The organism is Pseudomonas sp. ICMP 460, assembly GCF_002723595.1.
In the GTDB taxonomy this organism is placed as follows: Bacteria; Pseudomonadota; Gammaproteobacteria; order Pseudomonadales; family Pseudomonadaceae; genus Aquipseudomonas; species Aquipseudomonas kitaguniensis.
Genome location: NZ_LKBR01000024.1, coordinates 114307 through 170538 on the forward strand (window position 1 = coordinate 114307; position 56232 = coordinate 170538).

Sequence of the window (56232 nt, forward strand, 5' to 3'; positions counted from 1 at the left end):
AGCGCATCCCGAAACGGCAAGACCTACCAATACAACGATGCCACAAATTTTATTCATCGGTTTCACCAAAGGTCATTATGGTTGGCTGAGTCGGTACGTGCTGGGTAAAGGTAATAACTCGTTGATTGATCGAGTGTAAATATTCTACCCGCCTCAAGGCGCTCAGCCTCTCTTCCCTGAGTGCGCAGATAACCGATAATAGTAAAAAAACAACGACATGACGAGTAAAAGCTGGTCAGGAACGCCACAAATTTAATCGGCCAATTACTGTGGGACCGCGCTGCACACGACCCCTGAGCGGTGTAGTGCCAACTGCTCCGGTGTGGGCGGTCTTGACGGGGTGCTGTTGCCGGCGCGGCAGGCCGGGCGCTGCGCATATTTGAGCGGGATCATCACAGGGTTATAGCCGTCGTAACCCAGCCGCTTCGACAGCGCCATACCGCAAAATTGTCCATTTCGGCTTCCCCAACACCGACAGCAAATGCCTTGACACTAACTGTAGTGATCACTATAAAATACACACAATATGTAGCGATCGCTAATTAAATGGCTTTCGGGTGATGTGCTGGGCGGGAAGCATTCCGACCGAATGAATGAATGAGAAACGCTGCTCATCTCGCCCGCTGGCTTGCTGGCTGCAGCGCTCGCGTTCGCCTTGGGCAGATCGCTGCTGATGTTGCACAGACAATCAGTGGCGAGGTAACGACCAATCGCTCGACTCAGGTGATGACTTGGGCGGGTCTGGTCGTTGCACTGATCGCCTTACTGACCGTGGCTCGATATGCACGCAAAGCAATCAACCAAGCCCTTCTTCAACCCTCTTCAAACCAGGAGTAACACCATGAGCAACCCAACTTACGTCGAAGACTACAACGCCATCGTCACGGTGCTGAACCAGTACAACGAAGGTGGCAAGCAAGCCAAAAGCAGCCTCATGAAACCTGCCTTCAGCGAGCAGGCCACCCTCTTTGGTGTAGATGGTGAAGGCAAGCTGACCGGCGGTCCGATCCAGGGTCTGTTCGACATCATCGACAGCGCCTTCCGGCCTTCACCGGAAGCCAAAGGTGCCATCGTCAACGTCGATATTGTGGGCACCGCTGCCAGCGCACGTATCGACACCAATGACATCTCCGGCTTCTGCTTCACCGACTTCTTCAACCTGCTGAAGGTTGATGGAAAGTGGACCGTCATCAGCAAGATCTACCACACCCACGTTGCGCCTTAACCCACCCGCTTGAACCGCGCGCCCATTGGCGCCAACACCCTGCAAAGGAGTTTGACCATGAGCAAAAATATCAAGGCAGTACCCACCCAGGACTATAACGCCGTTATCGCCGTGGCCCAGCAATACGCAGACGGCCTGCGTGCCGGCAGCCCGCAAGTGCTGGAGCAGGCCTTCCACAAGGAAGCGGTGATGTACGGCTTCACCAACGGCAAACTGTTGGGCGGCCCGATCAGCAACCTGTTCGACTTCGTCCGCACCAACGGCAAGGCCCCGGATATCAGCACACGTCTGGACGTGCTGGCGATCACCCCAACCACCGCCGTGGTACGTGTGGACATGGAAAAGGACGCGATTGGCGCCGACTACAACGATTACCTGACACTGATCAAAATCGACGGCACCTGGAAGGTGATCGCCAAGGTTTATCACCAGTTTGAAGGCTGATCCGAGCGGCCTGAACGCAATGATGTTTCTTAAGGTGATGAATCATGGCAAAAGTTGAATACAGCGCCGTTGTAGACGGCGGCGCCGAGCGCGTTTGGGATGTACTCAAGCGCTTCGGAAAAATCAGCCAGTGGCACCCGGCGATTCCACAGAGCGTCATCGAAGACGGTCAGCCTGATGGCCTGGTTGGCTGCATCCGTCGGCTGACGTTGCAGGACGGCGCCATTCTGCGCGAGCAGTTGTTGTCGGTAGACGCGGTGAATCTGCAGTTCTCCTACCGTTTCGTAGAAGCGCCACTGCCCGTCGACAACTACGTGTTGAGCGTGCGATTGATCCCGCTGACCGGCGAGCAAACAACCGTGATTCTGTGGTCTGCGACCTTCGACACGCGCGAGCCTGACCCACGGGGGCAATGGACCTCGACCATCGAGTCGCTCATTGTCGGCGGGCATGAAAGCCTCCAGGTTTACCTGAACCAAACCGCGACCGCGTGAAGGTGCCCTGCCCCGCTCCAGCAATGGATGCGGGGTTTAATTTTACTGGAGTTACGCTGCACGACCACATAGCCGAAGTGCCGCTTGAAAAAGCCTATCGGCTGATCAACCACGGTCCCACCGTGCTGGTTTCTGCTCAACACGAGGAGACTCGAAATGTGCTGGCCGGGGCATGGGCCTGTGCATTGGATTTCTCACCGCCCAAGGTCACTGTGGTGCTGGACAAGATCGCCAAAACCCGCGAACGGGTAGAGCGTAGCGGCCTGGCGAAACCCGCGCTGACACGCCCGGAGCGCAGCCCACAAGGCGCTGCGCCGGTTTCTGCGCTGGGTTATTTCAACGCTTGTGACTTACCAATCCTGACGGGTCGGCGAAATGATCAGGTCGTTGACGGTGACGTTTTCAGGCTGATTCAGTGCATACACCACTGCGCGACCAATATCGTCCGGCGAGATCGCGATTTTATTCAGCTCTTGAGCCGCTTTACGGCCTGCCGGGTCGGTGACTTTATCGGCCCAACCGGTGTTGATCACACCCGGGCTGACCGTGTTGACACGGATGCCGTGCTGCACGCCCAGCTCTTTGCGCATCGATTCAGTCATGGCCTGCACGAAGAATTTGGTGGCGCTGTAGATACCCGCAGCAGGCCCAACCTGGTGACCGGCGACCGAATCCATATTCAGGATCTGGCCCGACTTCTGTTTCAGCATGAACGGCAACACCGCCGCGATACCATGCAGGTAGCCTTTGATGTTCACGTTGATCATCTTTTCCCAATCATCGGTGGCCAGGTCGACCCAGTTGGAAAACAGCATCAAGCCTGCGTTGTTGATCAGGATATCCACCGAGCCGAAAGAGTCTTGGGCGAATTGCGCAAGCGCTTTCATATCCTCAGGGTTGGTAACGTCGCTGACGCGACCTACCGCTTCACCGCCCTTGCCTTTCAACTCGCTGACGATGGCGTCCAGGCCTTGCTGGTCCAGGGCTGCTGCGACAATTCGAACGCCTTTCTCGGACAAGGCACGTGCCGATGCAGCACCCAGGCCGGATGATGCGCCAGTGATGATCGCGGTTTTATTCTGCAGATAGTTCATGGGCGTTCCTCTGGTTGGTGACTGCCCATCTGTGCGGGCAGTTTTTGGGTTATCGCGGATATAAGCGGATCAGTAGTTGCCGACAGGCCAGTCGGTGTAGCCCTTGGCACCGCCGCCGTAATACGACTCGCGCGGGGCGATGGTCAGTTCGGCCCCACGACGCAGGCGCTCGACCAGGTCCGGGTTGGAGATAAACAGGCGGCCAAACGCTACGGCGTCGATCTTGCCTTGGGCGCGGCGCTCAATAGCCATGTCCAGGTCGTAGTTGTTGTTGCCGATGAAGGGCCCGTTGAACTGCGCGCTCAATGCGTCCATGTCCACGCCTGCCGGCACTTCACGCGAGGTGGCGGTCGCGCCTTCAACGAAGTGCAGGTACGCCAGGTCGAAAGCGTTCAACTGCTGGATCAGGTAGCCGTACATCGCCATCACGTTGCTGTCGGGCGGCGTGTTGCCGGCGTCAGGCGTGACCGGCGACAGGCGGATGCCAACCCGGTCGTTGCCCCAGATCTTGACGATTGCTTCGGTCACTTCCAGGGTCAGGCGCGCACGGTTCTCGATGGAGCCGCCGTACTGGTCGCTGCGATGGTTGGTCGAGTCCCGCAGGAACTGGTCCAGCAGGTAGCTGTTGGCCGAGTGAACCTCTACCCCGTCAAAACCAGCCCGCTTCGCATTCTCGGCAGCACGTTTGTACTGCTCGATGATTCCCGGGATTTCATCGGTTTCAAGCGCCCGCGGCATCGACACCGGGACGAAGCCGTTGGTGGTATACGTGTCGCCTTCAGCCTTGATCGCGGAAGGCGCGACCGGTGCGGCACCGTCAGGTTGCAGCTCGACACTGGAGAACCGCCCCACATGCCATAGCTGGCTGACGATCTTGCCGCCGGCAGCATGCACGGCGTCCGTGACTTTCTTCCAGCCCGCCACCTGCTCCTCACTCCAGATGCCGGGTGTGGCCGCGTAACCGCGGCCTTGCGCGGAAATATTGGTGGCCTCGGCGACGATCAAGCCCGCCGTCGCGCGCTGGGCGTAATACTCGGCGTGCAGCGCGTTGGGGATGCCATCTTCGGCGTAGCGGCTACGGGTTACCGGCGCCATCAAGATACGGTTGGCGAGTTTCATTGCGCCCAGGTTGATGGGGGTGAACAAGTCGGTACGGGTGGCGTTGTCTGTCATGATAGACCTCATTTAAATAGACCGGTCGTCTAGTAAGTTGGTAAAAAATAGCTACGACAAAAGTCGCTTTGCCAGCGTCAGGGATGTTTCAAAGGCGTCGTCGCGCTTGCCGATCTTCATCATCAACGAAGCGCCGAGCCAAACTTGATAGAGCGATTGCGCAAGCGTCGCGCTTGGCGCTGTGGACGTGATCGAGCCATCGACAAGCCCCTGCTCAATACAGCGTTCAAGCTTTGCGTGGATAGCCTGCGTGCCTCGGTCGAGCACCAGGCGCATGCCCTCCGAGAGGTCACAGACCTCGGCACCCAATTTGACCACCAGGCATTTGTCGGTAGGCAAATCAGAGCACTGGGTTTGCGCCCAGTACTGGAAGTAACTCAGCAACCTTTGCGCGGCGGGAGCAGAGCCCATCAACAGCGTGTCGACCGTTGCGAGGTAGTCGGAAAAATACTGTTCAAGCAATGCCTGACCAAACTCTTCCTTGGATTTGAAGTAGTGGTAGAACGAACCTTTCGGCACGCTCGCAGCCGCTACCACCTCAGCTAACCCTACGCTGGTGTAGCCTTTGTGAGTCATCAACGTCCTGGCGACATCCAGGATGTGTTGGCGTGTTTCAGAATGATGCTTTTTCATAATGCAGCCACTCTAATTAAAACTAGACCGGTCGTCTAGTAAATTTTAGAGTAGCGTCACGTTCTACGACCAACGGCGAACGAAGACAAATGACAGGCTCACGCCCATGAACACCCCTCCGCCCACGTCAACATTCAATACCGAGCGCCTTGCGCAATTCAACCTCAATTGCCGGGTGATCTTCGCTGCGCTTTATCAGGAAAAAGTCTCACCAGGGCGTCCGAGCGCTTGAACATCGGGCAGCCTGCAGTCAGCAACAGCCTGTCCAAGCTCAGGCTGATTTTTCAGGACCCACTGTTTTTCCGCCGAAACGCAGAGAGGGCGCCCATCGCAGTCGCTGATGACATTGCGACGCATCTGATACCGCTATTGAGCGGCATCGGCCACGTGCTTGCGCGATACACCGTAACCGCCCTTGGCCACGCGTGCCGGCCGAACTGAGTTCTCGAAATTACGCTACGCGTCCGAAAAGTCCATTTTGTGTATCATTAGGGCAGAAATCTGTTCCAGGCATGCTGTCTGGCGATACGCCCCAAGGTGCTGCACTCAATGACTGAAACCACCCCAATCTCTGTTCCTCGCGCAAAAGGACGCCCGCGCGCATTCGATCGCGACCAGGCGCTGCTGCAGGCGCTGGCAGTGTTTTGGAAGCGTGGCTACGAGCCGGCCTCTGTGGCGGAATTGTGTTCAGCCATGAGCATCAGTCCTCCCAGCCTGTATGCGGCGTTCGGCAACAAAGCCACGTTGTTTCTGGAAGCGGTTGCCTACTATGAAGCGACCTTCTGGGATGCCACGTGGGAGCGCATGGACACCGAGCCGGACATCGTGCGCGCCATCAGCGACTTCTTCCACACCTCAGCGTCGATCCTGACTGAACCCGAAGCGCCCTGTGGCTGCATGGTCGTGCTCGCGGCCGTCAATGTCTCCGACGATGCCGAAGAGGTCACCGCGACCCTCAAGGCCTTGCGCCAGGAAGGCCGTGACTACTTACAGCAGCGCCTGGATCGCGCGGTGGAACAGGGTCAACTCAAACCGGGAACCAACACCCGCTTGCTCGCCGCCGCCCTGAATACATTGCTCGAAGGTATGTCGCTGCAGGCACATGACGCTGCCAGCCGGGAAGATCTGCAAGGCATCGGTGCAACAGCCGTCGCGATGCTGAGCCCGTCCCTCTCAGCTTGACTGGGTATTGCGCAAAAGTGGCTCCAGGCATTAGCGGCCGATGCTTGACAGCTTCTGTAGTGATCAATATAGAATAAAGCTCAACAGGCATTCGTCTACACCGTTTGCAGGTTCGCTTGAGCCGGCCATTTTTCAAACATCGCCTGATCTGGAGGCGCTATGCACTCAGTTTTTATCGTCGGTGGTTCGGGTAAAGTCGCCCGAAGCCTTGCTCAACAGCTGGCAGAACGAGGCCATCAACCACGTTCGTTATACCGCCATGCGGAACAATCCGAAGGGCTCGAAGCGCTCGGCGCCATCCCTGTTGCCGGTAATTTGCTGGATCTCGACACAGCGGCTCTGGCCACGCTGATGGCGGGCAGTGACAGCGTGGTCTTCGCGGCCGGTGCCGGCGGCAAAGGCGGCGCGCAGATGACGGATGCCATCGACGGTCACGGCCTGGAGCTGTCTGTAGCCGCGGCTCGGTTGGCGGGCATTCAGCGCTTCATTCTGGTCTCGGCGTTTCCAGAGGCATCGCGTGGCAAATCGGTTTCCGAGACGTTCGAAAATTATATGGCCGTGAAGAAACGCGCGGACGTGCACCTCGCTGCAAGCGATCTTGACTGGGTCATTCTGCGCCCCGGCACGTTACTGGACTCGCCTGGCACTGGCAAAGTCCACGCCGGCCTTGCCATCCCCTACGGCGACGTGCCGCGCGAGGATGTCGCGGCAGCCTTGTTGCAGATCATCGAACAACCCGGCGTGAGCCGCGTCATCATCGAACTGACCCAAGGCACTACGCCGGTCGATGAAGCTATTCAGGCGTGTCATTGGAGGCCAGCGTGAAGAGGTGCGCCCTGCCGAGCGCGTCCTCACCCTCTTGTTGAAACTCGCAGCGCCGCTGTTGCCAGAGCGCTGGCGACTCACCCCACGGGCGCTGCAGGAAGCCGCGATTAATCAGGCCACAGGCGTGCATATTGTTACGTCGAGCAGCATGACAAGGCCAGGTTAGGCCAGTAAACGTCGGCTCATTTCAAGCGCTGCGTCAAAGGGCTCGCGAGTGCGGTTGACCTTGACCAGCAACGAGGCGCCCAACCACATCTGGTAGAGCGCTTCAGCCAGCATCGCGGCGTCAACGGACGCGGCGATGGAGCCATCGGCTTTGCCCTGCTCAACACAACGCGTCATCCGCTCGATGATCAGGGCAGTCCCCTTCTCAAGCACACCGCGCATGTTTTCGGACAGGTCACACACTTCCGCACCCAATTTGACCACCAGGCATTTTTGATCGGTGTGATCAAACGCCTGTGTCTCGGCCCAATAGCGCAGATAGCTCAGCAGGCGTTCGGCGCCGGAGCCCTCACTGGCCAACTGCACATCGACACGCGTGAGGTACTCGTCAAAGTACTCTTCGAGCAGCGCTTGGCCGAACTCGTCCTTTGATCGAAAGTAGTGGTAGAACGACCCTTTCGGCACACCCGCGGCCGCGAGCAGCTCGGTAAGGCCGACGGCGGTGTAACCTTTCTGGGTCATCAGCGACCTGGCGACATCGATGATGTGCTGGCGCATGTCATGGGCGGGTTTCTTCATAATGCGGCGCATGCTATCAAAAAAAACGCTCAAGCGGCAGGCGCCCGGCGCAACGGCTGCCGTTTGTACACCGGTGCCGCAAGTCGATTTACGCAGCGCCTCAGCGACAAAAAATATAAATGTATTTGCCAGAAAAACATAATTATTATTTGGCAATGATCAAAGAACTGAAAACACTTATCGCCGTGGCGAGAGAAGGTACATTTGCCGCTGCCGGCAGCAAAATCGGCCTCACCCAAGCCGCTGTCAGCGCCCAGATGCAACGCCTTGAGGCAGAGCTTGGGGTGGCGTTGTTCGACCGTAAAGGACGCTCCGCCCAGCTCAACCAAATGGGTCACCAGGTTTTGTTGCAGGGCCAGGAACTGGTGCGCCAGTTCAAGGATCTGGGCACGACATCAGTGGGTCTTCCCGCCAATGTTTTGGTGACCATTGGCGCGATAGCCTCGGTGCAGCGCTCCTTTTTACCGGATGCCCTGGCAGAGTTTCACCAGCGATCCCCACAGTGCAGGACGCGAGTCCTGCCCGGGCTGTCGATGGAATTGGTCAACCAGGTCGATTCAGGTGAAATCGACATGGCGGCGATCATCCGTCCACCCTTCTCTCTTCACAGCGATCTACGCTGGACAACCCTGGCGCGCGAACCGTATCGGCTGATTGTCCCGATTGATATGCCAGGCGAGGATTGGGCTGAGTTGGTATCAACCCAACCCTTTATCCGCTATGACCGTTCATCCTTCGGCGGACGCCAAGTTGATAGGTTTCTGCGACAAACTCATTTTTCATTGCATGAAGTCTGCGAACTCGATGAACTGGATGCAATCGTCAAACTGGTTGCAAACGGTGTTGGCGTCGCCTTGGTGCCAGAAACAACCACACGTAAAGAATGGCCTGCTGAAGTACGTGCAATCGACCTGAAACAACGCACCTTCCATCGCGATATTGGTTTGGTGCACCGTGCACGCCGCAGTTTGGCTGAGCCCGTGACATTACTCGCTCAACTGATTACCGAGCATGCAGTGAAGAAGAACTAGAAGAGTGCTGACGCGTACGTCGTAAAGTTAATCGTTGACTTCGAACTCGACTTCAGCGCTGCCCTTGCTCGTTAGGCGCGTCATGGGTTTGGAAAATCTTGCTAACGACCGTCCACTTGCCTTCTACTTTCAACAGCTGGAAGAAGTCGGTGAACGAGAGGCCTGACATGCCGTTGGCGTCGATGCGGGCACTCGCGGCATTACCGACGATTTCAATACGGGTAATAGCAGCCTGCGCGTCAGGAGATGGGCGAAAACCCTTGTCAATCCCCTCGAACAGGATTGGAATCGCGCCGCCTTCCAGCTTGCCATCGGCACCGACACTGTACATCGTCGCGTGTTCATTGAAAGCGGGTTTCATGATACTGCTCTTGGCCTGCTTGCAACCCTCAATATACGTATTAAGCACTTTGGTGATAGCTTGATAGTCTTCTACATAGGTAGCTTTGCTGACTGTTTTACCAGTGACTACTTGCGCATTGCTCGGTGAGTTGTCTGCGTGAGCCAGCGCGCCAACGCTCGAAATCAAGACGACAAAAAACAACTGCTTAATAGATATAATTTTCATTTAATCGCTCTTCACATGGCGTGTAATTGTTGAAATATGCTCAACCGAAAAAACCCGGCAGACGCTTATGGAATCTGCTGTGCGCAGGCAGCCGCGCAGTGAGATAAGGGTGTGTTTTCAATAACGACGCCCGCAGTTTCCAAGTGGTTTGCGGGCGCTTTGTTTTTGCAGTTACTTGCTCAGGTGGGTCTTGAGTTCCTGAGATGCCTGCGCAACTGCGCTGCGCGGCGTCGGCAGATGGCTGAACGCGTTCGACAGCCCGAAGTCGTGAATCATGCCGTTGTAGCGAACCGTCTTCACAGGTACACCTGCGGCGTCGAGCTTGCGGCCGTAAGCTTCAGCTTCATCGCGCAGGACATCGAATTCGGCGGTCTGGATCAGCGTCGGCGGCAAGCCCTTCAACTGCTCGGTCTTCGCCTGCAGCGGCGAAGCGTAAACCTGCTTGCGTGCCTCGGCGTCGGGTGCGTAATTGTCCCAGAACCACACCATCAAGTTCTTCGTCAGGTAATAGCCGTTGGCAAACTCCTTGTACGACGGCGTGTCGAAGTTGGCATCTGTCACCGGGCACAGCAATACTTGCGAACGCAGTACCGGTCCACCCTTCTCGTTGGCCATCAAGGCAACCACGGCGGCAATGTTCCCGCCTGCGCTATTGCCCGCGACGGCGAGGCGCGTGCCGTCTACCTTGATCTCTTCGCCATGTTCGGCAACCCATTTTGTCGCGGCATAGGCTTGTTCGGTGGCCACGCCATATGCCGCCTCTGGCGAGAGGCTGTAGTTGACGAAGACCGCCACCGTACCCGAGCCTGCCACGAGGTCACGCACCAGTCGTTCGTGCGTCGGGAAGTCGCCCAACACCCAGCCGCCGCCGTGGAAATACATGAACGCGGGCAGCGTCTTCTGTTGGCTACCGACCGGGCGCACGATGGTCAACTTCAAATCGGTGCCGTTGACGCTTATCGTCTTTTCGCTGACATCAGCCGCTGGCAAGGCCACTTGGGCAGCAGCCTGGGCACCCACCAGCGCAGCACGGGCATCGACCGGGGTCATGGAGTCCAGCGTCGGGACACCTTCAAGCGATTGCAAGAGTTTCGCCGTGTTGTGCTCAACTCCCGGATACGTGGCGGCGGAGGCCGTACCGGGCGCAAGTGTGACGACGGTGAGAGCGAGAGCAGAGGTAAGGGTTTTCATGACGTTTCCATTGGTATGGCTGAGTGCCGGGAAGCAATCAGCTACAGCAGACTCAAGGACGATAGAGGTTCAAGGCGCGACATGGGTGTGAAAGATCTTGCTGACGACTGTCCACTTGCCATCGACTTTCAACAGGTGGAAGAAGTCGGTGAAGGAAATGCCTGACATGTCATTGGCGTCGATGCGCGCGCTCGCTGCCGTACCGACAATCTCAATGCGCACAATGGCTGCCGGTGCGTCGGGAGATGGGCGAAAACCCTCATCAATCCCCTTGAACAGGATTGAAATTGCGCCGCCGGCCAGCTTACCGTCGCCATCGACGCTGAACATGGTCGCTTGCTCATTGAACGCAGGCTTCATAATGCTGCTTTTTGCTTGCTTGCAGCCCTCGATGTACTGGTTCAGCACCTCGGTGATGGCTTGGTATTCGTGTACGTAAGTAGGTTTGCTCATGGTTTTGCTCCTGCATCACTGGACTGGATTGAGGACTGGCACCGTCCCGCCGCCCGTTCGGGGCGCGGACTCATTCAGGCTTTGGTATCTAGCCATACAGAACCGTAACGCGTATAGGCAGCAGGAATATCAATGACTTCTTTCAAATCATCTGCTGCAGTACGCACCCAGAATGGATCACGCAGCATTTGCCGCCCGACAAACACCAGGTCAGCGCGGCCGTTTTGCAGGATTTCTTCGGCTTGGCGACCACTCTGGATAACACCCACCGCACCCGTCGCAATATGCAGTTCCTTGCGCAGCAACTCAGCGGCCGGTACTTGGTAGCCTGGGTAGGTCTGAACCTTGATCATCTTGATGCCGCCGGAGCTGCAGTCGATCAGATCCACGCCCTGCTCTTTCATCCAGCGACCGTATTCAAGGAATGACTCGGGGGTGTTTCCGCCTTCGGCGTAATCAGAGCTGGAGATACGAACGAACAGAGGACGATCGCCCCAATGGGTTTTGACTTCTTCCAGCACTTCGCGCAGGAAACGATAGCGACGCTCGGCATCACCGCCATATTCGTCGTCGCGGGTATTGGCGAGTGGGGAGAGGAACTCATTCAGCAAATAACCATGAGCGGCATGAATCTCAAGCACATCAAAGCCCGCTTCACTGGCGCGTCGTGCGGCATCGCCATAGAGCTTCACCAAACCCGAAATTTCGTCAGTCTCAAGTGCGCGAGGCACAGGGCTGGTTTCCGTGAACGGAATAGCCGATGGCGCAATGTGAATCAGATTGGGCAGGTCAGCATTGCGTCCTGCATGACCGATCTGAGCACCGGCTTTGGCACCAAAGCTGTGAAGCAGTTCGGTGAGCGCTTTCAAGCCGACGACGTGAGCGTCGCTCCAGATACCGAGGTCACCGGCTCCGATACGACCATCGGCGTGCACTGCCAGCGTCTCGGGAAAAATCAGTGCCGCCTGACCCAAGGCGCGAGCGCCGTAATGCACTCGGTGCCACTCAGTAACGAAGCCGTCATCCGCAGCCATGTGCATGCACATAGGCGACATGACCACGCGGTTTTTCAATTTCATGCCTTTTATTTCATGAGGGGAAAGCAACAAACTCATTTTCAGAATTTCCGTAGTGATTGATACGGAAGGATGTTAGCGTACGCACAACACATACGTAAGTACGCACATTTTTGTGCAGTAGGCACATTTTTTATACCAATGAGATTTCCTGTGAAAAAATGCATCCCCCAGAATGAAGTTGAAGCATTCGCTTGCCCTGTCTCCTTTACAGTCGATGTCATTGGCGGGAAATGGAAATCGCTGATCCTGTTCCATCTGATGTCCGGAACAAAGCGCTTCAACGAGCTGCGCCGGCTGATCCCCGATGTGACCCAGCGGATGCTCACCTTGCAACTCAGAGAGCTGGAGACTGACCGGGTTATCCATCGCGAAATCTATCGTGAGGTGCCGCCCAAGGTTGAATATTCGCTCACAGAATTAGGCAACACGCTTGCTCCATTGATCAGTGCGATGCGTGAATGGGGAGCGGTGCATGAGGATGCAATCCTGGCGTTCAGGCGCGCCGAGGCCGATGCCAATCCAGTTGAATCGCTCGCCTAGCTTTAGACTTTTTTTACACAGACGAACGCGCCAGCGCTGGACAACGAACCAGACCTGGAGCGTGGGTTTTGGTGGGGCTCAACCCACCTTGATGACCACCTTACCGAATGAACCTCTGGCCAAATGCGCGTAAGCGTTCAATGCGCCGTGCGGACTTTGGCATTGTTCAAGCGCCCGGGATTTCCGTCCGGCTGGATCAGCTGCGCCCATTTGGGCTTGCCAAAGCGTTTGTGCGACTCCCACATACCGGCGACCGTGCCGGGCACGCCCACGGACCGGTGGCCGATCAATTAAGCGTTCTGCTCGACCCCTACAGCGCTTTTTCGCTCCAGAGGCGCTTTCTCCCACTTGGCGATGACCAGCGGTGCAATTGCATTACCCAGCACGTTCAAGGTGGTGGTGCCGCTGTCGATGATCCGGAAGATCCCGGCAATCAGCGCAACCCCTTCAAGCGGGAGCCCGGCAGATGCCAGGGTGGCCGACAGAATGATGATGGCAAACCCAGGCACACCCGCAGCGCCCTTCGAGGTCAGCACCATCGTTACCACCAACAGAATTTGCTGAGTCAACGAAAGATCGATGCCATAGAGCTGGGCAATGAAGATCGTCGCCACACCGAGAAAGATCGACGCACCGTCCAGGTTGAACGCATACCCCACCGGCACCACGAAACTGACGATGCGCCGAGGCACGCCATAGGCTTCCAGCTTGGTCATCAACTGCGGCATGACGGCCGCCGAGGCTGCACTGGAGAAAGCCAGAATCAGCTCATCGCGAAAGTACTTGATCAACTTGAAGACGTTTTCGCCGATCAGATAGCAAATGCCGCCGAGCATCACCAGCGCAAAGGTAATCAGCGCCAGGTACACCACACCAATCAACTTGAGCAACGGCAGCAACGAGGCAAATCCGAAGGTCGCCACGGTGGCGCCGATCATGCCGAACACACCAATCGGTGCGTACGCCATGACAAACGATACGACTTTGAACATGGCGTCGGAGAAGCCTTGCACCACCGCAATAACCGGTGCGCTCTTGGCGTTGGGCAACGTGTTCAACGCCATGCCCAGCAGCACCGCAAAGAACAGCACCGACAGCAACTTCGCTTCCGACATCGCCACAATCACGTTATCGGGCACGATGTTTTGCAGGATGATCAGCGCGCCTTTCGACGGCTCCATGTGCACGGCAGCCGCGTTATGAGCGATACCCGCGATTTCGGTGCCTTTACCCGGCTCGAACAGGTTGGCGAAGCACAAGCCAACCACGATGGCGAGGCTGGTGATTGCAAAGAAGTAGATCAACGACTTTGCGCCCATGCGCCCAAACGATTTGTTATCACCGCCACCGGCAATGCCGAGGATCATGCAGCAGAAAACAATCGGCACGACGACCATCTTCATCATCTTGATGAAAATATCACCGAGCGGTTTAAGGATTTCAGTACTGACCCATACTTGATTTTCCGGGTGGGTATTGAAATACCAACCCACAAGCACGCCAAGCAACAGCCCGGCAACGATTTGCCAAACTAAGGGGATACGTTTCATGTCTAGCCTTTTTGTTGGAATGAAAGGGCTGCTTTAAGCAGTAGCTAGATTCATGAGCTTGCAGCTCATTTATGTTTTCCTGACGCACGCTTCAGCGTGCGCCAGGTTTTTATTATTTAGCGAAGAGCTGGCTCATATCCTTGAACGCCTTGAACTCCAGCGCATTGCCGCACGGGTCGAACAGGAACATGGTGGCCTGCTCACCGACCTGGCCCTGGAAGCGAATGTAAGGTTCGATCACAAACTTGGTCGCACGCGCTTTCAAACGCTCGGCCAGGGCTTCCCATTGCGCCCACTCCAGAATGATGCCGAAGTGCGGAACCGGTACGTCGTGGCCGTCTACCGGGTTGCTGTGCACGCTTTCCTGCGAAGCAGTCTTTGGGTGTTCATGGATGACCAACTGATGGCCGTAGAAATCGAAGTCTACCCACTGGTTGCTGGAGCGACCTTCGGAAAGACCGAACACCTCACCGTAGAAGTGACGTGTGGCGGCCAGGTCATACACAGGGATGGCGAGGTGGAAAGGAGAAAGACTCATCAGGACTCCGAAAACAATTTTTATGGGTTTGTGATGCCGGACACCGGGCTCGCTGCACGACGGTTTTTGACGGTGGATTTATGCTAAGCCCGCCAAAACTTTAAAAAAATCAATATAAATTTTTTAAAAACACAATTTTATTTTGTTAATCGGCAATCTCTGTTTACTGCAAAAGCGCCACAGCTCTGCTGACAGGTGGTGGGTCGCTCGATGTTAAATAATGTTAAAAATAAAAAATAACTTCACATGATCAGATCATTGGTGGATTATCCATTCAACCCGCATGACACCCTGACAAAAAAACAAAACAGGATGGCAACGATGATCGACTCCACCGCGAATACGCTTCACTCCCCCTCCCTGTACCTGCACGATGGCCTGCGCCTCAGCGGCGCCCACGTACCCGCAGCCTTTGTACGGAGCCTCCATGAATAACCAGAATGTGGGTGTTATCGGCTTAGGCGCGATGGGGCTGGGTATTGCCCGCTCGCTGGTGCGCAGCGGCTTCAACGTGCATGCCTGCGATGTGCGCGAAACCGTCACGCAGCAGTTCGCAGCCGAAGGTGGCGTGGCGTGCAGCTCGGCCGCCCAGATGGCTGCCGCGTGCGATGTGATCATCACCGTCGTGGTCAATGCCGAACAAACCGAGACCGTACTGTTTGGTGAACATGGCGCCGTCGCCGCCTTGCGCCCTGGCAGCCTGGTGATTGGTTGCGCCACGGTGGCCCCTACCTACGCGGTAGACCTGGGCCAGCGGTTGATCAACGCAGGGTTGCTGTACCTGGATGCACCGATCTCCGGTGGTGCTGCCAAAGCGGCTGCCGGCGAGATGACCATGATGACTTCCGGCCCAGCCGAGGCGTACGCAAAAGCCGATGACGTGCTGACGGGCATGGCCGGCAAGGTCTATCGCCTGGGCAATGCCCATGGCCTTGGCTCAAAAGTGAAGATCATCAACCAACTGCTGGCCGGCGTGCATATCGCCGCTGCCGCAGAAGCCATGGCACTGGGGCTGCGTGAAGGCGTTGAGGCCGATGCGCTGTATGAAGTGATCACCCACAGCGCGGGCAATTCATGGATGTTCGAAAACCGCGTACCGCACATTCTCAAGGCTGATTACACGCCGCTGTCGGCGGTCGATATTTTCGTCAAGGACCTGGGCCTGGTGCTGGATACCGCACGGGCCAGCAAGTTTCCGCTGCCGTTGTCGGCCACCGCTCACCAGATGTTTATGCAGGCTTCCAGTGCCGGCTTCGGGCGTGAGGACGATTCGGCGGTGATCAAGATTTTCCCTGGCATTGAGCTCCCGACTGCCAAGACCGAAACCGAATAAGGATTGCCCATGAACCGACCTAGCGCACGCCCCTTGCTGGGCTGCATTGCTGACGACTTCACCGGGGCCACCGACCTGGCCAATATGCTGGTACGCGGCGGCATGCGTACTGTGCAAAGCATCGGTATTCCCAGCGATGAAGTCGCTGCGACGCTGGATGCCGATGCGATCGTGATCGCGCTGAAGTCGCGTACTGTTCCGGCGGCACAGGCGGTGGCCGACTCGCTGGCGGCCCTTGAGTGGCTGCGTGCACAAGGGTGCGAACAGATTTTCTTCAAGTACTGCTCCACCTTCGACTCGACGGCCGCCGGCAACATCGGCCAGGTCAGCGAGGCTCTGCTGAAGGCGCTGAACAGTGATTTCACCTTGGCCTGCCCGGCTTTTCCGGAAAATGGCCGGACCATTTTTCGCGGGCATTTGTTTGTGCAGGACCAACTGCTCAATGAGTCAGGCATGCAGCACCACCCGCTGACCGCGATGACCGACGCCAACCTGGTCCGTGTGCTGCAATCACAAACCTCACAAAAGGTGGGCCTGCTGCGCTACGACACCATCGCCCAAGGTGTGCCAAACGTACGCGAGCAGATTGCTGAGCTGCGTTCCCAAGGCGTCGGCATGGCCATCGCGGATGCACTCAGCGATCAAGACCTGCACACCCTCGGCAGTGCCTGCTTTGATCTGCCGCTGTTAACCGGCGGTTCTGGCCTGGCCCTGGGCCTACCCGACAACTTTCGCCGCGCTGGCAAACTTCGCGACTTCGACCCAGCCTCGTTGCCGAGCGTACCCGGCGGCGAAGTGGTGCTGGCAGGCAGTGCCTCGATTGCCACCAACGGGCAGGTCGCTGCGTGGATAGAAGCCGGGCGACCGGCGCTGCGCATCGACCCTGTGGCCCTGGCGGCGGGTAAGCCGGTGGTGGCGGATGCCGTGGCGTTTGCCCTGAGCAACCCCCACACCGTGCTGATCTATGCCACCAGCCCGCCGGAGGAACTCAAGGCGGTGCAACAGCAACTGGGCGCCGAGCGCGCCGGCGAGTTGGTAGAGAACGCCCTGGGTGAAATCGCCCAAGCCCTGCGCCAGGGCGGCGTAAGACGCTTCGTGGTCGCTGGCGGTGAAACCTCTGGCGCTGTAGTCACCGCCCTTGGCGTGAGCCTGCTGCAGATTGGCGCGCAGATTGATCCCGGCGTTCCCGCAACCCTGAGCAACACTGCCGAACCGCTGGCGCTGGCCCTCAAGTCGGGGAATTTCGGCGGCAGGGACTTTTTCGACAAGGCCCTTAAGCAGCTGGCAGGAGGCGCGCAATGAGCAGCGAAAACGCCCTGCGCGAAGAGATCTGCACCGTCGGCCACAGCCTTTATCAGCGCGGGTACACCGTAGGCAGCGCCGGTAACATCAGCGCGCGTCTGGATGACGGTTGGTTGATTACGCCAACGGATGCGTGCCTCGGCCGCCTTGACCCTGCGCTGATCGCCAAGGTCGACCTGACGGGTAAGTGGGTCTCTGGCGACAAACCGTCAAAAACCCTGGCCCTGCATCGCCAGGTCTACGATCGCAACCCTGGCGTGGGTGGCGTGGTGCATACCCATTCCACGCATTTGGTGGCCCTGACGCTTGCCGGTGTTTGGCGCCAGGACGACATCCTGCCGCCGCTGACGCCGTACCAGGTGATGAAGGTCGGGCACATCCCGCTGATCAACTACCAACGCCCCGGCGCACCCGATGTGGCGGACCAAGTCGCGCGCCTCGCCAACACCGTCCGCGGCGTGATGCTTGAACGCTTGGGCCCGGTGGTCTGGGAAAGCTCGGTCTCCAAAGCCAGTTACGCCCTCGAAGAACTTGAGGAAACCGCACGCCTGTGGCTGATGAGCAACCCGCGTCCGGCGCCGCTGGATGCAGCAGCCCTGGCCGAGCTTAAAAGCGTTTTCGGCGCCCACTGGTAGGCGCCCGTTTACCCCTGCAACAGCCTTAACAATAAAAACAACAGGACCTTCCAGCATGACCACTATCGCGTTTCGTGTTGACGTTTGCCGCCACAAAGAACCGCCCTGCGTTCGCCATGAAGGGCCGCGCTCATGAGCCCGCTTATCCTGATGGCGACCGCAGGCCTGGGCATCGCCTTGCTGCTGTTCCTGGTGCTCAAATACAAATTCCAGCCGTTTGTGGCACTGATGTTGGTCAGCATCATGGTGGCCTTGGTTGCGGGAGTTAAACCTGCCGATCTGGTCGCCACCATTGAAGGCGGCATGGGCAAGACCCTCGGCCACATTGCGATCATCATTGCGCTGGGCGCGATGATCGGCCGCATCATTGAGTTGTCGGGCGGTGCCGAGGCGCTGGCCAAGACCCTGATTGAACGCTTCGGCAATCGACGCACGCCCCTGGCCTTGACGATTGCCGGTTTCATTATCGGCGTGCCGGTGTTCTTCGAAGTGGGGGTGATTATCCTCATGCCGCTGGCCTACGGCGTGGCGCGCCGCGCACGCAAACCACTGCTGATGTTCGCGTTGCCGATGTGCGCAGCGCTGCTCACCGTGCATGCATTTCTGCCACCGCACCCAGGCGCTGTCGCCGCCGCCAGTCAACTGGGCGCCGACCTGGGCCGGGTGCTGATGTTCGGGCTGCCGCTCACGGCGTTCCTGTGCTACGTCGGTTATCGCGTGGCGGGGCGCATGACGCGCCGCTTCTACCCGATGGCCGATGACATCCGCGCCGAAGTCTACGGCCCGCACGTCACCAATGACGACCTGCGCGCCTGGCAGAATGGCAACACCCAGAATGTGCAACAAGATGCGCAAGCCGTCTCGCACATGGGCCTGGAAGAATCCACCAGCAGCATCGTGGCCAAGCTGCCGCCCGCCCCTGCGCCGGGTTTCGGCTTGATCATCAGCTTGATCCTGTTGCCCATCGTATTGATCCTGCTGGGCACTCTGGCGACCTCATTACTGCCGATCGAATCGACCCTGCGCGGCATCATGACGGTGCTCGGCGCACCGCTCGTGGCACTGCTGCTCGACACCTTGCTGTGCGCATGGCTGCTCGGCTCCCGTCGCGGCTGGAGCCGTACCCAAGTCTCCGATGTGATCGGCTCGGCACTGCCAGGTGTGGCCATGGTGATTTTGATTGCGGGTGCCGGCGGCGTGTTCGGCAAGGTGCTGGTGGACACCGGGATCGGCGCAGTAGTCTCCGACCTGCTGCGTACCACCGGGCTGCCGGTGCTGGCGCTGGGCTTTTTGCTGACCATGTTACTGCGCGCCGTGCAAGGCTCCACCACCGTGGCCCTGGTGACCACCGCAGGCATCATCAGCCCTCTGATCGCCACGTTGAACCTGACGCCCAACCACATGGCGCTGCTGTGCCTGGCCATGGGCGGTGGCGGGCTGGCGATGTCGCACATCAACGACGCCGGTTACTGGATTTTCACCAAGTTGGCTGGCCTCAACGTGGCAGACGGCCTGCGGACCTGGACGGTGATCACCACCCTCCTCGGCACGCTTGGTTTCCTTATCACCTTGTTGATCTGGCCTTTTGTCTGATCGTTTTCGACCAGGAGTTCACATGCCTCGCTTCGCTGCCAACCTGAGCATGCTTTACCCCGAACACGCTTTTCTGGAGCGCTTCGCAGCGGCCGCGGCCGATGGTTTTGATGCTGTAGAATATCTGTTTCCCTACGAGTACAGCGCTCAGGTGCTCAGACAGTACCTGAGCGACAACGGCCTGGTACAAGCCCTGTTCAATGCGCCGCCCGGTGACTGGGCGGCGGGCGAACGCGGCATCGCTACCTTGCCCGGCCGCGAACGCGAGTTTCGCGCAGGCTTTGAGCGTGCCCTGGAATACGCCGCCGTGCTGGGCAATACCCGCATCCACGTGATGGCCGGCCTGCTGCCCTCGGAGCAGCACCGTGCGCGCCATCACGCGGTGTACCTGGAGAACCTGGCTTACGCGACCGCCCAGGCACAACAGGCTGGCGTGACGGTGTTGCTGGAGCCGATCAACACCCGCGACATGCCGGGTTTTTTCCTCAACCGACAGGACCAGGCACACGCAATCTGCAAGGAGGTCGGCGCAGGCAATTTGAAGGTGCAGTTTGACTGTTATCACTGCCAGATCGTCGAAGGTGATCTGGCGGTCAAACTGCTTCGCGACATCGACGGCATTGGCCATATTCAGATTGCAGGCGTGCCCGACCGGCACGAGCCGAACCTCGGGGAATTAAACTACCCCTACCTGTTCGAGCTGATTGACGAGTTGGGCTACGACGGCTTCGTCGGTTGCGAATATCGCCCCAAAGGCGGTACCTCAGCCGGGCTGCAATGGTTACGGGACTGGAAGGCGCGCTAAGTGATAAACCCCTGCACACCCTGATGTGCAGGGGCACCTAAAACAATAAAAACAGGGTATACCCATGCATGGATTCAGTTCACGCCCCGCGATAGGACTGTTGTTGTCTCTTGCGTTTATTGGCCCGGCCGTCAGCGCCGCGCCATTACCTGCCGCGACCGAGGGAGATTGGATGGCTCCACAGTTCACCTTTCATACAGGTGAAAAACTCGCCAACCTCAAATTGCACTACATCACCCTTGGCAATCCCAAGAACCCCGCCATCCTCTACCTGCACGGGACCTACCGGCCAGGCAGCGATGTGCTGAGCAAAGATTTTGGCGGCGAGCTGTTTGGTCCAGGCCAGCCGCTGGACGCGAGCAAGTACTACATCATTTCCACCGACGGCATCGGCGTGGGCCAATCCAGTAAACCCTCCGACGGCCTGCGCACACAGTTTCCCGAGTACAACTACACCGACTTGGTTCAAGCCCAGTATCGGCTTGTCACCGAAGGCCTTGGAATCGAGCACCTGCGGCTGATCATCGGCAACTCCATGGGCGGCATGCAAACCTGGATGTGGGGCCAGACCTGGCCGCAGATGATGGACGCGCTGGTGCCCATGGCGTCCCAACCCACCGAGATGTCATCACGCAATTGGATGATGCGGCGCTTGCTGGTGGAGTCGATCAAGCAAGACCCGGCCTGGAATAACGGTAACTACAACGCGCAACCGCCCTCCCTGCGCCTGGCGAACGCGATGTTCAGCGTTGGCACCAGCGGCGGCACCCTCGCCTATCAGGCGGCCGCACCGACCCGAGCGCTGGCCGACAAGTGGGTGGATGAGCGCCTGAATGCCGCGCAAACCGCCGACGCCAATGACTTCATCTACCAATGGCAATCCTCCGCCGACTACAACGCCGCCCTCGGCCTGAACAAAATCCAGGCACCGGTGCTGGTCATCAACTCGGCGGACGATGAACGCAACCCACCGGAAACCGGACGGCTGGAGGCGTCGATGAAGGAACTCAAGCAGGCACGGCTATTACTGATCCCCGCCAGTGCCGACACCCGTGGCCACGGCACCACAAGCATGGCGAAGTTTTACAGCAAGGAACTGGGGCAGTTCATGCAGGCAACTGAAAACCCGCGTTAGGCCGGCTGGGGGTCGGACGGCAACATCAATTCGACCCCTTGCTTGCGAATCCCATCCGCCGCCGCAGGCGCCAGCGCGTCATCACTGATAATCACATCGAACTGCTCCAGGCCGGCAATTTTGTACATGCTGAAGGTGCCGTACTTGGAGCTGCTGGCCACCAGCACCACTTGGGACGCCGATTGCATCGCCACCTGCTTGACCTCCACCTTCAACGCCGACGGCGTGGTGATGCCGCGTCGCTGGTCCCAGGAGCTGGTCGAGATAAAGGCGATATCCGTCACCACCTGACGCAGTGTCGCCACTGCCAGGCCGCCGACGCAGGAATGATTGGAGTGGTCCAACTGCCCACCGGTATGGATCACCGTCACATGCGGTGCATCCATCAACGCCTGCACCACGCCGAAGTCATTGGTCACCACCGTCATGCCAGTGAGCAGTTTGATATAGGGCACGATCTCCAGGGTGCTGGTGCCGGCATCCAAATAAATAGTCATGTCCGCCAGCAACAGGCGCGCTGCAAGCTTGGCCATCGCTTGCTTCTGCGGCAACTCGACCACGGCCTTGACCTGGTGGCTCGGCTCACTGTGAAGCTGGCTGGCAATCCGCACTCCACCCGTCACCGAATAGGCCAGGCCTTCCTGCTCAAGCAGCGCGATATCACGGCGCACCGTCATGTGTGAGCAGTCGAACATCTCCATCAACTGGTGAACACTCAGCACATGCTGTTTGCGTAACTGACGCAAGATCAATTCGCGACGCTGTTCAGGAATCATCGGCGCGGCGCTTTCGGCGGCCACGTCCTTCTGGCTTGGCATTCGGTGCTCCACAGGCTTGGATCGGCTGAAGGTGGTTGAGCTACATAGTAGCGAATCCATCCGCCGATCTGTAACTCACTGCGCCTGATTCAACTCACGCTCCTTGATGTCGGCAATCGGCGCAAGCAGCGCTGCGTCGAAGCGCTCCGGCGCACGCCCGTCGAGCAACCGTTGCAGCAGGTCCGGATTGGCCAAGGCAGCCTTACCCACGGCGATAATATCTGCGCCTGCCTGCAGGGTGTGTTCAACGCTGGGCGAGTCCTGCACGCCTCCATTGGCGATCAACGCAACACCCGGCGCATAACGGCGAGCCAGCGTCACCAGGCTTGCCTCGTTACCGATGAATGCCGATTGCCAGGCTTGATGCTCCGTCACATGGATGAAGTCGACCCCGGCGTCAGCCAGGCTGCCGAAGATCACCTGCGCATCGCCCTCCCCACCCGCCCACTTGTGCTCAAAGTCGTTGACCTTGCCCTGAGAAATACGCACACCCACCGGCGAGTGCCCGACCACCTTTTTGACCGCGGCGATGACCTCAAGCGTCAGGCTCAAGCGCTGGCGAACATCACCGCCCCATCGATCTTCGCGTTGATTGGAGTAGTCCGTCATGAACTGATCCAGCAAATAGCCGTTGGCGCCATGGATCTCGACACCGTCAAACCTGGCGATGCCAATAGCCCGTTTGGCGGCCTGGGCAAACCCCTCAATGGCATCCGCAATGTCTTCATCGCTCATGGCCTGGGGCACCCGGTACGCGCCCTCGCCGCAATAGAACTTCATCTGCTCGCCTTTGGGGCGAATGGCCGATGGGCCGGCAGACTGATCGACAAAACGGTTCGCTTGGCTCAACGCGCCGGCGTGCATGATCTGCGCGATGGCAGCGCTTTCATGGCGATGAATCGCCTCGACCACAGCGCGCCAGGCCAACGCCTGTTCGTTGTCGGTGATACCGGGCTGGTTCAGGTAGCCCTGGGCATACTGTCGGTCGGTATAGATCCCTTCTGTGATGACCAAGCCAAAACCGCCACGGGCAAAACGCTCGTAATACCGGGCCATCGCAGGCGTGGCATTGCCGCTCTCGCTCGCACTGACACGTGTCATGGGTGCAAGCGCCATGCGGTTTTTCAGTTTCAGAGCGGCCATATCGAATGGGGTTACACTGCGCGGGTTTAATACGGTCATGATGTGCACTCGGTTATTCGCCAGCCACGACGATAAGCGCGGCAATAGTTGATTAGAAGCGCACGCTTGCAATAAGGCGCCTTAACGAAAACGGTTATAGCCATGCAGATTCCCGAGATAGAAGTGTTCGCCAACGTCGCCATCAGCAGCAGCCTGTCCGAAGCTGCACGGCGGCTTGGGTTGTCGGCGATGACGGTTTCACGGCGCCTGGCGGCCCTGGAAAAACAGCTGGGTGTGCGCCTGGTACACCGCACCACGCGCTCCGTCGCACTCACGCCGGAAGGCGAAATGTACCTGCCTTACGCCAAGACCATCCTCGAGGCGAATGCAGCGGCGCGTGCCACGTTGAAAACCAGTGCGGGCAGTGCCAGCGGCACATTGAGGGTGACCGCCCCCAGCGTCTTTGGCCAAACTGTGATCATGCCGCTGCTGCCAGCCCTGTTGGCTGACAACCCGACCCTCAAGGTTGACCTGACGTTATCGGACAGCATCATCGACATCGCCGGGCTCGGCATTGATGTGGCCATTCGCATCGCCACCCTGCGCGACTCGACCTTGGTCGCCACAACCCTTGCGCCCAACCCACGCGTGGTCTGCGCAAGCCCGGCGTACCTGGCGCAATGGGGCACACCGACGGTGCTGGATGACCTCAACCATCATCAGTGCATCGCCTTGCACGGCATGCCCTACTGGCCTTTCACCAAAGGCGGTACCTCAGTGACCCTTCGCGCTCACGGCGCATTCTCTGCCAACAGTGTCGAGGCGGTGCGCACGGCAAGCAAACAAGGCCTGGGCTTGGCCATGCTGACCTATTGGGATATCCGAAACGAGCTCGCTGAAGGTTCCCTGGCAGTGGTGAACCTTGAGGATGTGCTACCCGAGCAGTTGTCGATAACGGCGATGCTTCCGACACGCCAGCATGTTCCGCATCGGGTGCGCGTGTTCGTTGAGCACTTGGAAGCGGAACTCAAGAAAGACCAATGACGTGTAATACCCACTTGTCTCTCGAAGCTGGAAAACATCTGGTTGAGCTTGCTCGCCGCCGTCTCGGTTGTCACCCATTGGAAGCGGCCTCTCATGATCAAGCAATTGACCGCCTGAACATGATGGCCGATGGACAGTCAGATCGCTCAGGCCGCTACGTTCTCGAAACCACTGTGCCGCAACAGCGCCTGCAGTTCAGGTTGCCGCTGGCGGAAGTCGACAAAAAGCTCCATCGCAGTCCGTGAACTACCTGAAGCCAGAATGGTTTCACGGAAGGATTGGCCGACGCTGCGATCGATTCCGCCTGCTTCTTCGAAGCGCGAAAAAGCGTCAGCGGAAAGCACTTCAGCCCATTTATAGCTGTAGTAACCCGCTGCATAGCCGCCAGCAAATATATGCGAGAACGTGTTTGCGAAACGGTTGTAGTGAGGAGGCATCATAACGGACACGCGACCGCGCACCGATTCAAGGACACTTTGTACGCTACGTCCGTCGCCCTGGGTGGCATGCAGCTCGAAATCAAAAAGCGCCAGTTCGACCTGACGAAGTGTCGCAAGCCCTGACTGGAAGTTTTTGCCCGCGAGCATCCTTTTCAGAAGTTCGGGAGGCAAAGGTGCGCCGGTTTCGAAGTGTGCGGAAATGAGTTTTAGTCCTTCTTCTTCCCAGCACCAGTTCTCCATGAATTGGCTGGGAAGCTCGACCGCGTCCCATGCAACACCATTGATACCTGACACGCCAGCCTCTTCAACACGTGTCAACAGATGATGAATACCATGCCCGAACTCATGGAATAGTGTCGTTACTTCATCATGGGTCAGCAAGGCAGGACGGCCTTCGCCAGCGGGTGTGAAATTGCACACCAATTGAGCCACAGGTTGATGCAGTTCACCCTGCACGTCACGACGACGCGTGGTTACGCCGTCCATCCACGCACCGCCGCGTTTGTTGGCGCGAGCATAAAGGTCCAGGTAAAAACGGCCGATGGGCGAGCCGTCTTCGATGACCTCAAACAGTCTTACATCCGGATGGCACCGATCAAAGTCATTGAGCTCTCGCACTTCAATGCCAAACAGCAACCGAGATATCTCAAACAACCCGTTGAGCACGTGGTCAACCGGGAAATACTGGCGGATCTCTTCCTGAGACAGATCAAGCAACTCTTTACGCATCTTCTCGCTGTAGAAGCCCATATCCCAAGGTTTGAGATCGCTGCATCCCTGAGTCGCAGCGTATATTTTGAGTTCGTTCAAATCGCGCCGTGCAGGACCCTGGCCGTGGCGATTCAGCGCTTCGAGAAACTCAAGAACCTGTTCGGTAGTGTCGGCCATCTTTGTTGCAAGACTTAATTGGGCGTAGTTCGGATACCCCAGCAAAGCCGCCATTTCGGCGCGCAACGCGAGCGTTTCAGTAATGATCCGCGTGTTGTCTTCCATGCCCGCGCGGGGTCCCTGATCCGAGGCGCGCGTCGTATTTGCGACATAAACCTCTTCACGTAACGCCCGGTCCTGTGCATAGGTGAGGATGGCCTGGATGCTGGGTTGTTCGAGAGTGATCAACCAGCCTGCGGTATCACGCTCCGATGCCGCATATGCAAGTTGTGCTTTCGCGTCGGCTGGCAGGCCGTCCAGATCTGCTTCGTCAGTGATTGCTTTTGTCCAACCTTGAGTAGCGTCCAGCGTCTGGTTCGAAAAGTGGCTGGAGAGTTCGGAAAGTCGAGCGCTGATAGCCTTAAACCGCTGTTGTTGATGGGGTGGCAGGTCGATGCCCGATAAGCGAAGGGCACGAAGCTCTTGTTCAAGCACGCTCTTTTGCGCGGCGTTGAACTGCTGGCTCTCTGCGCTGATGGAAAGCGCGTGCAGCGCATCGAAAAGGTCACGGTTCTGGCCGAGCTCCGTGGCATATTCACTTAATGCTGGCAGGCAGGACTCGTACGCCTCGCGGATTTCGGGCGTGTTGCAAACAGCGTTCAGATGGGAAACCGGCGCCCACGCGCGTTGCAGGCGGGCACTGAGCTCATCGAGCTGCAGTATCAGGTCCTTCCAGGTCGGGGCTATTTTCTGCTGTTTCAGCAGCTTTGCGATTGCATTACGGTTGTCGGCGAGAATCAAGTCAATCGCAGGCTTGAGGTGCTCTGGACGGATACTGGAGAACGGGGCCAGATCGTAAGGTTGCAACAGTGGGTTATTCATTGCGTGGCAGATCCTTGAGGTTCATGCGAAAACAGTTAAAGTTGGGTTGAATGCGCGCGACTGATGAGCAACTCGGTCAACAACCGCACCGGACGTCCGGTTGCGCCTTTTTGCGGACCGCTTCGCCACGCGGTGCCGGCAACATCCAGGTGCGCCCATGGGTAGCGGGTTGCGAAATGCGAGAGAAAGCAGGCTGCCGTGACACTCCCCGCGCCCTTCGTGCCGATGTTTGGAAGGTCGGCGAAATTGGATTTAAGTTGTTCTTGATACGCCTCATCCAAAGGCATTCTCCAGGCGCTGTCTCCTGAAGCATGAGCTGCCTGCAGCACCTCGTTGCCCAACGCCTCATCGCTCGCGTACAGCCCACTGTGAACGTGACCGAGTGCCACGATGCAAGCTCCGGTCAGCGTGGCTACGTCGATCACGGCGGCTGGTTCAAAGCGCTCGGAATAGGTCAGGGCGTCACAGAGAATGAGGCGTCCCTCTGCATCGGTGTTAAGCACTTCTATGGTCTTGCCGAGCATACTGGTGATCACGTCACCCGGCTTAAGGGCGTTAGGCCCCGGCATGTTCTCGCACGCAGCAATGACGCCGATGACGTTCAGCCCCAGCTTCATCTGCGCGGCTGCGCGAAGGGTTCCTATGACTGCGGCTGCGCCACACATGTCATATTTCATCTCGTCCATGGCGTCACCCGGCTTTAGGGATATGCCGCCGGAATCAAAGGTGATGCCTTTGCCCACCAGCACCACGGGGGCTTGCGTTGCTTGTGCGCCGTTGTGTCTGATCACGATAAATCGAGGAGGCTGCGCGGAACCTTGAGCCACTGCCAGGAAAGCATTCATTCCCAATGCAGCGATTTGCTCTTGGTCCATGACCTGCACTTCAACCGGAAACTGATCGGCCATCGTCAGTGCAGATTCCGCCAGATAGGTCGGCGTGCAAATATTCGGCGGGAGGTTCCCGAGGTCACGGCACAGATCGAGACCATCAGCGATGGCCACTCCGCGAAGCACCGAAGCCTCTGCTGCGTCGTGCGCCCCATTGATCATTAAACGGACGTGATCCAGGGGGCGACGTTTTTCACCTTGGCTGCTTTTGAGCGCACCGAACGTATAGTAAGCGTCCCGAAGCGCGAGCACCGAGGCCAGTACCTGACACTCGTCGCCAACCGTAACCGTGGTTGCGCTCAGGCACCATACCGCATCCGAGCAGCCACTGATTTTAAGCGCGTCAGCGCCTGCACCCAATGCTTTTTTCAGGTTTTGTTGCGTGAGATTGGCGCTTTTGCCCAGGCTAACCAACAGCACTCGACGCGCTTTCAGACCGCGCGGCGCATGTAGCAGAAGCGTCTTGCCGATTTCGCTTTCCAGTTCATCTGCTTCAGTCACGCGGCGGAGCAAGCCATCGGTCAGGTGGTCGAAGGCCTTCGCGGCGCCTGACAAATCATTGCGGTTGATTCCCAGCACCAGGCATTCGGTCTGTACCTCGGCCAAGTAGCGCGCATCTGGAACATCTTGAGTTAGAACGAAATTCATGTCCGAAGTTACCTAAGAATTAAGTACAGCCTCTCGCGAGGGGTTTATGCATTGACGCAATGGATATTCAAGCGACAGCAAACTGAGTCGGCGCGAAGGCCAGATGCAGTGCCCTGTGGAAGTCTTCGAGTAAATCGTCGATGTGTTCAAGCCCTGCATGAACCCGCACCAGATAGCCCTCAGCCGCCGGTTTGACGCTTCGCTCGGGTGTTCCTACCGGCACGACAAGGCTTTCGAATCCGCCCCAGGACAGTCCGATACCAAATAGCTTCAGGTTGTTGAAAAATGTACTGATCTGCAGTGGGTTTTGGGCGACCAGGCGAATGCCGAACAACCCGCTGGCACCCGTGAAGTCGCGTTTCCAGATGTCGTGTCCCGGATCGTTCTGGAGCGCCGGATGCAGTACTCGGGCTACCGCGCTATTGCTTTCCAGGCTCTGCGCCAGCATCAAGCCGTTTTCCCAATGCTGGCGCAGGCGCACCGGCATGCTTCGCAGACCACGCAGGGCGAGGAAGATGTCATCAGGGCCAGCGGTTTCGCCGAAATCATGGGCGCTTGCTTTCAACTGGGGCCAGGCACGAGCGTTAGCTGTTGCTGTCCCCAATAAGGCATCCGAGTGACCCACGATGTACTTGGTAGCCGCTTGAATCGAGACGTCTGCACCGTGCTCGAAAGCCTTGAAGTAAAGAGGCGAAGCCCAGGTGTTATCGATAATCACGATAGCGCCTACGGCGTGAGCCGCGGCGCTGATTGCAGGGATATCCGCTACCTCAAACGTCAGCGAACCGGGCGATTCCGTGAATACGACCTTGGTGTTTGCACGCAGCTTCGACTCGATTTCGGCGCCGCACAATGGGTCGAAATATTCAACATCGACACCCAGACGCTTGAGCACACGATCGGCAAACATCCGCGTCGGACCATAGATATTATCCGTAATAAGGATATGGTCACCCATTGCGACGAACGCCAAGAGTGAATGGGTGCAGGCCGACAATCCGGACGGGAATACAAGCGCATGTTGTCCGCCTTCCAGTTCGGCAATGGCGCTTTCAAACGAATGGGTCGTTGGGGTGCCAAATCGACCGTAATAGGCGTATGGATTGCCATCCTTCTTATGCGCCTGCCAGGCTTCAAAGTTTTCAGCGAGCACTGTCGAGCCTCGAAACACCGGAGTGTTCACCAGGCCGGAAAACTTTTCTGGGGTACGTCCCGCATGAATACAGTGTGTTTCGATGTTGCGCATTTCAAAGCACCATAAGATGGAAGGTGATGAAATATTACATGCGATCACGGCGAATATTTTTGCATTCTATACTGCATATAAAACTATAATTAGAATATTATTCTTAAAACGTGCTGCGAGAGCGAAATGGATAAATTTGACTTGGCGATTCTGGGAATTCTTCAGGCGGACAGCACCCAAGCGGTAGGAGCCATTGCTGATCAGATTGGCTTGGGCACTACTGCATGCTGGAGACGTATTCAAAAACTTGAGGACGAGGGCGTCGTTCGCAAGCGTGTCGCGCTCCTCGACAGTGCAAAACTGAACGTTGCCGTAACCGTTTTCGTCTCCATCAAAACCAACCAGCACAGCGCTTCCTGGTTACGAACATTTCATGAGCGCGTGGCGGCGATCACCGAGGTCATGGAGCTTTATCGAATGGCCGGTGATACCGATTATCTGGTGCGCATCGCAGTGCCGGACATTGCAGCCTATGACGCGGTGTACAAACAGCTGATAGAGATTCCGGGCCTCTCGGACATCAGTTCGAGTTTTGCCATGGAACAAATCAAATACACCACTGAGTACCCGCTCAAATACGCCCCATGACTGCTTTTCCCTTAGCGTCAGGTCGCCATCGGATCAACAAGGTTTAAACAACAAAAAAGGGGCCTACCCCCTGCACAGGAGTCAATCGATGTCTGAAGTCAAACACGCCAGGGTCATTATTCTCGGTTCCGGCCCAGCCGGTTACAGCGCGGCGGTCTACGCGGCCCGTGCCAACCTGAAGCCATTGTTGATCACGGGCATGCAGGCCGGCGGCCAGCTGACCACCACCACCGAAGTCGACAACTGGCCCGGCGACCCGCATGGATTGACCGGCCCCATATTGATGGAGCGTATGCGAGAACACGCAGAGCGTTTTGAGACCGAGATCGTGTTTGATCACATCCATGCAGCTGATCTGGCCGGCAAACCGCTCACGCTTACGGGGGACGACGGAACTTACACCTGCGATGCGTTGATCATCGCCACCGGTGCCAGTGCGCGCTATCTCGGGCTGCCCTCCGAAGAGGCGTTTATGGGCAAAGGCGTTTCGGCGTGTGCGACCTGCGACGGTTTCTTTTATCGCAACCGTGAAGTAGCCGTTGTGGGTGGCGGCAACACGGCAGTCGAAGAAGCGCTTTACCTGGCCAACATTGCCAGCAAAGTGACGTTGATCCATCGACGTGAGACTTTCCGTGCAGAGAAGATCCTGATCGACAAGCTGCACGCACGGGTTGCCGAGGGCAAGATCGAACTCAAGCTCAATGCCACGCTGGACGAGGTGTTGGGTGATGCGATGGGGGTGACCGGCGCTCGTCTGAAGAACAACGATGGCAGTAGCAGCGAGCTGAAACTGGACGGGGTGTTCATCGCGATTGGCCATACACCCAATACGTCGCTGTTCGAAGGTCAACTGGCGCTTAAAGACGGTTATATGGTGGTAAAAGGCGGTCGGGATGGCAATGCGACAGCGACCAGCATTGAAGGTGTATTCGCGGCAGGCGACGTAGCAGACCACGTCTATCGTCAGGCAATTACTTCTGCCGGAGCGGGTTGCATGGCGGCCCTGGACACCGAGCGTTACCTGGATGGTCTGGCAAGCGCTTCGTTCTGATCTGCGCGACGAGTTGAAAACATCGACATTATAGGCTGACTAAAGACGCAACGATCAAAGAAAACGCTCTCTATGGAAAGATAGAGAGCGTTTTTTGTTTTCTCGTAAAAACAAAAACGCCCCGAACAAGTCGGGGCGTTGGCGGGCCAGGCCCTCAGTACGTGCTCATACCGTCTGTGTTGTATCTGCGTTGCTTAGAAGTCATACGTAAACGTCACGCGTGCGTTTCTTTCGGGACGTACACCAATGTAGAGCGGAGTGGCGGAATACGAATACAACGTGCGATCAAAGATATTTTTCACGCCAAGTGTCAACGACCAGTCTTTCTGACGATAGAAAACCGACGCATCGGTTTGTGCGCCACCTGGTAGATCAAAGTAGTTGAAATCGTTCGGGCTGCCGTTGACCGTAGCGCTGTAAGCGTTAACGCCAATACCGGCTCCCAGACCTTTCAACTGACCTTCGAGCAGTTCATAAGACGTCCAGACACTGGCCGAGTGCTTGGGTTGACCAATGGTTTTGGGGGTGGCCGAAAACGTTGGGTCAAAACCCTCTGACGGAGGTGGCTCGGCAAAATGGGTGTAGGTGTAGCTGGCGGCAATTGCCCATCCCGGTACAATCTCACCACTCAAATCAAAGTCAATCCCTTTAGACTTGAGCCCTTGTGAACCCGTTGTACGGCCGAACCCATCGGTAACGGGGACGCCGGTTTCTTCCATTTGGAAAATGGCGCTCGTGAACGTCAGCGCATCGTCGTTCAGCTTGATCTTGACACCCAGCTCTTTGGAATCACTTTCCAATGGCGGCAGCGGCGTATTGGTTGTTGCGTCCAGGGTGTTGTTCGCCTGGAATCCCTTGGTACGGTTCACATAAACCGTAACGTCAGGCGTTACGTCGTAGCTGAGGCCATAGCTTGGAACCCATTTTGCACTTTTGAAGGAATCTTTGGTGCTGGTTCCCAGCAATTCGGCAGGAATTTCATCCGGGTTGTTCGGAAGGTAGTTCTTTAACTGGCCATCGTACAGCGTGCGCCGCGCCGCAAGCATAACGTGGGTCCGGTCACCGAGCTTGATCAAATCCTGGAGCAATAACCCCTTCTGAGTCTGTAGATAGTCACTGGTGTGATAATAATTAGGCGATGAATAGCCAAACTTGGGAAGATCGAAATCGGTGCCGTCATTGATGTTTCCGGCCGCCGTTATCCGGACGTCCGTATCGAATGAGCTTGTGGTGTAGCGTTGGTAATCCACCCCGGCCAGCAACCTTTGCTCAATAAACCCTGTATTCAGGGTGTAAAGGATGTTGTTCTGCGTGCTTGCCGCATAAGTAATGGCGCCCGCCTGAAGCCCCGTCGAGCTGATCGCTCCGTTGGGTCCATATCCCGGCGCCCCTCCGCCGCCGCCATTGGGCTCCCACACGTGAATTTGGTATTCGTTGCGCGAATAGGTCGCCTTGCTTTCGAACGTCAAGTTGTCGTTGAACGCATGGCTGAACTCGTAGTAGCCCGTCTTGGCATTGGAGGCTATACGGTCGTCCTTGCCGGTGATGCGGTAGTTGGAAAGTTTCTGTACATGCCCGTCAAACAGGTAGGTCGCAGGCCCAAGTGCCCGGCGTTGACCCTGCAACTCTGCACCCACGGTAAAACTGGTGCTGTCGTTTTTCCAGCGCAAAACCGGAGCAATATAGTCGCGACGGGCACCGTTGTAGTCTGGCTCACTCTCGGGTGAACGCATGTGTACGATATTGAGTCGGTAGCTGAAAGCTTTGTCCGCAGTAATGGCATCGCCCAGGTCCAGGGCTTGCTGAAACTCACCCTTGTCGGTGACATCCAGACGCAGTTGATGCAGCGGGGCAGTGACAGGCGCTTTACGCACAAGGTTGATGGCACCCGACGACCCCGCGCTCCCGGTCATGATCGAATCGGGACCTTTGATCACCTCAACCCGATCAATGCCTTCTATGGGGGTAGAGCCGGTGCCCACGTCTGGAACACCGTTGGTACTGGTATTGGGAATAGCAAAACCACGAATGTAGAACTGCTTTGTACCCCGGTTGGTGTCCCAGGTGGTCACACTGCCTGAGCTGCGCAAGGCGTCCTCAAGCGATGAGGCTTGGCGATCTGTCAGCAATTTCTGGCTGATGACCTGCACTGAGCGAGGGGTTTCCTGGATCGAGGTGTTGCCTCGCATCGCGCCAGTGGCACTACCAGGGTTGTAAACTTCGCGGTCTTCATACTCCGCGGTACTGCTGACAGTAATGTCGGGAAGTTGTGCATCCGTGTTTGCCACCAGAGGCGCCGTTGTAATGGCAGGCCTGATTGGTGCCTGCTCAATGGTCAGCGTCCCATTACCAGTGATGCCTAACCGCAGACTGCTGTTTTTCAAGGCCTGAGCAATCGCCTGTTCAGTGGTGAGCTGACCCCTGATTACCGGCGCCTGGAAGGCCTTTGCGAGCGCGGGATCGAAAGAGATTACCCTCCCACTCTCGCGAGCAATCACCAAGAGCGATTGATCCAGTGGGCCGGCCGGAATATTGAACTGCATTCGCTGCACAACGGCGTTTGCCGGTGCAGAGACAGCAAAACTAGTGGGTGCAGCTGCGTAAACCAATGACACGCTCAACGCTAGTCTTGCCAAAATGAAAGGTGACACCTTACGTTTCAAGCTCATCTTGCTCTCCCCCGAACACACTCAATAAGTACTTGCAATCAATCTGTGCGACGAGAGAGAGAAAGTGACAGCCCAGCAACCGAAAAACTTTTTTCTCCTGCTGCGCTGAATGCGACTTTGCGGCTCGAAAGCCTGTGGTTGTGGGTGCAATCCAGAAACGCGCTATGAAACTTTTCTCGATGCCTACCTTGGGTATTCGGCAGGTTGGTAGCGTCGCTTGAGCGACCTTTCGAAAATAGTACGTCAGCTAGGCTTAAAATGAGGATGACAGCCGACCGGTGTCTGCCAAACCGCGTACGGACCCGCAATTTCAATGCCCACCCAGGAAATACGCACTGGGTACTTTTGGCACATTGAATCCCATTTGCGTAAATCGACGAGAAATTAGGTAACGAGTTCTACAGGGATAGATAAATTCGAAATTTATTGCGGCCCTCCAGTTTTCTGGTGACGTTTTGCGCGTTTAAATGGTGCTAACCCTCATTTAGAGCCTCAATTGAGAGCACTAGGCCTGCCAGACTTGCATGATGATGGCAGGACAGGCGCTGGACTTTGAGATTGGCTTGAAAATTGCGTTTCAGTTGTCGCTGACACATTTTGATTACAAATGTGTGAGTCCTCAATTTTTCACCGTTGACTAGGTGCTTTTATGGCCGCAACTGACGCAGTGCTTCGATCTGACTTTTTGACCGTCGTCTTCCGCAGCGACTACAGCTGGTTGGCAGCTCGTTTGCGTTACAAGCTGGGATGCCGACACAATGCCGAGGATGTGGCTTGTGAAACGTTCACTCAGCTGGCGGCCATGCCGACCCCGCAGGATGTAAAAGAGCCGCGCGCGATGTTGACCACTATCGCGAATAGGGTCATGTATGAGCTTTCACGTCGGCGTGATCTTGAACGTGCCTACATGAATGCTTTGGCGCTGATGCCGGCGGCGACCCATCCATCTCCCGAAGATCAGCATCTTTTGATGGAGTCTCTGTTGGCTGTGGACAAGGCGCTGGAAGGATTGCCCGTGAAAGCGCGAATGGCTTTTTTGTATAGCCAGATAGATGGTTTGACATATGCCGAGATCGCGTCCCGCCTGGGCGTCTCCGCAAGTATGGTGAGGCAATATATGGCTAAGGCACTTAAATGCTGCTATCTGGCAGCGTCAGAATGAAGAAAAGCGTCGACACGATTGATGACATCGCCGAGCAGGCTATCGAGTGGATGGTGTACCTGCGATCCGGTGAGGCAACAGCAGAAGACGAATCTGCGTTTCTGACGTGGCGCTCGGAAAGACCCGAGCATGAACAAGCCTGCGCTCGAATTGAATCCACCCTCGGAAAAATGCCCTCGCATTTATCAGCAGTGGCGCCGCAGAGCGTCCGTAGCGTTTTGCTGGCACCGTCGCGAAGAAGAGAGTTTTTGCGCACTGCTCTGGGTATCGCGGTAGTGGGTACGATGGGGGGGTGGTTGGTCAATCGCACTTATCCAGTCGGTGACATGTTGGCCGACGTGACTACCCGCACATCTCAGCGCCGTACACTACAATTGTCCGATGGCAGTTCGCTGACACTCAATGCACGCAGCGCAGCGAACATCGACATCGATATGCAGTCTGGACGCAGAATAATACGGCTGGTGGCGGGTGAAATGATTTTGGACGTCGCCCCCTCCCAGCAGCCATTTCTCGTTCAGATTGGGCGAGCTCGCATTGAGGTTAAAGACGGCAGATTTTCATTGCGCGAAATGAGCGACGGTTTCAGAGTTGCGACTCTAAATGGAGGCGTTAGCGCGACAGCGAACGGTAGTACCAAACTACTGTCAGGCGGCCAGGGGGCCACACTGGGACCTGGAGGCTTCAGAGTATTTCCGGTCTCCGTGGGGGCCGAGTCGAGCTGGATACGAGGTGTGCTTGAAGTCAATGACCAGCCGCTTTCCGTCGTCATCGATGCTCTGCGTAATTACCGTACGGGCATTGTCCGCCTCGATCCGGCTGCCGCCTCATTGCGAGTCAGCGGCCTTTTCCCGTTGGACGACACAGATTTTGCCCTTGAGGCACTCGCGCAGACCATGCCTATCGTCGTGCGTCGCACTACCGGTTATTGGGTAAACATCAGCGGCGCTTAAGCCGCTGCTCCCCCCACGGCTGTTCCCCCCTCAGTTGCTCCCTCCTCTCCCCCACGCGTTTTCGCGTCTTTCTAAAAAAATATCTGCTGACCACTGTCACTTTTCCTTTCTCGTCGCACATAACCAATAAGAATAACTTTTAGAGCGGTTGCCATCGTGCTTAAAGCATCGTTTTCCAGGCTTAGGTCGAGTCCTTTGGTAGCTGTTGGACTGGTCGTCGCCTTTGCGGGTAACAGCATCCAGGTATTGGCCTGTGATCTTGATAGTCATCGCGACTATGCAATTGATGCGGGCTTGTTGAGCAATACGCTGCTGGATATCGGACGCATAAATGGCTGCGTAATCGTTTTTGAACCTGGCTTGATTGTTGATAAGCGCAGTAAAAGCGTTCGAGGCCGGCTCACAGGTTATGAAGCCGCGCGCCAAGCGCTGGATGCCTCGGGTTTCGAGCTCTCGCGGACCGCTAATGGCACGCTCAAGCTGCTTCCCAACTACATAAAGATAAGAAATGCAAAAGCGGAGACAGGCGTGTGAGCAATCTCAATTTACCGGGCGGCCAGCTTCCTCATGCGCGAGGCTGGGAGTCATGCGCCAATGTCGAAGCGGCAGAGCCAAAGAAAAATCGGCTGCCCATTATCGCAGCCTTCTGCGTGGCGCTTCTGGCCCATGTGGGCGGGCTCGCACTTTTGGTTACACAGGTGACCAAGCGGGAGCTGACCATGGAGCAAGCCGCTTCCGTAAGCGCCGTACGCGTAAGCCTGGTTGCCATACCGCCTCCGCCACCGGTCGTGATTCAGCCGCCGGTTGAGGAGGCACCGGCGCCGCCGACGCCTGCCGTGCTGACCAGCGACGCCTCGGCGCGCACCATCGAGCAAGAGCCACCCAAGCCCAAGCCAGTGGAAAAGCCCAGGGAGGTGAAGCCTGTGCCTAAACCCAAGCCTGTCACCAAACCTGTTCCGAAAAAACCGGTTCCGGTGGTGGAGCAAAAATCAGTCGAGCCAACGCCACCCAGTGAGGCCAAACCTGATCCAGCTTCTACCCAGGCGCAAGCCGCACCCGTCGCGCCGAAGATGATGGATTTGCCAACGGCAGCGCCGAAGGACGTGCCGTCTGTGGGGTGTCGCGTTCCGGCACCAGCCTATCCACGCAGGGCGAAGCGCTTACACGCTGAAGGTCAAGTGTTGGTGCGTCTTGAGATCAACCCGAAAGGTCTGGTGCAGCGAGCCGACGTGGTGCGCAGTAGTGGCAATGAAGAACTTGATGAATCGGCTGTCGCGGCTGTCCGCGGCGCGGTTTGCAACCCTTATGTAGAAGGTGGACAGGCCATCTCGGTTCGCGCTGTGCAAACCGTTGACTTCCGTCTGAGCAACTAACCACTCGATCGTGATCGAGCGCTAATGAGAGAGGATTGACCATGCAAGAATTAGGGTTGGCCTATGCCTGGCAAACAGGGGATATGGTTTCAAAGACCATTGCCATCGTGTTGTTGATCATGTCTGTGCTGAGCTGGGGCGTGATGATCATCAAGACCGTACAGTTACTTAAGTTACGAGGTATGACGCGCCGCGCAGTCACATCCTTCTGGCGAGCTGAAAGCTTCGACTCGGGTGTCGAGCAGTTGAACACTGGCCCAGGCAATCCGTTCGTGCACCTGGCCCAGGTAGGTGTTGCTGCCAATGCACACCAACAGCAGCAAAGTTCGCAGCTCAACAGCCGTTTCGATTTGAGTGATTGGCTGGGGCGCTGCCTGAAAGACGTTTTGGAGGAGCATCTGTCTCGACTGCAAATGGGGCTGGCGATTCTTGCTTCGATCGGCAGTACGGCGCCGTTCGTAGGTCTGTTCGGGACGGTCTGGGGTATTTACCACGCGCTCAAGGTGATCGGAACCACTGGCGATGCGTCGCTGGCGCAGGTCGCTGGTCCGGTAGGCGAGTCGCTAATCATGACCGCGTTCGGTCTGTTCGTGGCGATTCCTGCGGTGCTTGGCTATAACGCAATCTCGCGTCGCAACAAAGGTGTCAGCCACGCGCTGGCACGCTTTGCGCACGATCTGCATGCGTACTTTCTGACCGGCGCGCGGGTCAATGTTGAGGAAACCTCCCAGGGTGTGCCTGCCGGTACGACGGACAAACGCTTCGCCAGCGCGACTGTCGAGAGGACAGGGTCATGAGCATGGGGTCGCAGTTCGAAGCGGATGACGTGATGTCGGACATCAACATGACGCCGTTGATTGACGTGATGTTGGTGCTGCTGATTATCTTCATCATCACGCTGCCAGTGATTAATCACGCGGTGAAGCTGGAGCTGCCCAAGGCAGACAGCCATGCGATGGAGAAGCAGCCCGATGCCATTGATGTCTCCATCACACCCGATGGCGCCATTTTATGGAACAAGGAGCCGGTCAACGATGATCAGCTCAAACAGCGCATCGCGGTGGCGGCCGTTCAGGACCCAACCCCGAATGTGCGGCTGTTTGCAGACAAGGAAGTGCGCTACGAGCGCGTTGCCGCTCTTCTTTCAGCGGCCCAGGGCGGTGGCTTGAGCAAGATCGACTTTGTGACCGAAGCCAAACCTACTACGCCCTGAATTTACCGGAACGTCTATGACCAGCGCCAATATCGCCGCTGCACGGCCATCTCTCGCCCAGCTTTTGTTGCCTTACTGGGTGTCCAAGGACCGCTACTGGGCGTGGGGGCTGGTGGCAATAATCCTGTCGATCAGCTTTGGTGGGATTTACGTGTCACTGCTGGCGACCGAAGTGGTTGCTCACACAACAGACGCCTTGGTTGCGCGTGATTGGACGACGCTGTGGTCGACTTTAATCTTTGGCTTTGTTCTGGGATTGCTGATGGCTGCTCTGGCAATCCTGAGTTATGCCGCTCAAGACTATTTGCAAATCCGATGGCGTGCCTGGCTTAGCCACAGACTGATCGACCGATGGACTGCGCAACAGCGTTTTTATCCGGTGGAGCGCGATGGCCTAGTGAGCAACAGTGATCAGCGAATTGCCGAAGACATAGACGTATTCGTACAGCGCTCTCTGATGCTGACCCTGGGCGTGATTACCGTGCCCGTTAGAGCAGTGACTTTCGGTACAGTGCTCTGGCAGTTGTCCGGGGTGCTGAGCCTGCAATTGGGTGCACGCACAGTGGAAATCCCCGGCTACCTCCTGTACGCAGCAGTTATTTATTCATTGCTCGGTCTTGTGATCGCCCACTGGGTGGGCAAGCCATTAATCGCATTGAATATTCACAAACAAACGGTAGAAGCCGATTTTCGCGCCCTGGGAATGAATTTGCGAGAGAACGCTGAACAGATTGCGTTCTATCGAGGGGGGCCACAGGAGGGACTGCGGATGATGCAGCAGTTCCGGCAGGTACAGCTCAATTTCATCGCGTTACTAATAAGAATCTGCAAATCATCTATGGCCAATTCGGCTTATCTTCAAGTGGGTAGCCTCGTGCCTACCGTATTATCGATGCCGCGCTATTTATCTGGGACCATTAGCTTGGGCGGTCTCACTCAAGTTTCCGCGGCGTTTGAGAAGGTCAGTTCATCACTGAACTTCTTTGCCTCAAGCTACGTTGACTTCAGTATCTGGCTTGCCTCGGCAAATCGGTTGCGTGATCTACAAGCAGCGTTGCATGGACTCGAAACGCAAGTCCCTGGCATCACGCTGCGTTTTTCAGATAAGCCCGTCATCGCAACCTCAGCCTTGACCCTCACCAGCCCCCTCGGTGAAACGCTGAGTCATACGCCAGCGCTGTATATCGAGCAAGGCCAGAGTTGGGTCGTGCGTGGCCCATCCGGTGCAGGCAAAAGCACCCTGATGCGAGCATTGTCTGGCCTATGGCCGCACGGCAAAGGCTGGGTGCAGGTGCCGGACAGCAGCGTTTCGCAGCTATTCGTCCCTCAGAAAAGCTACATTCCTCAGGGTACGCTCAAAGCAGCGCTGTGTTATCCGGATGTTGATTCGCGCTTCGATGATGACCAATGCCGCCAGGCTTTGATCGACGTGTGCCTTGAGGCGCGAGCTGATGCGCTGACGCAGAATGAGGATTGGCAGAACCTGCTTTCGGGGGGCGAGCAACAACGCCTCGCGATCGCGCGCGTATTGTTGCAGCAGCCAAAATTGGTTTTCTTTGATGAGGCTACCAGCGGGCTTGATCCCGCCACGGAACGGTACATCTATCAGCTGTTATTCGCGCGTCTTTGCGAAAGCACCATTATCAGCATCAGCCATAACCGCGAGTTGGATGCTCTCTATTCGCATGCGCTGGATATTGCACCGGCTCTTGATTCAAGGGCTGCTCAAGACGCAACTACTCATCTACCGGTGCGCCCATGAACCGCCCGGTTGACAGTCTCGGTTCATCAGGCATGCGTCCTTCGATAGGAAGGGTTATCGGCGCATTCTGGGTGTCCGAAGAAAAATGGCTGGCGGCTGGGTTATTTGCCATCTGTGTCTCGATCACGTTGGGCGCGGTTTACGTTGCAGTCTGGGCAAACCAGGCGGGCGGGAACCTGGTCGATGTGTTGGTACAGAGGGACTGGCAAGCAGTGCTGCCTGTCTTATTGCTGAATTTCGCGCTGGCCCTGACCTCTCCCTTGCTGATGATCCTTAATCTTGCTGTACGTCAAGTGCTGGAGTTGCGTTGGCGCACCTGGCTTACCCGCAATTATGTAGAACGATGGACCCAGCAGAATCGCTACCTTGAACTGGAGCGCGACGGGACGCTGACCAACGCCGATCAGCGGATCGCTCAGGATATTGCTGAACTCGTCGACATCACGCTGACTAACGTGCTCAATTTTATTTACATGATCGTGAGTGCGGTGTCTTTTGGCGCTGTGCTGTGGGGCCTTTCGGGAGAGTTGTCTTTCAGCATCGCCGGGGCAGCCATCGTTATTCCTGGCTACCTATTGTTCGCTGCGCTGGCCTATACGGCCGGGCACCTGGCTGTTGTGCATTGGGCCGGCAAGTCGCTGGTGGGCCTTAATAACCATAAGCAAACCGTGGAAGCAGACTTTCGTTTCCTCGGCATGCGCTTGCGCGAGAACGCTGAGCAGATCGCGTTTTATCGCGGTGGCGAAATCGAGCGTGGTCGCTTGCTGGCTGCCTTCGCACGCGTTCGCAGCAACTGGACAGCCATCATAAAACGCACGTCGAAGATGATGTTTGTCCGCGATGGATACTCAGAAACCTTTTCTCTGTTGCCGTTGCTGCTGGCGATTCCTCGTTACATGAGCGGGGACATCAGCCTCGGCGATGTGGCGCGTATCCAAGGTGGGCTAGGAGGCCCCGGAAACGGAGCATTTGGCGCGATGACCGCGACGTTGAGCCTGTTTGTGCAGGCCTATCCGGCGTACACCCGTTGGCTGGCGCTGATCAATCGGTTGCGAGATTTCAGTTGGGCGATGAACAAGCTCGACGCTCGATCTCGTACGATTGAGCTGCATGCCGGCGAAAATCACCTGGTGTGTAGCAATTTAGACTTGCGCAAGCCTTCAGGTGAGGCTCTGCTCCAGATGCCGTTACTGCAGATTGAGGCTGGGCAACGCTGGGTGATCAAAGGCGCATCTGGACGCGGTAAAAGTACGTTGCTGCGTGCCATTGCCGGCCTGTGGCCCTACGGCAGCGGGACCATTGCGACGCCTGAAAAATGGAAGGTGACATTTGTACCGCAACGTAGCTACGTCCCTACCGGCCCACTGAAGGCAGCATTGTGTTATCCAGGCCAACCGCAAGCGGTGTCCGACGAGCGCTGCCGGCAGGCTTTACTGGATTGTCATCTGGATAAATACGCAGTCGACCTGAACCAGGAAGCGGTTTGGCAGCGCAAGCTTTCAGGGGGTGAACAGCAACGTCTTGCCCTCGCCCGCCTGCTGATTCATCGGCCCGACCTGGTGTTTCTGGACGAGGCCACCAGCGCGCTCGATGGCGAGACCGAGCGGGCCATTTACGCCACCCTCTTAACCCAATTGGCCACCAGTGCAATCGTCAGTGTGACCCACAGAACGGCACTGGACAGCCTGCACAGTCACGTCTTGGACCTCGACACGGTGTCGCAGCCCTCCTCCCCCGAGCCTCAGCGCTAATGCGCGTGGAGAGGCTCGTCCTGAAATTGGAGCTATAGATGAATCAGCAGTTCGCTTATACAGAGGAACAACTGGCAGAGATCGCACAAGGCCTGATCGCAAAGGCGTTACAGTTGGGTGCCAGTGACGCCAAAGTTTCGATTTCAGAGATGTCAGGGCTCAGTGTCGAAGTCCTGGACGGACGGGTCACAACCCGTACTGCGCATACGCAAAGTGGTATCTCTCTGACGGTGTTCAGAGGCCAGCGTCAAGGCTTCACGCATTCCACTGATTTCAGTCCTGCCAACGTGCAGCGAATGGTGAGCGCTGCATTGGATATCGCTCGCTATGCCAGCGAAGACCCCGATGCATGCTTGGTGGACAGCGCGCAACTGAGCACTGTCGAGATGGATTTGCAAATGGACAACCCCTGGTCTCTGGATATAGAGCAGGCGCTGCGCTATGTCAGGCAGGTAGAGGATGGGATTCATCGGTTGGGTGCCGAAGTCCGCAGCGATGGTGCAAGCCTTGAAACCGCCCGTTCGCAAATGCTGCTGGCGACCTCCCAAGGCTTTTGCCGTAGCGCAAGTCGCACCGATCACAGTGTCACGGCGAATGTTATTGCCAGCCGGGATGAACAGCGCAAGACCGACTCCTGGACAGATTACAGCACCTCATCGCGTTTGCTTATGGCGCCGGAGCGGGTGGGTGAGATAGCTGCACGTAGCGCTATCGAATCGCTCGGCGGCCGCTCGCTCACCTCACGCAGTTGCCCGGTATTGCTGGCGCCGAGGGCGGCCCACAGCCTGATTCAACATTTTTCTCAGGCGGTCAGTGGCGGCGAACTCTCCAGAGATGCGTCGTTTCTACGCGAAAGCCTTGGGCGCAGCATTTTTGCCGAGCACCTGGATGTTTTCGAAAATCCGTTCCAGTTACACGGGACGGCAAGCGGCTGTTTTGATGCCGATGGTGTAGCAGGCCAACAGCGAGCGGTGGTTGATCAGGGCGTAGTGCGCGGTTACTTCCTTTCTGGCTACACCGCCCGGCGTTTAGGCATGGTAAGCACGGGTAATGCCCAAGGCGCTTACAACCTTAGCCTGAAAAGCCGATTGACCAAGCCGGGGGACGACCTCACCACAATGCTCGGAAAGTTAAATAACGGGCTGTTTATCACTCATTTGATAGGGGATGGCGTGCGTCTGGCGACCGGCGACTACTCACGTGCCGCGCAAGGTTTTTGGGTGGAAAACGGCGAAATACAGTTTCCGGTCGACCAGGTCACGGTGGCGGGAAATCTGTGTGACATCTATGCCGGCATCCTGGCCGTCGGCAGCGACAGCATCACGCTGGGAAACATCAGCGGTGGTTCGATTTTGATCAATGACCTGCGCATCGGCGGGCAATGACTTTTAACGCAGTAGCACTGGAGTAGTACTCATGAGCGAAATGATTCAAGACCTGACCCTGAACAATTTCGACGCACAGGTCACCGAAGCTGACCTGCCGGTACTGGTTGATTTCTGGGCGCCGTGGTGTGGCCCCTGCAAAATGCTTGCGCCAATTATTGACCAACTGGCCGAGGAGTACAGCGGACGCCTGAAAGTCATGAAGTGCAACATGGACGAGGTCAATGCCGAAGATCCGGAAGCGGCCAAGACGCGCTTTCAGGTATCGGGTATCCCGGCGCTGGTCATCTATCAAAACGGTAAAGAAGTAGCACGTCACGTGGGGGTTCAGTCCCGACTGCGGTTGCGCGGTTTTATCGACAAAGGGTTGGCGTCCAACGCCGACTGATCCTTCATCCCATCTGACGCTTTCAGCCCGGACCTTCAATGAACGTATCTCATACCAAAGTGGATAATCTGCAGGCCGCCCGAACGCTGCTGCTGGAGCCGTATGGCCTGAATGAACAACACCTGACGCGCGTGCTGGACAGTGTCATGGAGCACCGTGTCGACTTCGCCGACCTGTATCTGCAATCCGTCAAGCGCGAACGCTGGAATATTGAAGGTGGTCTCATCAAGTTCGGCTCCTTCAGCGTCGATCAGGGTTTCGGCTTGAGGGCGTTGGATCACGATCAAAGCGCTTTCGCGTATTCACAACAAATCAACGAGCGCTTTATGATGGACGCTGCTCGTTCGGTACGCACTATTGCAAGGCCGGGTGGCTCTAGGGTGCAAGTTGGCAATCTGCAGACCTCACCGCAGAGCGCCTACTCCAACGCTGACTCCATAGATTCGGTGGATACAGAGGCCAAGATCGCTATTTTGCAAAGCGTTGACCGTATAGCCAGGGCTGTAGATCCGCGTGTAGTCGATGTGTTCGCAATGATAGAAATCGAGCACGAGACCCTGCTGGTCATGCGGCATGACGGCCGGTTGGCTGCCGATGTGCGTCCGATGGTCGCTGTCCAGATGACCGTAATGGTCGCGAGTGGCAATCATCGCGAAATGGCCAGTACCGGGCTGGGTGGGCGGTATGCATTTGAGTTTCTTGATGAGAAGCGCATTGGCGAAGAGCTTAAAAAGCTTGTCGAGGGTGCGTTACTTAACCTGGACGCTATCCCAAGCCCAACCGGCAGCATGCCCGTGGTGCTGGGTCCGGGATGGACCGGGATATTGCTGCATGAAGCCATGGGGCATGGGTTTGAAGGAGACTTCAACCGCCTGGGCACTTCCGCCTATACAGGACGCCTGGGCGAGCGTGTTGCTCCCAAAGGCGTGAACATTGTCGACGATGGATCGCTGCCCGGCTATCGCGGCTCGCTGAATATTGACGACGAGGGCGAGGCCGGACAATGCACGACGCTGATCGAGGACGGTGTGCTGTGCGGTTACATGCACGACAGTCTCAGCGCCAGGTTGATGGGCATGTCGCCTACCGGAAACGGTCGCCGACAGTCGTACGCGCATCTGCCAATGCCGCGAATGACCAACACCTTCATGCGCAACGGCGAGCTTGAACCCGAAGAAATTATCGCTTCAGTCAAGCGCGGCTTGTATCTCGCGGAGCCGGATAGCGGCCAGGTCGACATCGTCAGCGGTCAGTTCACCTTCCAGAGTGCGTTGGCCTATCTGATCGAGGACGGCAAGTTGGTAGCCCCGGTACGTGGCGCAACCCTGACCGGTAATGGTCCGCAGACGCTTAGTCAGATAAGTATGGTCGGCAACGATATGGCGCTGGACCCAGGCATGGCGGTATGCGGCAAAAAAGGCCAGACCGTTCCCGTCAGCGTCGGTCAGCCGACGCTAAAAATCGACAACCTTATTGTGGGCGGAACGGCCTGAGCCGTATCCGGAGGAACTGAATAATGTCACTTGTCAGTTATGAACGCCTTGGCGCAGTCGCGATTTTTCAACTCAACAACCCTCCGCTCAACGCGTTCAACGAAACGTTGCTGGATGATTTTTCGCAGGTTCTTGAGCGCTACAACCAAGACCCTCAAGCACTGATCGCGATTGTCTGCGGGCAAGGAGATGACTTCTCAATCGGCGCATTGAAAAGTGAGCTTGGAGTGGTTTACAACAGTGATGCCGCACGGCCGTTGATTGAAGCGGTTGAAGTCAGCAGCAAGCCGTTGGTTGCTGTACTGCATGGACGTGTCTTTGGTGCAGCATTGGAGCTTGTCCTGGCGTGCCAGTGGCGCCTGGCGACCGCCGATGCGTTGGTCGGCGCTCCCGACATTCACATTGGCCTCCCACCGGGCGCCGGCGCCACCCAACGCTTGCCACGATTGATTGGTGTGGCACCCGCGTTCGAGTTGTTGATGTCCGCAGATCCGATCAATGCTGATCGCGCGCTTGAACTCGGGCTTGTAGACGGTTTGCTGGACCGCACCTGGCAAGAGAGACCGGAAGAGATATTGGCCTGGACAGCTGCTCATCCAAACCCCGTTCCTTGCCGCTATCGTGAGTCGTTACAAGCGCATACCCCCGTCGATTATTTAAAAGACTTCAAGGCCCGACAGACTCCGGATTTTTTTGCCTATAAAGGTAAAACCGCGATTTTGCAGTTGTTGGAGACCGCGCTTTGCGGTGACTTCGATAGCGGATATGCGCTGGAAGCAGACCTTTATGTGGATGCCGAGCAGTCCGGTCAGAGCATGGCTTTGAAGGGCGCCTTCGATAATGCCGATGCAGCCGCCTGGGGACCTCTATATCAGCCGGATGCAGAGCCGATTGAGTTGAACGGCATCACATTGACAGGCGAAAAGTTGCCACTTGGTTGTCGCCTGGACAGTCCGGGACCTCTGCGGTTCTGGGTGCAGCAAGTTGCCGAATCGGACCCCGTTCTGGTTAACCTTTCGGCCAGTGATGTGTGGCTGGATTTCAGCACCGACAGCCAGCCCTGCCGATTAAAAAGGTACGCCGAACTTGCGGGACAAATGAGAAAGGGAGGCGTCATCGTTTATGGCGTTCGCGACGGTCAAACCGTAGATATGGATACACTGCCCGAACAGATAGAAGGCCATCCGTTATTAGCCGCGTTCTCTTACGGAGAAGGACCGCTGAGCCTGTTGCAGTTTGTTAAACGGGAAACTGACCACCTTGACTCAGTTCGTATGGCGGTCAAGGGGGCGAGCGCCATGGGCTACGCATGCTTGCACTCCACAGGCACAACGCCGTTGGGCAAGGTGTTGATCGACCGCTGGGCGGCCGACCTGAAAAGCCTGTGGGCCGCCGGAGTCAGTCACGACGATACAGTTCGGGTGGCCAATAACTTCGGGTTGCCTCTGCCCCCTGTTGAGTGGCTTGCAAAATCGTCGATAAAAGACGTCTCGACCGTGCCGATGCTGGACGATGAGTCATTGTTACGGGCAGTGCTGGCGTCAATGGCGAACCAGGGATGCAGGCTGTTGGACGAAGGGTTGGCAATGCACCCGGATGATATTGATATGATTTTCACGCGGGGTTACGGCTACCCTCCCTATCAGTTCGGACCGATGGCTCACTGGTCAGCGGACGTGGTGCTCCTGCATGACTCGTTACTGGCGTTCGCTGAGCAATTTGGTCCCACATGGGAACCTGCCTCGATGCTGAAGCGCATGGCAGCCGAACAGCGTTAAGCAGCCATACCATTACTCCCATGAGCCCTCCAGTGCCTGACTTTGGAGGGCTTTGTCAATTCTGCCCTCTTCTCTCGATCGGTTGGCACCGTACGCTGTTGGTAAACATAGAGAAAATGACTACTCTGCGCGAACATCCAACAATGGATCAAGGTGCGACATGATCAGAGAACTGAAGACATTTATCTGCGTTGCACAACGGGGCACCTTTGCAGCAGCGGGCCAGCAGGTTGGGCTGACGCAATCCGCCGTCAGCGCCCAGATTAAAAGTCTCGAAGAGGCACTGGGGGTCAAACTGTTTGATCGGACCGGGCGCTCGGCCACCATCAATTCCGCGGGCCAACGTGCCATACCTTTGGCTGAAGAAATCCTGCGGCTTTTCGGGCGAATGGGCGCCGCCGACAGCGCCAATGACTTCCATGGCGCACTACGCATCGGCGCAATCGGTACGGTCCAGACCGGGATCCTGCCGCAAGCGCTGGTGGCCTTGAAATCGCAGGCCCCGTTCATCGAAACCAACCTTGTACCGGGCGTTTCGTTAAATCTGCTCAGCCAGGTCGACGCCGGAGAGCTGGACCTGGCCATCATGATCAAACCACCGTTTTCGCTGCCCAAAGACCTGCATGCAGAAGTCATCGCGCGCGAGGCCTTTGTGCTGATCACCGCTAAAGATGTTGTAGGCGACGACCCGCTGGCGATTCTGGCGGAACAGCCCTTCGTACGCTATGACCGCGGATCATTTGGCGGACGCCTGGTCACCCAGTTTCTCAAGCAGCAAAAAATCCATGTGCATCAGGCACTGGAGCTGGATGAACTGGATGCCATTGTGAAAATGGTGCGCAGCGGGCTCGGCGTTTCGCTGGTACCCAAGGCGGGTCTATGGCTTGAACATGTGGAGGACGTCAGGGTTCTGGACCTGCGCAAGCTGACGTTTTTCAGAGAAATCGTGCTGGTCTCAAAATATCGGCAAAAGCATTCACCGCTGTTCAACATCTTCCGGGCCTGCGTGCTGGATGCGGTGTGATGCCTGCCGAACGCATGCCTGCCTCGAATAATCAACCTTGGTGGCGCGAGCATTTGCGCCGGAAAGCGAACCGTTGTGGTGCGGCACGAACAACAATGGTGCAAAACCCTTAATAACCACGTGACTCATCGAAATTATTCGTGCTCAGAACACACAATTTGCGCTTTTCCCCACCGTGTTTCCGGATAAGAATTGATTCAGATCAAAACAAATCAATAGGAAATCACCGTGAGCCTCTCCCCTTTCCATCTGGCAATTCCCGTCTACGATCTGGCCGCCACACGTCACTTCTACGGTGAGGTGTTCGGTCTTTCCGAAGGTCGCTCCAGTGACCAGTGGGTAGACTTCGATTTCTACGGCCATCAGTTGGTCATCCATGAACACCCAAAGACTGCTTCGCAGGAAAGCGTGCACAGCAACCCGGTAGACGGCCACGACGTACCGGTTCCGCACTTCGGCATCATCCTGGAGTGGGCGCAATGGGAAGCGCTGGCAGAACGTTTGAAAGCGCGCGCAACCAAATTCGTGATCGAACCCTACATTCGCTTTAAAGGCCAGGTCGGCGAGCAGGCCACCATGTTCCTGTTCGACCCGTGCGGCAATGCGCTGGAGTTCAAGGCGTTCAAGGACATGAGCCAGCTGTTCGCCAAGTAATCTGTGGTTCAAGCGACCGTCGCCATTAGAGCGGCGGCGCACTCTCAAGCCGTGAAGCCTTGCTGTGTTGCGCCGGATACCTGTGAAAGCTCGTGCTTTCTCTGTCTCGCTGCACGCGCCTGGCCGATGCTTTGCCTGCCGCGCGAGGATAGAGAACACTATGTCCGACCTCAGTCGCATGTTGGATGAGCCGCCAAGGGCGTCGCTCTCCAACGTTAAATGGCACTTTGAGCCGTGCGGTGATCGCTGCGTAATCCTTATATTTGGCAGCGTATTTTCGATTGAGCTCAACCGCGAGGCCGCTTCGGTCGGCAGCCAATTACGCACCCTGGCCGCTCAAGGCCAACTGCCAGGCGTCACGGATGTTGTGTCTGCGATGGTGACCGTCGGCGTTCATTACTCTCCCGAGTCAATTGCCAGCCTTTACCCCGGTGTGTCGCCTTATGAATCGATCTGCACACTTATGACCGAGCGTCTCAAGGGTTCGCGCAGTGCTGGCGCAGCGATCGGCGCCCGCCTCGACATTCCGGTGTGCTACGACGCGGAATTTGCCCCGGACCTTGAACACATCGCGCAGGCCGGCGGCCTGACCGCCAATGAGGTGATCGCCGCTCACACGGCCGACTGGCTGGATGTGTTGATGGTCGGTTTCGCGCCAGGCCATCCGTACATCGGCATGCACGACAGCGCCCTGTCGCTGCCGCGTCGCGCGACACCGCGCACGCTGGTCAAGCAAGGCAGCATCGGCGTCGCCAACCGACAAAGTGTGATTTACCCGGCTGATCTGCCCGGCGGCTGGAACCTGATAGGGCGTACACCACTGCCGATGTTCTCGCCTTTGAGTGAGCCGCCGTGTGTTTTACAGGGCGGCGACCAAGTTCGATTTGTACCCATTACCCGCCATGAGTTTGATCTGCTGGCTCGGGAGCACGCGAAGTGACCATCAAGGTAATCAGACCCGGCATGCTCTCAACCTTTCAGGACACCGGGCGGCATGGGTTCCAGCATTGGGGCGTGCCCGTGACCGGCGTGATGGACGAGGATGCACATGCCCTGTGCAACCTGCTGGTCGGCAACCCTCGCACTTTCAGCACGTTGGAAATGACCCTCCAGGGCCCGACGCTGCACTTTCAGGCCAAAGCCGTGATTGCGCTCGCCGGCGCGGACCTTGGCGCCGAGCTGGATGCGGTCCCGCTCAAGCCCGGCGTGGCAGCCCTGGTGTCGCCAGGCAGCACCTTGAGTTTCGGCAAACGGCGACAGGGTGCCCGCGGCTACCTCGCGGTAGCTGGCGGCTTTTTGCTGCAACCGCTGATGAACAGCACCAGCACGTACACCCGGGGCGGGTTCGGCGGGGTGGGCGGCCGCGCACCGCAAGCCGGGGGTTTAATCCCCATTTGCTCATCGTTTGCCACCCCCCCCCGCCTCAGCCCGCGCTCCCACTTTGGGTTGTATGAAGCGGTTGCCTGCGAACCGATCAGAGTGATCGCTGGCCGGGAATGGAAGGACTTTTCCGCCGAGTCCCAAGCGCACTTCGTAAACCATGACTACACCTTGAGCGGTGACTCAGACCGCATGGGCTACCGACTCGATGGCACACCGCTGACATTATCTTCGCCCAAAGAGCTGTTATCCGAGAGTGTCACGTTCGGCACCGTCCAAGTGCCTCCCAGCGGCAAGCCGCTGATCTTGATGGCTGACCGCCAAACAACCGGCGGCTACCCACGGATAGCCCAAGTGGCCAGCGTCGATCTACCCCGACTGGCGCAGTTGCTGCCGGGCGACACGTTGCGATTCTCACTCATAGAATTGAGCACTGCCGAAGCCTTGCTGCTCACCCGCGCTCGCACGCTCAAGGCGATGGAGGCGTTCAATGCCTGAAACAGATTTCAACAGCGACCTTGGCGAAGGCGCAAGCCTTTATCGCGCAGGCGACGATGCGGCGATTCTTCCACACCTCACCTCAGCCACTATCGCCTGCGGGTTTCACGCCGGGGATTCGCGCTCCATGCGCGCGACCGTGGCGCTGCAGCGTTTGCCAATGCGATCAGGCAAGCACCCACAACGTTTACCCATAATAAAAAGGAAACACCCATGCCTCGTGAATTAACCCCCTCGTTTTAACTGCCGAGCTTAAAACCTCGTCTGAGAGCTGAATAGTCAATGACGGATGCGTCTGGGCGCCTGAATGCCCGGATGGACTGTGACTGTCGGTTTTCAGTACGTCACTTTCAAGGCAGGCCCCACTGCCACTTAACTCTTTTGGCCATTGGCCAGAGTGGAAGGTATTTATGTCTCGCGTTCTTGCTGAAAATTCTCACTCGCCGCACATCGACGTCGATGCACACGCCACCAGCGGCACAACGCAGTCGGCCGTGATTGCCAAGCGCGCAGCCATGGCGTCAGCCACCGGCACCGCCGTTGAATACTATGAGTTCAGTATCTACGGCTATATGGCGACCATCATCGCGCCTTTGTTCTTTCCCGGTGACAACCCCGCCGCCGCCCTCCTCGCCACGTTGGCGGTGTTCGGTATCGCCTTTGTCATCCGCCCGATAGGCGGCGTGCTGCTCGGCCGCCTTGCCGATCGTATCGGTCGACGTCGGGTGCTGCTCAGCACCGTGATCGGGATGGGCACCGCAACCGCACTGATTGGCGTGTTGCCCACCACCGCTCAAGTCGGCCTGGCCGCGCCAATCCTGCTGGTGCTGTTGCGCTTGTCACAAGGCTTCTTCGCCGGTGGCGAGGTGGTAGGCGCTGCGGCGTTTGTGGCGGAATCTTCGCCCAACGGCAGACGCGGGTTCTTCGGCTCATTCACTCCGCTGGGCGTTGCCGTCGGTGGCGCAACCGGGGCGATTGTCTGCGGTATCACCACCGGGCTGCTCAGTGCCGAGCAATTGCAGGCATGGGGCTGGCGTATCCCGTTCTTCCTGTCCATCCCGCTGGTGATGTTCTCGTTTTACATGCGGCACAACGTTGAAGAAACGCCGGAATTCAAAGCCTTCCTGCAGAAGGAAAAACCACCGCTGGCGCCGGTCAAAGAGGTATTCAGCAAAAACCTGCCGGCGCTGCTGCGGGTCATCGTATTCGCGTCTGCGCAGAATGCGGGGTACTTCATCGGGATGGTGTTCATGAACATCTACCTCACGACCTACCTGCACTTCGACAAATCCAAAGTCTACTGGGTGATTGCAGTGATCAGCCTGTGCATGGCGGCGATGATGCCCTTTTGGGGTGGTTTGTCAGACCGTATCGGTCGCAGGAAGGCGCTGAGTATCGGCTTCCTGGGTTACGCGATTCTGGTGATTCCCATGATGATCCTGATGGACAGCGGCAGCCTGTGGATCGCCGCACTGGCGATGTTTGTCGCCACGTTACCCATGCCGATTGTGCAATCGGTGGGCTACCCCACTTACGCCGAGCAATTTCCGACACGGGTGCGCTATACGGCGATGGCGATCAGCATCAACCTGGGCGCAATTCTGGGGGGCGGCATCACCCCTTACGTCGTCACCTCGATTATCACCAAGACCGGCAATTTGTTGGTACCGGGCTATTTCATGGCGGGTGCTGCGGTGTGCGCCTTGTTCGCGATTCTCACGCTGCGCGAAACGTCCAAGGGCAACCTGCTTAGATAGTTCGAAGGAGAATCCAGAAAAACAAGGCAAAACCGCTGGCGCTGTAAATCTCAGGCAAAAAAAAGCCACTCTATTGAGTGGCTTTTTATTAATGCTTGGAGCGGGAAACGAGACTCGAACTCGCGACCCCGACCTTGGCAAGGTCGTGCTCTACCAACTGAGCTATTCCCGCGTCTTGGTGGTGCGCATTCTATAGAATCCTCAGCACCCGTCAACCCCTTGATTCAAAAAAGTTTATTTCTTTTCAACGGTGGTGCGCAGGTGAGGCCAGGCAGCGCGCAAATACTGGAGCATCGACCACAGGGTCAGGCCGGCGGCGATCAGCAGCAAGGCGTAGCCCACCAGCACCCAGAAGGTGAAGTGCGGCGGATTGGCCAGCAATATCACCAGCGCGAGCATCTGCGCGGCGGTTTTCCACTTACCCATGTTGGAGACAGCGACATGGGCGCGGGCACCAATTTCGGCCATCCATTCACGCAAGGCCGAGACCACGATTTCGCGGCCGATAATCACCGCAGCCGGCAGCGTCAGCCACAGGTTGGCGTGTTCCTGCACCAGCAGGACCAGGGCGACGGCCACCATGAGTTTGTCGGCCACAGGGTCCAGGAACGCGCCAAACGGTGTGCTCTGCTCCAGGCGGCGCGCCAGGTAGCCGTCGAGCCAGTCGGTTGCGGCCGCAAAGGCAAACACGGAACTTGAAGCCAAGTGGCTCCATTCGTACGGCAAATAGAACAACAGAATGAAAATGGGAATGAGCAGGACGCGTAGAACGGTGATCAGATTAGGGATATTCATCGGCACAACTGGCTACGAGGTGGAAAGGCATTCTATTCGCTGTGCAGATTGGCATAAATCAATTCAGCGAGCTTTTTACTGATACCGGGTGCTTTGGCTATTTCGTCAATGCTGGCACGGGATAGCTCCTGCAAGCCACCAAAATGTTTAAGCAAGTCGCGACGTCGCGTCGGCCCAACGCCCGCCACCCCTTCCAGGGTTGAGGTTCGCCGGGTTTTACCACGGCGCGCGCGGTGCCCGGTAATCGCAAAACGGTGGGCTTCGTCACGAATCTGTTGAATCAGGTGCAGCGCGGGTGAGTCGCCCTTCAACGTGAACTCATGGGCCGCATCATTCAAGTACAACGTTTCAAAACCGGCCTTGCGCGTGGCCCCCTTGGCCACGCCGAGCAGGATCAAGTCGGGCACCGCCAGCTCGTTGAGCACGTCACGGGCCATCGACAACTGACCCTTGCCGCCGTCCACCAGCAGAATATCCGGCAGCTTGCCCTCGCCGTCCTTCAGCCTGCTGAAGCGGCGTGTGAGCGCCTGGTGCATGGCGGCATAGTCATCGCCTGCGGTGATACCTTCGATGTTGTAGCGCCGGTAATCGGATTTGATCGGCCCTTCCGGCCCAAACACCACGCAGGACGCCACCGTGGCCTCGCCGCTGGAGTGGCTGATGTCATAGCACTCAAGGCGCTGGGGGGGCTCGTCCAGGTTGAGCACTTCGGCCAAGGCATCGAAGCGCGCAGCCACGTGCTGTCGATTAGCCAGGCGCGCGCTCAGGGCCTGCTCGGCGTTGGTCACCGCCAGTTGCTGCCAGCGGGCGCGAGTGCCGCGTACACGGTGGCTGATGTCCAGCTCGCGACCCCGCAGCTCGTGGATGGCCTCGATCAGTGTGGGGAAGTCTTCATGCACCACGTTGACGATCAGCTCCGAGGGCAAATCGCGCTCGGGGCTGCTGACGTAGTATTGGCCGAGGAAGGCCGCCATGACTTCGGCCACCTCCTCGTCGATACCGGTCTGCGGGAAAAAGTTCTTGCTGCCCAGCACTCGCCCGCCACGCACGCTGATCAGGTGCACGCAGGCACCGCCGGGGTTGACGAAAGCGGCGATCACATCGACGTCACCGGTGCCGCCTTCCATGCTCTGCTGGTCCTGAACACGGCGCAGCAACGAGATCTGGTCGCGCAATTCAGCCGCCCGCTCGAAATCCAGGGTGCCGGCGGCGTGTTCCATGGCAGTGGAGAGCTCATCGGTGAGGGCGTTGCTGCGCCCCTCAAGAAACATCACCGAATGGCGCACATCCTCGGCGTACTCCGCCGGTTCAACCAGGCCGACACACGGCGCCTTGCACCGCTTGATCTGGTACTGCAGGCACGGCCGCGTGCGGTTCTTGTAGAAGCTGTCTTCGCACTGGCGCACAAAAAAAGTCTTTTGCAGCAGGCTCAAACTTTCGCGAATCGCGCCGGCGCTCGGGTATGGGCCAAAATATTTGCCTTTCTGCTTCTTCGCGCCACGGTGGATGCTGAGGCGCGGGAAGTTACCGTCGGATAAAAACACGTAGGGGTAGGATTTATCGTCGCGCAGCAGGATGTTGTAAGGCGGCCGCCATTCCTTGATCAGCGTTTGCTCAAGCAGCAACGCCTCGGTCTCGTTGGCGGTGATGGTGGTTTCGACTTGGGCAATACGCGCTACCAAGGCAGCGGTTTTCGGCGCGAGACCGGTCTTGCGAAAGTAGCTCGCCAGACGGCTTTTCAGGTTCTTGGCTTTGCCGACATAAAGCAGGCGCGCCTCGCTATCGAACATGCGGTAAACGCCGGGGCGACCACTGCAGGTTGAGAGAAAGGCACTTGGATCAAACGGTGTGGTCATGTCAGGCGCTGGCATCCACCATGCCGTGGCGCACCGCGAGCAAGGTCAGTTCAACATCACTGCTGATCGCCAGTTTCTCGAAAATGCGATAGCGGTAGGTGTTCACGGTTTTTGGCGACAGGCACAGTTTGTCGGAGATCGCCTGAACCTTCTGGCAACCGACGATCATCAGGGCGATCTGGATTTCCCGCTCCGACAACACATCAAACGGTGAGTCGCTGGTGGGCTGGAAGGATTTGATCGCCAACTGCTGGGCAATTTGCGGGCTGATATAACGCTGGCCGGCAAACACCAGGCGAATGGCTTGCACCATCTCCGACAGGCCTGCACCCTTGGTCAGATAACCCGCCGCCCCCGCCTGCAACAGACGAGTGGGAAACGGGTCCTCCTCGCACACGGTAACCACCACGACTTTGATGTCGGGATGGCTGCGCAACAATTTAGTCGTGGCACCAAGACCGCCAATCCCGGGCATCTTGACGTCCATCAACACCACATCGGGCTTCAACTCTCGGGCCTTGATCAGGGATTCCTCCCCCGACTCGGCCTGGCCGACTACTTGCAGGCCATCGATGTCAGCCAGCATTCGTGTAATGCCTGTACGAACGAGATCATGGTCATCGACTACTAGCACCCTAATCAAGCAGACACCTCGCGATATGGTCTTATAGGTTGCTGAACACCTTAGCAAAAAACCAAGGCACAGACCTAGCTGCAAGTGTCATATATATAGAGTTTGCGCGCTATATAAGGCTCTGCCGATCAGCAATCTGCCCATTATGCTGAACAAAAGGTCAGCTTTGCGAAAATACCGGCTTGAGTTTTCCTGACTGCGCTGCCGAATGTTCCGCCAACGTGGTGGTCAAACGACGTATCGCGTCTTGGTCTTCCTTGAACATGGCGCGGTAGTTTTCAAGGATTTTTTCTTCGAGCGAGCTCAGGTTTTCCAATTGTATCGGCGTCGGGCTCCCCGTCAGCACGTATAGGACATCGACACCACGCTCAGCCACGCGTGATAAATAATCAGCCTTGGGCGCACGACCACCGCTCTCATATTTCCCTTGGGCATTGGCTTCAACGCCACCCACTTCACCAAAATTTTTCTGCGACATACCGAGCCGTTCTCTTTCCTGCCTTAAACGCGAACCGATTCCACTCATTTGGATGTATGATCCTAT

57 protein-coding genes, 1 tRNA gene and 1 pseudogene (1 of these 59 only partly in view) are annotated in these 56232 nt (G+C 57.3%); 36 read left to right on the forward strand and 23 right to left on the reverse strand.

Going from position 1 to position 56232, the window contains the following annotated elements:
* Window positions 1-57, reverse strand: the beginning of a protein-coding gene (locus tag AO240_RS29000) for a hypothetical protein (RefSeq protein WP_256585975.1). The gene continues 444 nt to the left of window position 1, outside the view; only the first 57 of its 501 coding nucleotides appear in the window; its start codon is at window positions 55-57; its stop codon lies beyond the left edge, outside the window.
* A gap of 784 nt (window positions 58-841) precedes the next feature.
* On the opposite strand from AO240_RS29000, the gene AO240_RS17205 reads away from it, so the two are divergent.
* The 4 genes and pseudogenes from AO240_RS17205 to AO240_RS17220 form a co-directional block, all read left to right on the forward strand.
* Window positions 842-1225, forward strand: coding sequence for a nuclear transport factor 2 family protein (locus AO240_RS17205; protein WP_099237702.1), 384 nt, complete (start codon window positions 842-844; stop codon window positions 1223-1225).
* Between the two features lie 57 nt (window positions 1226-1282).
* On the forward strand, window positions 1283-1669 hold the full coding sequence (locus tag AO240_RS17210) for a nuclear transport factor 2 family protein (RefSeq protein ID WP_099237704.1): 387 nt from the start codon (window positions 1283-1285) through the stop codon (window positions 1667-1669).
* Between the two features lie 44 nt (window positions 1670-1713).
* The gene (locus AO240_RS17215; protein WP_099237706.1) at window positions 1714-2163 is read left to right on the forward strand and encodes an SRPBCC family protein; all 450 of its coding nucleotides are present in this window, start codon (window positions 1714-1716) and stop codon (window positions 2161-2163) included.
* Between the two features lie 23 nt (window positions 2164-2186).
* Window positions 2187-2426, forward strand: a pseudogene (locus AO240_RS17220) (hypothetical protein); the annotation flags it as partial.
* 87 nt (window positions 2427-2513) lie between these two features.
* Here AO240_RS17220 and AO240_RS17225 read toward each other — a convergent pair.
* The 3 genes from AO240_RS17225 to AO240_RS17235 all read right to left on the reverse strand — a co-directional run bounded on the left by AO240_RS17225 (window position 2514) and on the right by AO240_RS17235 (window position 5063).
* Window positions 2514-3257, reverse strand: a complete 744-nt coding sequence (locus AO240_RS17225) for an SDR family oxidoreductase (protein WP_010656559.1) — start codon at window positions 3255-3257, stop codon at window positions 2514-2516.
* A 69-nt stretch (window positions 3258-3326) separates the two neighbouring features.
* A complete protein-coding gene (locus tag AO240_RS17230; RefSeq protein ID WP_099237708.1) occupies window positions 3327-4430 on the reverse strand; it encodes an alkene reductase in 1104 nt (367 codons plus the stop codon).
* A gap of 51 nt (window positions 4431-4481) precedes the next feature.
* Complete coding sequence (locus AO240_RS17235) at window positions 4482-5063, reverse strand: TetR/AcrR family transcriptional regulator (RefSeq protein ID WP_010656561.1); 582 nt, start codon at window positions 5061-5063, stop codon at window positions 4482-4484.
* A gap of 168 nt (window positions 5064-5231) precedes the next feature.
* Here AO240_RS17235 and AO240_RS29355 point away from each other — a divergent pair, with 168 nt between their 5' ends.
* From AO240_RS29355 to AO240_RS17250, 3 genes are all read left to right on the forward strand, one after another.
* Window positions 5232-5504, forward strand: coding sequence for a LysR family transcriptional regulator (locus AO240_RS29355; RefSeq protein WP_371918638.1), 273 nt, complete (start codon window positions 5232-5234; stop codon window positions 5502-5504).
* Between the two features lie 108 nt (window positions 5505-5612).
* Window positions 5613-6245 carry a TetR/AcrR family transcriptional regulator gene (locus AO240_RS17245; RefSeq protein ID WP_099237710.1) on the forward strand — a complete coding sequence of 211 codons (633 nt, stop codon included), beginning with the start codon at window positions 5613-5615 and terminating at the stop codon, window positions 6243-6245.
* Window positions 6246-6404: 159 nt separating this feature from the next.
* The gene (locus tag AO240_RS17250) at window positions 6405-7070 is read left to right on the forward strand and encodes an NAD(P)-binding oxidoreductase (protein ID WP_099237712.1); all 666 of its coding nucleotides are present in this window, start codon (window positions 6405-6407) and stop codon (window positions 7068-7070) included.
* A 162-nt stretch (window positions 7071-7232) separates the two neighbouring features.
* Here AO240_RS17250 and AO240_RS17260 read toward each other — a convergent pair whose 3' ends face one another.
* Window positions 7233-7814 carry a TetR/AcrR family transcriptional regulator gene (locus tag AO240_RS17260; protein WP_177445832.1) on the reverse strand — a complete coding sequence of 194 codons (582 nt, stop codon included), beginning with the start codon at window positions 7812-7814 and terminating at the stop codon, window positions 7233-7235.
* A gap of 155 nt (window positions 7815-7969) precedes the next feature.
* On the opposite strand from AO240_RS17260, the gene AO240_RS17265 reads away from it, so the two are divergent.
* A complete protein-coding gene (locus tag AO240_RS17265) occupies window positions 7970-8845 on the forward strand; it encodes a LysR family transcriptional regulator (RefSeq protein ID WP_099237971.1) in 876 nt (291 codons plus the stop codon).
* 52 nt (window positions 8846-8897) lie between these two features.
* On the opposite strand, the gene AO240_RS17270 is transcribed toward AO240_RS17265, so the two are convergent.
* From AO240_RS17270 to namA, 4 genes are all read right to left on the reverse strand, one after another.
* Complete coding sequence (locus AO240_RS17270) at window positions 8898-9374, reverse strand: nuclear transport factor 2 family protein (RefSeq protein WP_256585988.1); 477 nt, start codon at window positions 9372-9374, stop codon at window positions 8898-8900.
* 210 nt (window positions 9375-9584) lie between these two features.
* Window positions 9585-10604, reverse strand: coding sequence for an alpha/beta hydrolase (locus tag AO240_RS17275; protein ID WP_099237716.1), 1020 nt, complete (start codon window positions 10602-10604; stop codon window positions 9585-9587).
* A gap of 69 nt (window positions 10605-10673) precedes the next feature.
* The gene (locus AO240_RS17280) at window positions 10674-11057 is read right to left on the reverse strand and encodes a nuclear transport factor 2 family protein (RefSeq protein WP_099237718.1); all 384 of its coding nucleotides are present in this window, start codon (window positions 11055-11057) and stop codon (window positions 10674-10676) included.
* Between the two features lie 74 nt (window positions 11058-11131).
* Entirely contained in the window at window positions 11132-12172 is a 1041-nt protein-coding gene (gene namA / locus AO240_RS17285) for an NADPH dehydrogenase NamA (protein WP_099237720.1), read from the reverse strand.
* Between the two features lie 114 nt (window positions 12173-12286).
* Here namA and AO240_RS17290 point away from each other — a divergent pair, with 114 nt between their 5' ends.
* Window positions 12287-12676: a helix-turn-helix domain-containing protein gene (locus tag AO240_RS17290; RefSeq protein ID WP_099237722.1), complete on the forward strand. Its 390-nt coding sequence runs from the start codon at window positions 12287-12289 to the stop codon at window positions 12674-12676.
* Between the two features lie 137 nt (window positions 12677-12813).
* Here AO240_RS17290 and AO240_RS28405 read toward each other — a convergent pair whose 3' ends face one another.
* The 3 genes from AO240_RS28405 to AO240_RS17300 form a co-directional block, all read right to left on the reverse strand.
* The gene (locus AO240_RS28405) at window positions 12814-12966 is read right to left on the reverse strand and encodes a gamma-glutamyltransferase (protein ID WP_371918639.1); all 153 of its coding nucleotides are present in this window, start codon (window positions 12964-12966) and stop codon (window positions 12814-12816) included.
* Complete coding sequence (locus AO240_RS17295) at window positions 12967-14226, reverse strand: cation:dicarboxylate symporter family transporter (protein ID WP_099237724.1); 1260 nt, start codon at window positions 14224-14226, stop codon at window positions 12967-12969.
* A gap of 112 nt (window positions 14227-14338) precedes the next feature.
* Window positions 14339-14764, reverse strand: a complete 426-nt coding sequence (locus AO240_RS17300) for a VOC family protein (RefSeq protein WP_099237726.1) — start codon at window positions 14762-14764, stop codon at window positions 14339-14341.
* 373 nt (window positions 14765-15137) lie between these two features.
* Here AO240_RS17300 and ltnD point away from each other — a divergent pair, with 373 nt between their 5' ends.
* From ltnD to AO240_RS17330, 6 genes are all read left to right on the forward strand, one after another.
* Window positions 15138-16097 (forward strand): L-threonate dehydrogenase, encoded by a 960-nt coding sequence (ltnD, locus tag AO240_RS17305; protein ID WP_099237728.1) that lies wholly within the window; start codon window positions 15138-15140, stop codon window positions 16095-16097.
* A gap of 9 nt (window positions 16098-16106) precedes the next feature.
* Window positions 16107-17399, forward strand: coding sequence for a 3-oxo-tetronate kinase (otnK, locus tag AO240_RS17310; protein ID WP_099237730.1), 1293 nt, complete (start codon window positions 16107-16109; stop codon window positions 17397-17399).
* The gene (locus AO240_RS17315) at window positions 17396-18034 is read left to right on the forward strand and encodes an aldolase (protein ID WP_099237732.1); all 639 of its coding nucleotides are present in this window, start codon (window positions 17396-17398) and stop codon (window positions 18032-18034) included. The genes otnK and AO240_RS17315 overlap by 4 nt, the downstream gene beginning before the upstream one ends.
* A 132-nt stretch (window positions 18035-18166) precedes the next feature.
* Window positions 18167-19627, forward strand: coding sequence for an SLC13 family permease (locus AO240_RS17320; RefSeq protein WP_099237734.1), 1461 nt, complete (start codon window positions 18167-18169; stop codon window positions 19625-19627).
* Between the two features lie 22 nt (window positions 19628-19649).
* Window positions 19650-20432 (forward strand): 2-oxo-tetronate isomerase, encoded by a 783-nt coding sequence (gene otnI, locus AO240_RS17325; protein ID WP_099237736.1) that lies wholly within the window; start codon window positions 19650-19652, stop codon window positions 20430-20432.
* Between the two features lie 64 nt (window positions 20433-20496).
* Window positions 20497-21567 carry an alpha/beta fold hydrolase gene (locus AO240_RS17330; protein WP_099237738.1) on the forward strand — a complete coding sequence of 357 codons (1071 nt, stop codon included), beginning with the start codon at window positions 20497-20499 and terminating at the stop codon, window positions 21565-21567.
* Here AO240_RS17330 and AO240_RS17335 read toward each other — a convergent pair.
* Both AO240_RS17335 and AO240_RS17340 read right to left on the reverse strand, forming a co-directional pair.
* Window positions 21564-22385, reverse strand: coding sequence for a DeoR/GlpR family DNA-binding transcription regulator (locus tag AO240_RS17335; RefSeq protein WP_099237740.1), 822 nt, complete (start codon window positions 22383-22385; stop codon window positions 21564-21566). The genes AO240_RS17330 and AO240_RS17335 overlap by 4 nt on opposite strands.
* Window positions 22386-22460: 75 nt before the next feature.
* Window positions 22461-23567 carry a tRNA-dihydrouridine synthase gene (locus tag AO240_RS17340; protein ID WP_099237973.1) on the reverse strand — a complete coding sequence of 369 codons (1107 nt, stop codon included), beginning with the start codon at window positions 23565-23567 and terminating at the stop codon, window positions 22461-22463.
* Between the two features lie 102 nt (window positions 23568-23669).
* Between AO240_RS17340 and AO240_RS17345 the strand changes: the two genes are divergently transcribed.
* Window positions 23670-24551 (forward strand): LysR family transcriptional regulator, encoded by an 882-nt coding sequence (locus AO240_RS17345; RefSeq protein ID WP_099237742.1) that lies wholly within the window; start codon window positions 23670-23672, stop codon window positions 24549-24551.
* A 146-nt stretch (window positions 24552-24697) separates the two neighbouring features.
* Here AO240_RS17345 and AO240_RS17350 read toward each other — a convergent pair whose 3' ends face one another.
* The 3 genes from AO240_RS17350 to metC form a co-directional block, all read right to left on the reverse strand.
* The gene (locus AO240_RS17350; RefSeq protein WP_099237744.1) at window positions 24698-26740 is read right to left on the reverse strand and encodes a M3 family metallopeptidase; all 2043 of its coding nucleotides are present in this window, start codon (window positions 26738-26740) and stop codon (window positions 24698-24700) included.
* A 35-nt stretch (window positions 26741-26775) separates the two neighbouring features.
* Window positions 26776-28278 (reverse strand): leucyl aminopeptidase, encoded by a 1503-nt coding sequence (locus AO240_RS17355; RefSeq protein ID WP_099237746.1) that lies wholly within the window; start codon window positions 28276-28278, stop codon window positions 26776-26778.
* A 67-nt stretch (window positions 28279-28345) separates the two neighbouring features.
* The gene (metC, locus tag AO240_RS17360; protein ID WP_099237748.1) at window positions 28346-29524 is read right to left on the reverse strand and encodes a cystathionine beta-lyase; all 1179 of its coding nucleotides are present in this window, start codon (window positions 29522-29524) and stop codon (window positions 28346-28348) included.
* Between the two features lie 126 nt (window positions 29525-29650).
* On the opposite strand from metC, the gene AO240_RS17365 reads away from it, so the two are divergent.
* Window positions 29651-30112, forward strand: coding sequence for an Lrp/AsnC family transcriptional regulator (locus AO240_RS17365; RefSeq protein WP_099237750.1), 462 nt, complete (start codon window positions 29651-29653; stop codon window positions 30110-30112).
* Window positions 30113-30200: 88 nt separating this feature from the next.
* Window positions 30201-31163: a thioredoxin-disulfide reductase gene (gene trxB, locus AO240_RS17370; protein ID WP_099237752.1), complete on the forward strand. Its 963-nt coding sequence runs from the start codon at window positions 30201-30203 to the stop codon at window positions 31161-31163.
* Window positions 31164-31357: 194 nt separating this feature from the next.
* On the opposite strand, the gene AO240_RS17375 is transcribed toward trxB, so the two are convergent.
* Window positions 31358-33832 (reverse strand): TonB-dependent receptor, encoded by a 2475-nt coding sequence (locus AO240_RS17375; protein WP_099237753.1) that lies wholly within the window; start codon window positions 33830-33832, stop codon window positions 31358-31360.
* Between the two features lie 649 nt (window positions 33833-34481).
* Here AO240_RS17375 and AO240_RS17380 point away from each other — a divergent pair.
* The 18 genes from AO240_RS17380 (at window position 34482) to AO240_RS17465 (ending at window position 52403) form a co-directional block, all read left to right on the forward strand.
* Window positions 34482-34994, forward strand: coding sequence for a sigma-70 family RNA polymerase sigma factor (locus tag AO240_RS17380; RefSeq protein WP_099237755.1), 513 nt, complete (start codon window positions 34482-34484; stop codon window positions 34992-34994).
* Entirely contained in the window at window positions 34991-35947 is a 957-nt protein-coding gene (locus tag AO240_RS17385; RefSeq protein ID WP_099237757.1) for a FecR domain-containing protein, read from the forward strand. Before AO240_RS17380 ends, AO240_RS17385 begins: the two co-directional genes overlap by 4 nt.
* A gap of 156 nt (window positions 35948-36103) precedes the next feature.
* Window positions 36104-36481 carry an STN domain-containing protein gene (locus tag AO240_RS17390; protein ID WP_177445833.1) on the forward strand — a complete coding sequence of 126 codons (378 nt, stop codon included), beginning with the start codon at window positions 36104-36106 and terminating at the stop codon, window positions 36479-36481.
* The gene (locus AO240_RS17395; protein WP_099237758.1) at window positions 36478-37320 is read left to right on the forward strand and encodes an energy transducer TonB; all 843 of its coding nucleotides are present in this window, start codon (window positions 36478-36480) and stop codon (window positions 37318-37320) included. The genes AO240_RS17390 and AO240_RS17395 overlap by 4 nt, the downstream gene beginning before the upstream one ends.
* A gap of 41 nt (window positions 37321-37361) precedes the next feature.
* On the forward strand, window positions 37362-38117 hold the full coding sequence (locus AO240_RS17400; protein ID WP_256585989.1) for a MotA/TolQ/ExbB proton channel family protein: 756 nt from the start codon (window positions 37362-37364) through the stop codon (window positions 38115-38117).
* Window positions 38114-38533 (forward strand): biopolymer transporter ExbD, encoded by a 420-nt coding sequence (locus AO240_RS17405; protein ID WP_099237760.1) that lies wholly within the window; start codon window positions 38114-38116, stop codon window positions 38531-38533. Before AO240_RS17400 ends, AO240_RS17405 begins: the two co-directional genes overlap by 4 nt.
* 16 nt (window positions 38534-38549) lie before the next feature.
* The gene (locus tag AO240_RS17410; RefSeq protein WP_099237762.1) at window positions 38550-40295 is read left to right on the forward strand and encodes an ABC transporter ATP-binding protein/permease; all 1746 of its coding nucleotides are present in this window, start codon (window positions 38550-38552) and stop codon (window positions 40293-40295) included.
* A complete protein-coding gene (locus AO240_RS17415; RefSeq protein ID WP_256585977.1) occupies window positions 40292-42046 on the forward strand; it encodes an ABC transporter ATP-binding protein/permease in 1755 nt (584 codons plus the stop codon). Before AO240_RS17410 ends, AO240_RS17415 begins: the two co-directional genes overlap by 4 nt.
* 38 nt (window positions 42047-42084) lie before the next feature.
* Complete coding sequence (locus tag AO240_RS17420; protein ID WP_099237766.1) at window positions 42085-43431, forward strand: TldD/PmbA family protein; 1347 nt, start codon at window positions 42085-42087, stop codon at window positions 43429-43431.
* A 31-nt stretch (window positions 43432-43462) separates the two neighbouring features.
* Entirely contained in the window at window positions 43463-43819 is a 357-nt protein-coding gene (gene trxA, locus AO240_RS17425; RefSeq protein WP_099237768.1) for a thioredoxin, read from the forward strand.
* Window positions 43820-43857: 38 nt separating this feature from the next.
* Entirely contained in the window at window positions 43858-45312 is a 1455-nt protein-coding gene (gene tldD, locus AO240_RS17430; protein ID WP_099237770.1) for a metalloprotease TldD, read from the forward strand.
* A gap of 23 nt (window positions 45313-45335) precedes the next feature.
* On the forward strand, window positions 45336-47090 hold the full coding sequence (locus AO240_RS17435) for an enoyl-CoA hydratase-related protein (protein WP_099237772.1): 1755 nt from the start codon (window positions 45336-45338) through the stop codon (window positions 47088-47090).
* Between the two features lie 160 nt (window positions 47091-47250).
* Window positions 47251-48114, forward strand: a complete 864-nt coding sequence (locus AO240_RS17440; protein ID WP_099237774.1) for a LysR family transcriptional regulator — start codon at window positions 47251-47253, stop codon at window positions 48112-48114.
* A 228-nt stretch (window positions 48115-48342) separates the two neighbouring features.
* Window positions 48343-48768: a VOC family protein gene (locus AO240_RS17445; RefSeq protein WP_032885513.1), complete on the forward strand. Its 426-nt coding sequence runs from the start codon at window positions 48343-48345 to the stop codon at window positions 48766-48768.
* 160 nt (window positions 48769-48928) lie between these two features.
* Window positions 48929-49708, forward strand: coding sequence for an allophanate hydrolase subunit 1 (locus AO240_RS17450; protein WP_099237776.1), 780 nt, complete (start codon window positions 48929-48931; stop codon window positions 49706-49708).
* The gene (locus AO240_RS17455) at window positions 49705-50646 is read left to right on the forward strand and encodes a biotin-dependent carboxyltransferase family protein (protein ID WP_099237779.1); all 942 of its coding nucleotides are present in this window, start codon (window positions 49705-49707) and stop codon (window positions 50644-50646) included. The genes AO240_RS17450 and AO240_RS17455 overlap by 4 nt, the downstream gene beginning before the upstream one ends.
* The gene (locus AO240_RS17460; RefSeq protein WP_256585978.1) at window positions 50639-50875 is read left to right on the forward strand and encodes a LamB/YcsF family protein; all 237 of its coding nucleotides are present in this window, start codon (window positions 50639-50641) and stop codon (window positions 50873-50875) included. Before AO240_RS17455 ends, AO240_RS17460 begins: the two co-directional genes overlap by 8 nt.
* 181 nt (window positions 50876-51056) lie before the next feature.
* A complete protein-coding gene (locus AO240_RS17465) occupies window positions 51057-52403 on the forward strand; it encodes an MFS transporter (RefSeq protein ID WP_099237781.1) in 1347 nt (448 codons plus the stop codon).
* Window positions 52404-52499: 96 nt separating this feature from the next.
* Here the strand turns inward: AO240_RS17465 and AO240_RS17470 are convergent.
* The 5 genes from AO240_RS17470 to AO240_RS17490 all read right to left on the reverse strand — a co-directional run bounded on the left by AO240_RS17470 (window position 52500) and on the right by AO240_RS17490 (window position 56214).
* Window positions 52500-52575 (reverse strand) — tRNA-Gly (locus AO240_RS17470).
* A 62-nt stretch (window positions 52576-52637) separates the two neighbouring features.
* Window positions 52638-53198 carry a CDP-diacylglycerol--glycerol-3-phosphate 3-phosphatidyltransferase gene (gene pgsA / locus AO240_RS17475; protein ID WP_058414945.1) on the reverse strand — a complete coding sequence of 187 codons (561 nt, stop codon included), beginning with the start codon at window positions 53196-53198 and terminating at the stop codon, window positions 52638-52640.
* A 32-nt stretch (window positions 53199-53230) separates the two neighbouring features.
* Complete coding sequence (uvrC, locus tag AO240_RS17480; protein WP_099237783.1) at window positions 53231-55054, reverse strand: excinuclease ABC subunit UvrC; 1824 nt, start codon at window positions 55052-55054, stop codon at window positions 53231-53233.
* A 1-nt stretch (window position 55055) separates the two neighbouring features.
* Entirely contained in the window at window positions 55056-55697 is a 642-nt protein-coding gene (gene uvrY, locus AO240_RS17485) for a UvrY/SirA/GacA family response regulator transcription factor (RefSeq protein WP_082649090.1), read from the reverse strand.
* Window positions 55698-55848: 151 nt separating this feature from the next.
* A complete protein-coding gene (locus AO240_RS17490) occupies window positions 55849-56214 on the reverse strand; it encodes a helix-turn-helix domain-containing protein (RefSeq protein ID WP_099237784.1) in 366 nt (121 codons plus the stop codon).
* Between the last annotated feature and the right edge of the window lie 18 nt (window positions 56215-56232).

Excerpts from the sequence above, each read along its gene's own strand:
- AO240_RS17410 (WP_099237762.1), top strand. The coding sequence starts at position 38,550 with ATGACCAGCGCCAATATCGCCGCTGCACGGCCATCTCTCGCCCAGCTT.
- AO240_RS17380 (WP_099237755.1), top strand. The coding sequence starts at position 34,482 with ATGGCCGCAACTGACGCAGTGCTTCGATCTGACTTTTTGACCGTCGTC.
- ltnD (WP_099237728.1), top strand. The coding sequence starts at position 15,138 with ATGGCCTGCGCCTCAGCGGCGCCCACGTACCCGCAGCCTTTGTACGGA.
- AO240_RS17490 (WP_099237784.1), bottom strand. The coding sequence starts at position 56,214 with ATGAGTGGAATCGGTTCGCGTTTAAGGCAGGAAAGAGAACGGCTCGGT.
- AO240_RS17340 (WP_099237973.1), bottom strand. The coding sequence starts at position 23,567 with ATGACCGTATTAAACCCGCGCAGTGTAACCCCATTCGATATGGCCGCT.
- AO240_RS17345 (WP_099237742.1), top strand. The coding sequence starts at position 23,670 with ATGCAGATTCCCGAGATAGAAGTGTTCGCCAACGTCGCCATCAGCAGC.
- AO240_RS17440 (WP_099237774.1), top strand. The coding sequence starts at position 47,251 with ATGATCAGAGAACTGAAGACATTTATCTGCGTTGCACAACGGGGCACC.
- AO240_RS17355 (WP_099237746.1), bottom strand. The coding sequence starts at position 28,278 with ATGAATTTCGTTCTAACTCAAGATGTTCCAGATGCGCGCTACTTGGCC.
- AO240_RS17320 (WP_099237734.1), top strand. The coding sequence starts at position 18,167 with ATGAGCCCGCTTATCCTGATGGCGACCGCAGGCCTGGGCATCGCCTTG.
- AO240_RS17315 (WP_099237732.1), top strand. The coding sequence starts at position 17,396 with ATGAGCAGCGAAAACGCCCTGCGCGAAGAGATCTGCACCGTCGGCCAC.
- AO240_RS17365 (WP_099237750.1), top strand. The coding sequence starts at position 29,651 with ATGGATAAATTTGACTTGGCGATTCTGGGAATTCTTCAGGCGGACAGC.
- AO240_RS17335 (WP_099237740.1), bottom strand. The coding sequence starts at position 22,385 with ATGCCAAGCCAGAAGGACGTGGCCGCCGAAAGCGCCGCGCCGATGATT.
- trxB (WP_099237752.1), top strand. The coding sequence starts at position 30,201 with ATGTCTGAAGTCAAACACGCCAGGGTCATTATTCTCGGTTCCGGCCCA.
- AO240_RS17295 (WP_099237724.1), bottom strand. The coding sequence starts at position 14,226 with ATGAAACGTATCCCCTTAGTTTGGCAAATCGTTGCCGGGCTGTTGCTT.
- AO240_RS17225 (WP_010656559.1), bottom strand. The coding sequence starts at position 3,257 with ATGAACTATCTGCAGAATAAAACCGCGATCATCACTGGCGCATCATCC.
- AO240_RS17415 (WP_256585977.1), top strand. The coding sequence starts at position 40,292 with ATGAACCGCCCGGTTGACAGTCTCGGTTCATCAGGCATGCGTCCTTCG.
- AO240_RS17385 (WP_099237757.1), top strand. The coding sequence starts at position 34,991 with ATGAAGAAAAGCGTCGACACGATTGATGACATCGCCGAGCAGGCTATC.
- uvrC (WP_099237783.1), bottom strand. The coding sequence starts at position 55,054 with ATGACCACACCGTTTGATCCAAGTGCCTTTCTCTCAACCTGCAGTGGT.
- AO240_RS17460 (WP_256585978.1), top strand. The coding sequence starts at position 50,639 with ATGCCTGAAACAGATTTCAACAGCGACCTTGGCGAAGGCGCAAGCCTT.
- AO240_RS17350 (WP_099237744.1), bottom strand. The coding sequence starts at position 26,740 with ATGAATAACCCACTGTTGCAACCTTACGATCTGGCCCCGTTCTCCAGT.
- AO240_RS17250 (WP_099237712.1), top strand. The coding sequence starts at position 6,405 with ATGCACTCAGTTTTTATCGTCGGTGGTTCGGGTAAAGTCGCCCGAAGC.
- AO240_RS17210 (WP_099237704.1), top strand. The coding sequence starts at position 1,283 with ATGAGCAAAAATATCAAGGCAGTACCCACCCAGGACTATAACGCCGTT.
- AO240_RS17265 (WP_099237971.1), top strand. The coding sequence starts at position 7,970 with ATGATCAAAGAACTGAAAACACTTATCGCCGTGGCGAGAGAAGGTACA.
- AO240_RS17260 (WP_177445832.1), bottom strand. The coding sequence starts at position 7,814 with ATGAAGAAACCCGCCCATGACATGCGCCAGCACATCATCGATGTCGCC.
- AO240_RS17465 (WP_099237781.1), top strand. The coding sequence starts at position 51,057 with ATGTCTCGCGTTCTTGCTGAAAATTCTCACTCGCCGCACATCGACGTC.
- AO240_RS17405 (WP_099237760.1), top strand. The coding sequence starts at position 38,114 with ATGAGCATGGGGTCGCAGTTCGAAGCGGATGACGTGATGTCGGACATC.
- AO240_RS17230 (WP_099237708.1), bottom strand. The coding sequence starts at position 4,430 with ATGACAGACAACGCCACCCGTACCGACTTGTTCACCCCCATCAACCTG.
- AO240_RS17205 (WP_099237702.1), top strand. The coding sequence starts at position 842 with ATGAGCAACCCAACTTACGTCGAAGACTACAACGCCATCGTCACGGTG.
- AO240_RS17420 (WP_099237766.1), top strand. The coding sequence starts at position 42,085 with ATGAATCAGCAGTTCGCTTATACAGAGGAACAACTGGCAGAGATCGCA.
- AO240_RS17235 (WP_010656561.1), bottom strand. The coding sequence starts at position 5,063 with ATGAAAAAGCATCATTCTGAAACACGCCAACACATCCTGGATGTCGCC.
- otnI (WP_099237736.1), top strand. The coding sequence starts at position 19,650 with ATGCCTCGCTTCGCTGCCAACCTGAGCATGCTTTACCCCGAACACGCT.
- AO240_RS17435 (WP_099237772.1), top strand. The coding sequence starts at position 45,336 with ATGTCACTTGTCAGTTATGAACGCCTTGGCGCAGTCGCGATTTTTCAA.
- AO240_RS17245 (WP_099237710.1), top strand. The coding sequence starts at position 5,613 with ATGACTGAAACCACCCCAATCTCTGTTCCTCGCGCAAAAGGACGCCCG.
- AO240_RS17330 (WP_099237738.1), top strand. The coding sequence starts at position 20,497 with ATGCATGGATTCAGTTCACGCCCCGCGATAGGACTGTTGTTGTCTCTT.
- trxA (WP_099237768.1), top strand. The coding sequence starts at position 43,463 with ATGAGCGAAATGATTCAAGACCTGACCCTGAACAATTTCGACGCACAG.
- metC (WP_099237748.1), bottom strand. The coding sequence starts at position 29,524 with ATGCGCAACATCGAAACACACTGTATTCATGCGGGACGTACCCCAGAA.
- tldD (WP_099237770.1), top strand. The coding sequence starts at position 43,858 with ATGAACGTATCTCATACCAAAGTGGATAATCTGCAGGCCGCCCGAACG.
- AO240_RS17400 (WP_256585989.1), top strand. The coding sequence starts at position 37,362 with ATGCAAGAATTAGGGTTGGCCTATGCCTGGCAAACAGGGGATATGGTT.
- namA (WP_099237720.1), bottom strand. The coding sequence starts at position 12,172 with ATGAGTTTGTTGCTTTCCCCTCATGAAATAAAAGGCATGAAATTGAAA.
- AO240_RS17450 (WP_099237776.1), top strand. The coding sequence starts at position 48,929 with ATGTCCGACCTCAGTCGCATGTTGGATGAGCCGCCAAGGGCGTCGCTC.
- AO240_RS17275 (WP_099237716.1), bottom strand. The coding sequence starts at position 10,604 with ATGAAAACCCTTACCTCTGCTCTCGCTCTCACCGTCGTCACACTTGCG.
- AO240_RS17375 (WP_099237753.1), bottom strand. The coding sequence starts at position 33,832 with ATGAGCTTGAAACGTAAGGTGTCACCTTTCATTTTGGCAAGACTAGCG.
- otnK (WP_099237730.1), top strand. The coding sequence starts at position 16,107 with ATGAACCGACCTAGCGCACGCCCCTTGCTGGGCTGCATTGCTGACGAC.
- AO240_RS17280 (WP_099237718.1), bottom strand. The coding sequence starts at position 11,057 with ATGAGCAAACCTACTTACGTACACGAATACCAAGCCATCACCGAGGTG.
- AO240_RS17215 (WP_099237706.1), top strand. The coding sequence starts at position 1,714 with ATGGCAAAAGTTGAATACAGCGCCGTTGTAGACGGCGGCGCCGAGCGC.
- pgsA (WP_058414945.1), bottom strand. The coding sequence starts at position 53,198 with ATGAATATCCCTAATCTGATCACCGTTCTACGCGTCCTGCTCATTCCC.
- AO240_RS17300 (WP_099237726.1), bottom strand. The coding sequence starts at position 14,764 with ATGAGTCTTTCTCCTTTCCACCTCGCCATCCCTGTGTATGACCTGGCC.